Raw genomic sequence first — 56,067 nt, forward strand, 5'->3', positions numbered from 1 at the left:
TGCCCGTGTTCAACACCGGCCCCGGCATCGAGACGCTGCGCGCCAACTGCGAAGCGGAAACCGGCCTGCCAGCGCCCCTGCAACCCCAATGGCCGCACCTCGAAGCGGCGGAGTGAGACGTGACTGTCAGTCGGCTCCAATCGGGACGACCCGCCTTGCAACGAATCATGCGGTTCATGCTGGGAGCAGGTGTAGCGCTGCTAGCGGCGGAGGTGTTAGTCTGATGCGAAGCGCCCTCCGTGGCAAAACAGGCCCTTCCCCGCACCCGATCTTAGCCCATGAGGTTCTGCACTTGGCCACGGCGGCTGAGCGGCGAAGCTTGTAAGTGTGGCGCTCGACGAGGTGGCGTTCCTGGGAAAAGTGGTTGTGGATCGAGGCGTGCAGGGAGGCGAATTCTCGGCCAGGTTGTTGGCGTGTCGGCCAACCTCGCGGCGGGCCTCGTTGCCCAATTCCCGCATGGCACAATGGCCTCGGCCCGACCGTGGCGCTTCAAAGCCTTGCGCATGAACCGCAGTGCCGCAGCCTTGTCGCGCTTCCTGGTCACGTAGGATTCCAGGACTTCGTCCTCCTGATCAACGGCGCGCCAGAGGTAATACATCTCGCCGTTGAACTTCACGTAAACCTCGTCGAGGTGCCACTTCCAGTGCCGAAAGCCACACATCCGGCTCACGCGCTGGCGTCGGATGTCGGCAGCAAACATCGGTCCGAACCGGTTCCACCACAGCCGACAGTCTCATGGCAGATATCGATACCGCGCTCGAACAGCAGCTCCTCCACGTTCCGCAGGCTTAGTGGAAAGCGCCCATACATCATCACGACGAGACGGATCACCTAGGGCGAGGAGTGGAAATGCCGGAACGGTGAGGCCGCTTTGCAGGGGGGCCCATGCCTGAGCCTACCCTTTCCCGCGCCCCCGCCACCAGAGTGCAGCCCTTTTGACACCGCCTCCGTGCGTGGGGGAAGAGTTGGCGCGAAACCGCGCATTTACGGACAGACACTGACAAGGCAGCGTCAACCTGCAGACGTCAACCAACCCGGAGGAACAGCACCGACCTGAACTGTGCGCACACGCTCACTAGGAGACGCAATCGCAGGGAACGCCAACCCTACCAATTTCGATTCTCCACTGCTGGCGGCACCCGGCATCAGCGCCAGCGCGCTCTCCAAGTCCGGAACCGTGGTATAGTTCCAGCAAGCCAATCCACATATTTACGCGGGCTTGCGAAGGTCCCTAGGAGGACCGGAGAGAAGTTTGTCTGGGGCGACTGGCGGAGAGGGTGACATCAGAAAAGCAAACCTAATATATTGAGTATAAATGATTTTATTTTCGCTAGGCCGTATCTTCCCCACAATGATCCCCACAGTACCATCCGCAGCGCATCGGACAAATGCGGATCTATGCACGAAAGTGAATTCTTGCGGCCTCGGCTCGCCCCCTTCTTCACTGTCAGCAATTGCTGCCTTGCCAGAAGGTGGTGCGTCTCGCGCGTCAACGGCAGCGACCACAAGCCACCGTCCAAGCATCTCTTCGTGGTCGTTCCCGGTGGGAGGATGCACGCCCCGTACGGCACATGATCGCCAGCGGCGCAGCTGATCTCCTCGCGGTTTTCGACCTGACCCTTGGCGATCCCAGATTGTGGAATACCGAGCGGTTCAACGATGTAGGCTTGCCGATGGGGCTTTGCTGCGCTGATCCACGCAGGATGGGACGATGCCGCCGCCGCCACAGCGTGCGCGGAGCGGATCGCCGCCCTGTCCGGTGGCTTCGTCCTGTGCCGCTCACAGGACCGCTTCGCGATGGTGGAAAGCGAACGTCCGACTTCCCTAGGCCTGCGCGACCCTCCTGCCATCCAGACGATCATGGACGCCGGCGCGCTCAACCAGCTGGACCCAGCCGTAGTAGCGCTACCATTTCCTGTGCGAGGTTGGGCACCCGCGCAGTGGCACAGCAGCAATGATGAATGGCTGGGTCTGGCTCAGCTTCGCAATTGCGGCCGAAGTACTCGCGACGAGCACGCTGAAGGCGAACACCGGATTCGTGCGACCTTCTTTGCTGGCCGTGACCGTCCTCGGCTACGTCGCGGCCTTCTCCTCGTCCTGACCGGGATAGTGCTTCCGCGCTTTCCGGTCGTGCGATAAGGACGTCAGGAGAGCATCCCTGACAACCTTTCGCGGATGATCGCCTCGGCTTCAGCGACGATCCGGTCGAGCAGCACTTGGCAGGTCGGAAGGTCGTGGATTAGGCCCTGTACCATACCCGCCCAGAATACGCCGCGCGACAGGTCGCCGGTCTGGAGCATCTCGCGCCCCGCGACGCCGGACACCAGCTCCCTGACCGCTTCGAACTTCGCCCCCGGCTCGGCGAGGCGTCGCGCTACTTCTTCGGACACCGCGCTGCGCCCCACGCGCGCGGTGTTCTTGAGGCTGCGGAAGATCAGCACGCTACCGCGCTCGTCGTTGTCGAGATAGGCCTGCTTGATGTTTGGATGGATCGGCGCCTCGACCGTGGCGCAGAACCGCGTGCCCATGTTGATCCCGTCGGCGCCCAGCGCGAGCGCTGCGGCAAGCCCCCGCCCGTCGCCGAACCCGCCGCTCGCCAGCATCGGGATCTTCACCATAACGGCAGCGGCGGGGATCAGGATGAGGCCGGGAATGTCGTCCTCTCCCGGATGGCCGGCGCATTCGAACCCGTCGATCGAGATCACGTCGACGCCCGCTTTCTCGGCCGAGATGGCATGGCGCACCGCAGTGCACTTATGCAGGATCTTGATGCCGTGGGGGCGCAGTTGCTCCCAGATCTCGCGCACGGCGGGCGTGCCTGCGGTCTCTACCACCTTGATTCCGGCGTCGATGATCGCCTGGGCATAGGCCTTGTAATCGGGCGAATTGATCGTCGGGAAGACGGTAAGGTTCACCCCGAACGGTTTGGTCGTCATCGACCGGCAACGCTCGATTTCGTCGCGCAGGGCCTCGGGGCTGGGCTGGCTCAGCCCGGTGAGCATGCCAAGACCGCCGGCATTGGCGACGGCGCTGGCCATTTCGGCAAGTCCGACGCCCTGCATCCCGCCCTGGACGATCGGGTGCTCGATTTCGAGAAGCTCAGTAATGCGAGTCTTGATCGCCATGGTGCAATGCTCCTCAGGCCGGGATCTGGTTGAATGCGACACCCTTGTCTGGGCGGTGATCCTGCGGCAGCCCGAGGATCTTTTCGGCAATGGTGTTGAGCAGCATCTCGTCCGCCCCGCCCGCGATGCGGCCCGTTGGTGCGTTGATCCAGCTGCTGCCCCAGTCTTCCTTCTGCGAAGCCTCGGGATGGAAGCGGAAGCCGCGCTGGCCCTGCAGGTCGATTGCCAGTTCGGAAAGCTTCTGGCGGCTGCGCACCGAGACCAGCTTGTTGAGCGAGCCTTCCGGCCCCGGCTCCATCCCCGCCTGCAGCATCAGCATGGCACGCCCGGTGATCGAATCGAGGCCGGCGCGCATCGCATGGTTGCGCGCGATCGTGCTGCGCACCCGCGCATCCTTGAGCGCGGGGCGGCCATTGATCTCAAGGTCGCGCACAGTATCGACGAACAGATCCAGGTGCGGCCCGAACCCGGCGCTATCGGTCGCGGAATAGCGCTCGATCATCAGCGTGGCCATCGCCACCGAGAAGCCCGCGCCCACGCCCCCGATCCGCTGGCTGTCCTCCAGCCGGACATCGTCAAAGAACACCTCGTTGACGTGGGAATCGCCACCGGCCAGCTTGATCGGACGGACTTCGACGCCGGGCGTGCGCATGTCGACCCAGAAGTACGTCAGGCCCTTGTGCTTTTGCGCGGTCGGATCGTTGCGCGCCACGATCACGCCATAATCGCTGTACTGCGCCCAGCTGGTCCAGAGCTTCTGCCCGTTCAGCTTCCAGCCGTTGCCATCGCCTTCGGCGCGCGTGCGCAGACCTGCAAGGTCCGAGCCCCCGGCGGGCTCCGAGAACAGCTGGCACCAGATCTCCTCGCCGCGTAGCGCGCGGATCACGCGCTCGCGCACCCACGCCCGATCCTCGCAGAAACGGATCAGTATCGGTACCGGCATTCCCAACGAAATGGCGAAGTAGCCGGTGGGCATCCCGTAGGCCATTTCCTCGGTATCGAAGATCACCTTCTCGATGTGGGTCAGGCCCTGCCCGCCCATCTCGATCGGCCAATTGATGCCGGCAAATCCCGCGTCGAAGCGCGCGGCGAGATAGGCCCGCCCGAGTGCCAAATCCTGTTCTTCGGTCAGGCCCCGGCGCGCGGCGCGGCCATAGACAGGCGCGACGCTGGCGAGCCAGGCGTGGGCGCGCTCGCGAAATTGGTCCGGATTGCTCATGCCGCCACTCCCGTCAGGCGTTCGACCAGAAGGTCTTCCCAGAACAACATGTTGCCCTGTTCGATGGCCAGGCTGCGCGCGCGACGCATGTGCAGGTGCAAGCCCTGCTCCCACGTTACGCCGATGCCTCCATGGACCTGCACGCAGTCGCGCGCAGCGGTGTCGTAGGCATCGGTTGCCGAAATCCGTGCGTCGGCAGCTGCGATCAGGAAATCGGCTTGCCCCGCGCGTGCGGCGGCATGGATGCAGTTCGCCCGCGCGATCTCCACCAGTCCGTAGAGTTCGGCAATTCGGTGCTTGACCGACTGGAAGGCGCCGATCACCTGCCCGAAGGCGCGGCGGGTGTTGGCATAGTCGCGTGCGATGAACAGCAGCGCCTCGGCCCCGCCTACCTGTTCGTGCGCGGTAACCACCGCCATCCGCGCCAGCACGTCGAGCGCCAGTTCGCGTGCCTCCGCGCCCCGCGCGATCAGGCGGGCAGGAGTGGCTGCAAAGGTGATGTCGGCAATCAGGCGGGCGTTGTCGAAGCTGTCAACGGGGGTCCGGTCCGCCCCGGCCAGCTCAGCCAGAACCAGTGCCGGTTCGCCATCGGCCAGAGCCCAGACCAGCGCGATATCGGCCTTGAGCCCCCCGGTCACGCCGTCCTTGGCACCGTTCAAGATGCCATCTGCAAAAGTCACCGCAGGGGTCGCCGTGAGCGGACTGCTGCCTTCGCCGAACGCCACGGTTCCCAGCATGTCGCCCGCAGCGAGCCGGGGCAGCCACTGCGCTTGCAAAGCCGCATCATCGATCGCTGCAACGGCATGGGCCAGACCATGGCCAACGGCCAGGAAGGGCGCACCGGCTGTCGCGGCGCCGGTTGCCTGCGCCACTAGCCCCAATTCGGTCAACCCGAGCCCGAGCCCGCCGTGTTCCTCGGAGATAGCCAGCGCGGTCCAGCCCTGCTCGACCGCAGTATTCCAGAACATCTCGTCCCAAGCACCCACCCGCTCGAGCAAGCCAAGCAATCGGGCCTTGTTCGCGCGCGCATCAAGCACGCGGCGCGACTCAGTCGCGATCGCCTGCTGGCCTTCATCATATAGGATCGACATCAACGGCATCCCTGTCTCAAGTGCCGTCCGAGTTATATAACTAGGTAATATATTTCAAGGGGAAATCAGACGTCCCTCTGCGGCGAGCGAACGGCGCAATTCCGTCTTTTGTACCTTGCCGCTCGGCGTGCGCGGAAAGTCCTCGATCACCACCAGCAGCTCGGGGGTCTTCTGCCGGGCTACGCCAATGGCGCGGAACGCAGCGTCGATGGATCCGATCGTCACCTCGGCGCTCCCGTCGAGCGTCACCACCGCACAGATGCGTTCACCAAGCCGTGCATCGGGCGCGCCGATCGCGGCGGCCTCGCGCACGCCGGGCACGCTCAGCAGCAGTTCCTCGACCTCGCGCGAGGAGACGTTCTCGCCGCCGCGGATGATGATATCCTTCTTGCGGTCGGTGATCGCGAGAAAACCCTCGGCGTCGAGCTTGCCGATGTCCCCGGTCAGGAACCACCCGCCGTCAAGGAAGCTCACCGCATCGAGCGCAGTGTCGGTATAGCCAGCGAACCGCTCCGGGCCGCGCACCGCGACTTCGCCCTCGGTGCCCACCGATAAGCAGTGGCCGAAGTCATCGACGATCCGCACCTCGACGCCCGCATTGGGGCGGCCATCGGTGTTGAGCCGCTTGTCGAGCGGATCGTCGGGATCGCATTGCGAGACCGTCGGCAGTTCAGTCGAGCCGTAGCAACGGCAGCAGCGGATCCCCGCAGCCTCGCTCGCAGCGACCACCGCAGGCGGCACGGTGGTCGCCCCGATGATAAACTGGCGCACGCTGGCAATGTCGCGCCCGTCGCGCGCCGCCGCTTCCATCAAACCTGACAGATGGAACGGTGTGCCCGACATCTGCCGCACCTTGAATCGGTCAACCAGTTCGGCGGCAAGACCCGGATTCCACGCTTCGAGGATCACCGTCTGGCGCCCCAGCAGTGCATGCCCCAGCAGCCCGAGCGTGCCCGCGATATGCCCCGAAGGCCACGGCGAGAGCACGCAGTCCACGCCCGGATCGTCGCCGCTCTGCGCCACCAGTTCGGCCAGCAGGCTGCGCGAGGTGTGGCGTACGCCCTTGGGCGCGGCGGTCGTGCCTGAGGTGTAGAGCAGCAACGTGCAATCACCGGGATCGACGGTCAATGCAGGCCGCGTGCCCTGCGGCAAGGCATCATAGGCGAGCATGCCTTGCGGCACCCGCTCGCCCACTATGATCCGGTGCTGCAGCGCGGGCAGTTCGGGCAGCCGCGCCAACCGCTCGAGGTAGTCGATCGAGCGCCATGCATCGGGCACCAACAGCGCCTTCGCACCACTATCGCGGAGGATATGCGCCAATTCGTGCGGGCCATAGATGTGGATGATCGGCAGCAGTGTGCAGCCGAGCGCCGCCGCCGCCTGGAACACCACCGCATTGGTCAGGCTGTTGGGCAGTTGCATCGCGATGGTATCGCCCGCCCTGATCCCCAGTGCATGAAGCGACCCGGCCAGCCGCAAGCCCTCGGCATGGAGCATCGCCAGATCGCGCACCTGCTCTCTGCCTTCGGCATCGACCAGATGGAGCGGCGCTTGCGGTAACGTCGATGCTGCCAGCGCCATCGCTTCGCCCAGCGAGACGTCCCGCCACAGCCCTGCGGCGCGCCACGCCGCCGCGCAGCTGTCGGGCATCGTGCTCAGCGCCTGTGCCATGCCGCCCGTCCTTTCAGCCCATGCCACCTCAGCCGATGATCTTGCGCGCGCGGTAGTCGGCAATCTCGTCGACGGTGAAGCCCATCTCCTGCATGATCTGATCGGTATGCTGGCCGATCATCGGGCAGGCGCGCTCGATCGCCAACTCCGTATCGCCGAAATCCCACATCTCGCCCGGCTGCTCGATCTCACCATAGAGCGGCTGCGTAACGACCGAGACAAGACCCAACTCGCGGTTGAGCGGATCATCGAAGAAGCGGTTCATGGCATCCTCGAACGTCACCGCATCGGCCGGAACCCCTGCCATCTCCAACGCCGCCAGCAGGTCCTGTGCGGGCATCGCCCGCGCCGCCGCCTCGAACCCTGCCTCGTCCTCGCCCAGCACCAACCGCACCCCCGCGCGCTCTTCAGGCGCATGGGCGGCCAGCGCAATCCAGTTGTCGTCACTGCCCTGGTAGATCCGGTGATACGGTCCAAACCCGGTCTGGTCGCTGGTCAGGTGGCAGGTCTCTGTCAGGCTGCCATCGGCCCGGATCAGCACCTCGCCCTGGCAGAACGCCGATATCCCCAACATCGAGGTGTGGATACCATAACCCCGGTCGCCCGCGCGCCGCGCATAGACCGCCGCCATCGTCGCAACGAGGCAACTGTGTGCCGAGAGGATGTCCATCGTGCCGGGGCGGTTGAACACCGGGCGATTGCCCTCACCGGCGTTCTCGAACTCCCACCCGGCGAGCGCGTTGAAGATCGAATCATAGCCCGGCCAATTGCCTTGGTGCCCGCGCTGGCCATAGGCGCTGACATAGGAGAACGCGATGTCGGGATTATAGCGGCGCACGCCCGCTTCGCTCAGTCCCAGTTTGTCCGCGCCCTTGGGCCGCATGTTGTGGTGCAGCGCCTCGGCCCATTTCACCAGCCGTTCCAGAATCGGCTGGGCTTCGGGCTGCGTAAGGTCGAGTGCGATCGACCGCTTCGAGCGCGCCGCGCACTGGTAATACCGGTGCATGAAGCGCAGCCGGTCACCGGTCAGCGCCTCGACCTTGATCACGTCCGCGCCCATGTCGCCCATCAGCGAAGGCCCCATCGGTCCTGCCAGGAACATGCCGAGGTCGAGCACGCGCACGCCTTGGAGCGGATGCGCGGGTTGCGCGCCCGCGCCCACCGGCGCCGCTGTGCCCGCCCAGCCTTCGCTGCCGCGCTCGCCGAGCCGCGGCGCCGGGTGCCCGGTCTTGAGCGGCGCATCGGTGTGGAATGGTGTGTTCGGCTGGATCGTGCGGCCCATGTCCGGATCGTCGATCTCAACCACGAAGCCCTGCAACGCCGCCTCGGGATGCCGCAAAACACCCCCCAGCGACTCGGCCGGTTCTACCGCGACATCGAGCGCGCGCAAGTCCGCCAGCCACGCCTCCAACGGACGCTGCCTGAACGCTTCGATCACGCCTGCCGGGGTATCGATCTCGAACCCTTCGGCCATGACCTCCCACATCGTCGGCAGCGATGCGAAGTCGAACTGCTGCGTCGGGTCCATCATCTGCAACCAGCGCCCGTCCTGACACTGGAATAGCTGGATCGCGGTCGGACGCGCGGCCAAAGGGTACGTGACGGGATTGGGCATCGGCCCTGCCGAATTGCGCGCCCAGACCATCGGGAGCTTCGACAGGAAGCCCTGCAGCAAAGAAGTATGCGCCGCGCCGCCATTACCCGATTGCAGCCGCATCACCAGCCGCGCGAGAATACCCGCAGCCGCGAGATGCGCCGCAGCCCAACTGCCCGCGCGATAGCGATAGACGATCGGCCCTGCCCGGTGTCCGTCGTTCTCGTAAAGCACGCCCAGCCGGGCCGCGACAAGCAGCTCGTCGTCCGAGCGCTCGACGTCCGGATGGCGTTGCGGGCTACCGGTGATCGCACAGGCGACCAACCGCGGGAAGCGCTGCGCCAGTCGCGCATCGTCGAGTCCGCGCAGCCTCGCCCGGGCCGGCGAGAACTGGTGCAGCACCACGTCCGCACCCGCCAGCACGGCGTCGAGTTCATCGCGTCCCTCATGGGTGTCAAGATCAAGCACGAGGCTGCGCTTGGCGCGGTTCCAGTTGGCGAACGGCGCGGTGCCCCGTGCCGGATCGCCGCCGGGACGCTCGATCTTGAGCACGTCGGCGCCAAGCTCGCACAGCAGCAACCCTGCCACCTGCACCGCCATGCCCTCACCGATCTCGACGATGCGCAACTGGTTAAGCATTTCAGGCGCGCTCCTTCAGGCCTTGCGGAAGTTGGGAAGGACCCAGCCGTCCTGGATCTCGGTCCATTCGACCGCGACCTTCATGCCGATATGCACGTCCTCGGCATTGCAGCCGGTGACATTGGCGTTGAGCCGCGCGCCCGGCGCGCCATCAAGGTCGACGACGATCGGCACGTAGATGTACTCTTCACCGTTCGCCGGGTTCTTGTTGCACACGACATAACTGAACACCGTGCCCGTGCCCGGAAGCTCGGGCCACAAGACGTCCGTGCTCGAACATTCGGGGCAATAGGGCGACGGCGGCATGCGGAAGTGCCCGCAAGCGCCGCACTGGCACGCGGTCAGCCGGTGCGCCTTGGCCGCTTCCCAGAAAGGCTCCGTGTTGGGATTGGTAGTGATGCGAATCTGCTCCCCCGGCAGCAACTTGGCCGGGCCGTACTTGGTGGGCTGGCTCATGGTCAGGCGCTCCTCAGGATCAGACTGGACACGGGCAACGAGGCAGGGCCGCCCGACACTAGCGCGAATTCCGCATCCTTGATCTGGTTGATCGCGGTGCCGCGCACTTGCTCGACGCCCTCGACGATGTGGGTCATGCCGATGATGTAGGCTTCGTTGAGATTGCCGCCGTGGGTGTTGACCGGCACGCCGCCGTTGACCCCACCCTGACTCGCCGCGTCATAGCGGATCTTGCCCGACAGCACGTAGTCGTTGCCTTCGCCCTTCTCGCAGAAACCGTAGTCCTCGAGCTGCATCAGCACCATCGGGCTGAAGTGGTCGTAGATCAGCGCCACGTCCATGTCGTGGGCCTTGAGGCCCGATTGTGCCCACACCCGATCGGCGGTGAACTTGTGCCCCGAACTGGCAAAGTGCGGATCGGGCATCCCCATCCAGGCAAAGGCCCTGCCCCATTCACGCTGACCGCCGTGCGCGCAGGCGTGAACGACGGCGGGCTTGTGGCGACAGTCCTTTGCGCGGTCCATCGTGGTGGTGATGACCGCGACCGCGCCATCGGTCTCGAGGCAGAAGTCGAGCCGCCGCAGCGGATCGGCCAGCATCACCGAGGCGTCGTATTCTTCCTTGCTCAGCGGCGCCTTGCGCACTGCCTTCGGCCGGTTGTGCGCATTGGCGCGAGTCGCCATGACGATCTCGCCGAAGGCATCCTGCGTCGTGCCATAAAGGTGCATGTGCCGCCGCGTCAGCATCGACATCAGGTGCCCCGGCCCGACCAGTCCCGACGGCTGGAGGAAGCTGTTTTCCGGGCTCGGGGCCGATGCGCCGAACACCACTCCCAGCCGATGCTGCGGCAATTGCTGCAGCGCCATCACCGTCACTGCATACTTGCAGTCTTCGTTGACCAGACCCGCCGTGGCCAGCCCGATCGCGCCGGGGCACCCGCCCCCGCCCGAGGTCAGCGTCGCCGAGAACGACACGTTGGGCATCCCCAGCGTTTCCATCAGCGAGGCGGTGTCGAACTTGTCGAGATAGCCCGCGCCCGCCGTCGAATAATAGGAAAAGCCGTCGATGTCCTTAATCGAGATGCCCGCATCGGCGCACGCTTTGAGGATGGCCTCGCCCGCCATGTCGTTGATCGTGCGCGGCCAGCTCTTGCCGCGGACGTAGTAGTCCGTGGCACCGACGCCGACGATCGCTGCCTTGTCTTGGTTGGCCCAGGCCATGTTCCGCCTCTCCTGCGAATCCGGTTGGATACTTATATAACTAGGTTTGATATGATTCGATGGAGCCGCTGTCCAGAGAATTGCGCACCCGCAGGTCCGCGCGGCTTTGCCCTCACGCCATGTGCAGGCGGCGGTACTTGCCCCGGAAATAGAGCAGCGGATCGCGGCGCGGCTCGAACTGCGCGCGCACAACTTCACCCACCAGCAGGAAGTGATCCCCCGCCTCGTGCACCGCATGTCGCCGACACTCGAACGAGCCGAGCGATCCGTCGAGCAGCGGCATCCCCGTCTCGCCGGACTGCCATGCGGTCGCGGCAAAGCGGTCTTCGCCCTTGCCCGCAAACCGGTTCGAGGCTGGCTGCTGGCTGGTCTGGAGCACGTTGACCGCGAAATGCTCCGCATCGCGCAGTATCGATGCCGAGCGGGCATTGTTGGCAAGGCACACCAACAGCAGCGGCGGATCGAGCGACACCGACGTGAAGCTGTTCGCCGTAAGCCCCACCGGCGTGCCATCTGCCGCCCGCGAGGTGACGATGGTGATGCCGGTGGCAAAGCAACCCATCGCATCGCGCAGCGTGCGCGCATCAGACCCGGCGCGGAATTCGGCGGCGGCGCGTGGCTGCTTGCGCTCGAGGAAATCCAGCAGGTGGGCGAGCATCGCCTCGGTGCGATCTGTCACGACCAGTAGGTCGGCGTCCTCAACCTCGACAATTTCGGCCTGCGGCAGCGCCGCGTCGAACTGGGCCGTTCCGTCCGCGCGCCGCACCCACGAGATCGCGCCGCGCAGCACCATGGTGGGTAGCGCAAGGCCCGGGGCAGATTCGAGCAGCCGGTCGCCGACATCGACCAGGTCCATAGCGCCGATCACGCGCGGATCCCACGCCGCGTGCTGTTGCGGCTGGACCTTCCGCAGCCGCTCGCCGATCTGGTGCGCGGTGGCCGGATCGCTGCGCACCGGCATATCGACCAGCACCAGCCCGGCCGCGAGGTTGGCGGCGTCGGTCGACAGCGCCAGCGCGGCGATCCAGCCGCCCAGCGTCGATGCCACCACCACGGGCCGCGACCCCATCTGCGCCAGCACCGAGCGCAAGTCCTCGACATAGGCGGCCATGTCATAGCGCCCGTCGGCAGGCCATTCGCTGCCACCGTGCCCCCGCAGGTCGAGGCTGAACACCCGCCGCCCCGCCTGCACCAGCGCATCGCTTACCGTCGCCCAAACCGCGCGCGTCTGGCCCGCGCCATGGACCAGCAGGATCGCCGGATCATGTTCGTCGCCCGCCACATCGGCTTCCAGCGCCACGCCGCCAAAGCCCTTGAATCCGACCACGCTCATGCGCTTTCTCCCTGCAATTGCTCGATCCAGCCCAGCACCGAGGCCGAGCGCCGCTTCATCATCACGCGCGCCACGTCGGCATCGCGCTCCAGTATCGCCTGGCACAGTTGCCGCTGCAGCCGCCGCGCCACCGCGCGATGATCGGCGTCGCGGTAGAGCCCGACCCGCTGCTCCTCCATCCCGAACGAAAAGCCGATCGCCATGACCAGTTCGATCGCCGGATTGCCGCTCATCCGGGCGATCAACGACACGAGGTCGCCCTCGGCCTTGATGATCGCGGCCGGTGTGTCGTTGTCCTCGATCCTGCCGACAAAGGCCTTGAGCTGGTCGCGCAGACCGGCATCCTCGCAACCGCAGGCGAGCGCCGACGCCTCCTCCGAAACCTGTCGGCTGACCAGAAGGATGTCTGCCAACGTCGCACCGCGCAACCGCAGGTAGCGGGCCAGCGTGCGAATTGCGTCCTGCGCATCGGGGCGCGTGGCATAGAAACCACCCCTGATCCCGCGGCGCACGCTGATCAGGCGATCGTTCTCGGCGATCTTGGCCGCCTGGCGCAGCGTCGGCCGGCTAACCCTGAGCTTCCCCAGCAATTCATCCTCGCCGCCGAGGAACGCGCCGTCTTCGGCATCCATGCTGAGCCGCGCGAGTTCGTGCGCGGTCCGCGCGACAAGTGTTTCGGATGGGACGGTTTGCCGCATATCTCTCCCCTTAGAGATACCTTTTTATAGCTTACAGAGCAAACTGTCCAGCCAGACCCTTGCCTTGACTTATATAACTAGGTATCTTTGCCCCATAAGACGACTCGGGAGAATGACGATGAAGCCTTTCGTTTTCAGCGCGGACAGCCATGTGATGGAGCCGCCGTCGATCTTTCTCGATGGCCTGCCCGCCAGCCTCAAGCAGCACGCGATTCACAGCCGCAAGGAAGGCGAGTTCCTGATCACCGGCACCGCCGACAAGATCATCTACCGTCTGCGCGTCGGCCAGCACCGCGAGAAGGCGCTCGGCGACAACGAGCGCAAGGGCATACGCGAGATCCCCGGCCGTCTCGAGGACATGGAACTCGAAGGCATCGACGCCGAAATCTGCTTCCCCAGCCTCGGCCTATGGCTCTACGCGCTCGACAACGCCGATGCCGAAGCGGCCTCCGCGCGGCTCTACAACGACTGGAACGACGCATTCCTCGGAGGCCACCCCCACCGCTTCGTGCGCTGCGGAATGCTGCCGGTGCTCGATTTCGCCAACACCGTGGCCGAGCTGGAATACCTCGCTGCCAAGGGCTTCACCGCCGCGATGCTGCCCGCGGTCAGCCCGCCCAACCTGCCCAAATACAACGACCCGCAATGGGACGTGGTCTTCGCCAAGGGCGCGCAGCTGGGCATCGTGTTCGTCATGCACACCGGTACCGGACTTGAATCGGTGGTGGTCGAGCGTGGCCCCGGCGCCGGGATCATCAACTATTCCAACCAGATGATGGATGCCTGCACCAGCGCGATGTACCTGGTTGCCGGCGGCGTGCTCGATCGCAACCCCGGCGCGCGCGTTGCCTTCATCGAAAGCGGCGCGAGCTGGCTCGTGGCGCTGGCCGAGCGTATGGACGAAGTCTGCGAGGCGCACGCCAACTTCGTGTTCCCCAAGCTCAGCCGCAAGCCCAGCCAGATCATCGACGACCAGGTCTGGGCGAGCTTTCAGCACGACCGCGCCTGCATCACCGCCGCCGCTGCCGGCCTGCCAGGTGCCAAGAACGTGATGTGGGGTTCGGACTACCCCCACGCCGAAGGCACCTTCCCGATCAGCCGCCCGATCCAGGAGCAGCTGTTCGAGAACCTCGCCGTACCCGAAGCCGTGCGTGCCGAGATCCTCGGCCTCAACGCTGCGCGGCTGTTCCGGATCGATCCGGTTGTCCACACCAGCGAAGTCGGCCAGGCCGCCTGATACCTCCCGCCTGACGATGCCAGCCTGACACCCTCGGCTTGGCACTCCAGACCTGGCCGGTCCGTTCTTTGCAGCGGGCCGGTCATTTTTTATAGATATCTTTAATTTCGCGAAATTCCCAAATTTCCCGCCTGTTTGCGCTTTATCAATTCTAAACAGGCATCTCTTTAATAACATCCTCTCGACCGGCGCGAAGGCCGCCGGAAACCGGAGGAATGCCATGACCGACCACAACCGCCCATTCGTCTTCAGCTGCGACGCCCACGTCGCCGAGCCCGCCGACCTGTTTGCCAAGGCGATGCCCGATCACCTCCAGCAGTTCGTGATCCATTCCGAGGCCGACGGCGACATCCGCATCACCCGCATCGGCGAGCAGGTGATCCTCAAGATCCACACCAACTTCCATGCCCACAAGACCGGCGAAGGCGATGCCGCGTTCAACGCGCAGGCCGCCGACCGATCCTGCACCGATGCGCGCGACAATTTCGTGTCCGACTGCGCGGTCGACACCAAGCGCCGCGGCGCGCGCGATCTCGAACTGCGGCTGGCCGACATGGACCGCGACGGTGTCGATGCTGAGCTGGTGTTCCCCTCGCTGGGGCTGATGCTGCCGCGCATCGCCGATCGCGAGGGCCAGGCCACCGCCTGCCGCATCTGGAACGACTGGGCGTGGGACTATTGCGCGCCCGCCCGCGACCGCCTGATCCCCGCCGCGATGATCCCGTGCATCGATTTCGAGGACGCGCTGGCCGAATGCCGCCGCGCCGCCGACAAGGGTTTTGCCGCGTTCTGCCTGTGGGAAGGCCTCAACAACTACAACGACCCGCGCTGGGATCCGATCTTCGCGCTCGCGGGCGAGCTCGGCATCCCGCTGGTGTTCCACACCGGGGTGGGCGACATCAACATCCGCGCGCTCAAAGGCCCCGGCGGCGCGCTGTTCAACTACACCCGCCAGATGAACGACGCGGTCGACGTGATCACGCAACTCGTCGCCGGCGGCGTGCTCGATCGCAACCCGAACGCGCACATCCTGTTTGCCGAACACAGCGCAGGCTGGCTCTGGGGCCTCGCCGAGCGGATGGACGAGGTCTACAACGGCCACGCCCCGTCGATCAGCCCCAAGCTGTCGCGCCTGCCCAGCCGGATCGTGCGCGATCAGGTCCACTGCGCGCTGCAGAACGACGGCAACTCATCGATGGCGATCCGCAAGGGCGTCGGCATCGGTGCGCTGCTGTTCGCCACCGACTACCCCCACGCCGAGGGCACCTTCCCGTTCTCGCGGCAGGTGGTCGATACGATGGTCGCCGCCAACCCCGACGTCACCACCGACGAACTGGTCGCAGTGCTCGGCGGCAACGCCGCCCGCCTGTTCGCCCGCGCCGGCCTCGACGCAAAAGTCGAAGCACGCCGCGCCCAACTCCTCGCCGCCGCCTGACGCACCCCAACCCCTCCCGCTTGCGGGAGGGGCAGCGAGGCTTACGAAGCCCAAGGCGGAGTTAGTCACAACGGGGTTGGCAGCCAACCCACACTCCCTCCAACCGCCAAAAGCAAAGGCCGGACCTGCATGCCTGCAGGCCCGGCCTTTGCGTATTGGGTGGGGCAACCGATCAGGCGGCTCCGGTCTTGCTCAGAAGTGATACCCGACCGTCACGCCGTACGTCACCGGATCGCGGCGCTTTCCGGCCGAAATCCCCAGCGGGCCGACATAGAGGTTCTGCACATAGGCGCGGTTGTCGGTTAGGTTCTTGCCCCAGACCACGACGCTAAGCCCCATGTCGCATTCATAGCCGACGTTGCCACCCAGCACGCCCGATGCCGGCGTGGTGAACGAGGCGATGTCGGCTGCCGAATTCGGGGTGATCGTCGTACCGGCATACTTGAGCAGGTCGGGCGAGCCGTAGTACTTGTCACTCCAGGCATAATCGATGCGCGCGGTCAGCTTGCCTGATCCGACCCGCTGGTGGAAGTCCGCCGCCACGGTGAAGCTGTGCTTGGGCACCGCGACGAAGGCATCGCCAGAATGGTCGACGTAGGTACTGCTGCCGAACGCGATCGGCTGGGTATATTCCTTGTACTTGGGATCGGTGATCGAACCCGAAGCCGAAACCGTCAGGAACGGCGCGACGACAACCGCAAGCTCGGCCTCGGCTCCCCAGGTCTGCTGCTTCTGCGCATTGTAGAGTACGGTCAGCAGCGTGGTGCTGCCGGGCACGTTCAGCAGCAACGAGCGCTGTGCATCGCTGATCTGGTTGTGATAGGCAGCGACGTTCAGCCGGACCTTGTGGTCGAGGAATTCGGACTTGATGCCGATTTCCTGCTCGTCGTTCACTTCGGGCTTGAACGGCGCAAACGTCGCCGGATCGCCATTGGCGCGCAGGTTCTCGCCACCCGAACGATAGCCGCGACCGGCCTTGGCATAGATCAGCACGTCCGGCGTGATCTTGTAGTCGACGCCGACGGTGTAGCTCAACCGGCGGAACACGTCCGAGCGGCCCGCTGCGCAGTTGTCGTCCGCCACCGTCGCGATCGCCGGGATCGCGCAATTGATATACGCCGTCTGATTGAACAGCGAATTGCCGTTGTGCGTCAGCAGCGACTTCTTGTCGCTCGACCAGCGCAGGCCAGCGGTGAAGGTCAACGCGTCAGTCACATGGTAGCTCGCCTGCGCGTAGACGCCGAAGCTCTTGTTGTCGATATCGCCGCGATACCGAGCGGTGGTGTTCGGCACGTAAGTTCCCGCCGGGATGCCGGCCGGAGCCAGGGCGCCGACAAAGGCGAGGAAGGGCACGAAACCGACCGCATTGTTTGAAGTCGAGCGATCGAAGCCACCTTCGGTGAAGTAGGTCGCGCCCGTCGCATAGTCGAGTTTGCCGTCGAGCGCCTTACCCGTCAGCTGCACTTCACCCGACCACTGGTGCAGGTCCTGATATCCGGTCGTCTGCAGGATCAGGTAGGGCGTGCCGTCGAGGTCGATGTTGCTCGAGGAGGTGATCTTGCGATAGCCCCCGATCAGCTTGAGAGTGGCATCGCCCATGTCGACTTGTGCAGTCAGGCCATAGCTCTGTGTCTTGGTATCGGTTAGCGGAACGTCGTTGAGCGAAACATTGCGTGGATCGCCGTAGAGAGCTCCGATCTGCGACGCATCGGGATGAGTTGCCTGATTCAGCGCTTCTGCAACGTTATCGGGCGCGATGCCGGCAACCGCGCCGAACTGCGTGCTGGCGAGCTGCTCATATGTCAGCGCCGTACCCGTCACGAGCCGCGCCTGCCGCGAAGGCCCCTTGGACTTGAAGCTGTACCATTCGGCCGAGCCGAGCAGCGAGATGTTGTCGGCAACCTGCCACAGCGCCTTCACACGGCCGGTCACGTTGTCGATGTTGTCGAATTTCTGACCGGTTCCGGCATTGATCATGTAGCCATCGCGGCGCCGCACCTTGATCGCGCCACGCACGGCGAACTTGTCGACCACCAGCGGCAAATTGATCACCGCCGTGCCGTCGAACTCGTTGAACCGGCCATACGTCGCGGTGACGCTGCCGCTGATCTTGTCGAGGTGAGGCTTGTTAGTCTCGATCAGGACCGCGCCAGCAGACGTGTTGCGGCCGAACAGCGTGCCCTGCGGCCCCTTGAGCACCTGGACGTTGGCGATGTCCAGCAGGTCACCGTTGAGCCCGTACGATCGCGCGATATAGATGCCGTCGACATACGTACCGACCGAAGGCTCGAGCGTGGCGAGCGCGTCGTTCTGGACCTGTCCGCGGATCGACAGCAGCAGCGCGGTCGGGTTCGACGATCCTTCGACCGTCGTGAAACCGGGCGTGAACGCCGCGATCTCGCTAACCTTGACCGCGTTCTGCGCCTGCAACTGCGCGCCCGAGAACGCGGTCACGGCAACCGGCACGTCCTGCAACTTTTCGCTGACCTTGCGGGCGGTGACGATGATTTCGGCAAGCCCACCCGAATCTTCGGTGGCAACCTGTTCCGGCGCGGCATCGGCGGCACGCGCCACGCCTGCGGACATCAGGATTGCGGTCGCGGCAACGCCGCTGAGCAGGCGAACGGCAAATGTCGGGTTGTTTTCAGGCATTGTCAGGCTCTCCTCCCAAAGAGCGGTACGCGCCACTCCAAGTTATGAGTTATATAACTAGGTCTACCAAGATACACAAGAGGAACTTGTAGAATTGCCTGCGGGCCGCTTCAGGGCAGGCTGCTCGCTAGAACCGACACATCAGCCAATGCCCGCAGGACATCGTTGAGGTGCGTGCAGCCCAGCGTGGAGGGCAGCGTGTCGAGAACCATGTTGCGGAAATCGGCAACATTTTGCCCGATCAAGCGGGTCGCCTTGACCGAAGCGCCGGGGCATTCCTGATACGGCAGGATCAGCGGCAGGGCCTGCAACGCCTGGAGCGTTCCGCTATCCGCATCGATTTCGGCATAGACGCGGTATTCGTGGATCGCGGTGCGCCCGCCCCGGGGATTCGAGCCGCTGTCCTGAAATGCGGCGTCCACCATGATGGTGCCATCCGCGCGCCACAGGTCGATTCGGCGGGCGCGCCGTTTCTGCGGGCCCTGCTGGAAGGGCATCGGGTGCCACCCGGCCGCGTCGTCGGGATGCTCCAGCGGGCCGACTTCGGTGAACGACTGGTTGATGTTGTCGGGCGTTCCATCGGCCTTGAACGCGCTCCCACCGGTGGCAAAGCCGGTGCAGATGTCGTTCATCACGCCCTTGCGGCCGGCGGTGGACTGCTGCGCCGAACGCTGCGGGGCCGAGGCCCACGCGCCCTGCCCCGCCCATTGCGACCAGATCCAGGCGGCAACGAGGCTGGCCCCGGCGAAGTCGTCAAGCAACTGGTAGGTCGGCGTGCCGATGATGTCGCCCATGATGCTGGCCAGCGCACGGCGGCTGGCCCCGCCGGCGCGGATGCCGACCAGATCCTGTGTGCGCGGATGGTCGGGACTGGTCGCGATGCGCAGGATCTCGCGCATGGGCGAGGCAAGGATACTGAAGCCGCCCGTCGCCAGTTCGACCGGGTCGCCCGTGACGGGGGTCAGCAGGTCGCGCGCACGGCCGACCATCTCCCACGGTTCGCCATAGCCGCCGGGCCAGTCGGAATCGATCGAGGTGGTGCGCCGGATGGAGCCCGGCCGCCGCAATGGCGCATGGCCCGCGCTCTGGCGGGCGAACGGGAATTGCTGCGGCTGGGCCATCGTGGGTGATCCTTACTTCGGGGGCATGCGGATGGCGCCATCAAGCCGCAGGTTCTGTCCGTTGAAATAGCTGTTGCGCACCAGCTCCGTCACCAGGCTACCGAATTCCTCGGGCTTTCCCAAACGCTTGGGGAACGGCACCGACGCGGCCAGCCCTTCGAAGATCGCGGGCGCACGGTCCTTGACCGCAAGCATCGGCGGCGTGGCGAAGATGCCGGGCATGATCGAATTGATGCGGATGCCGATGTCCATCAGATCACGCGCCATCGGCAGGACGAGGCCGTTGACCCCGGCCTTGAGCGAACCGTAGGCGACTTGCCCGACCTGGGCATCCTGCGCGGCGGCCGAAGCGGTCAGCGTAATCACACCGCGCTCGCCATCCGCCAGCGGATCGAGGCCGGCCATGCCCAGCGCGGACAGCGATGCCAGCCGGTAGCTGGCGATCAGGATCCCTTGCGCGGAAAAGGCGTAGTCCTCGGTCGAGAAGCGTTTGTAGCTGCCCGTCTCGCGGTTGAACGACAGGGTCTTGCCGCCCTTGGAGATCTGGGCGCAATGGACGAGGATGCGCTCCTGCCCGTGGGCGGCGCGGGCCTTTTCGAAGCCGGCGACGACCGAATCCTCACTGGTGATGTCAACCTTGCAGAACAGGCCGCCCAATTGTGCCGCGACTTCTTCGCCGAGCGTTTGGTTGATGTCGAAGATCGCGACCTTGATGCCGGCAGCGGCGAGCGCTTCGGCGCTGGCGCGGCCCAGCCCGGAGGCACCCCCGGTCACGACCGCCGCAGTGGTCTGGTCACATTGCATTGTCTTCTCCTGTTTCGATTGATGGGACAAACAGCGCCTGAAGCCCCGGCGCCGATGGCTTCATCGACGGGGTGCGCGGGAAATCGGGGACAAAGCGGAAATGGACCGGCACCTGGTATGCGATCAGCCGGTCCTTGAGGAACGCCTTGAGCGCATCCGGATCCGGCGCCACGCTGCCTTCCCGCAAGATGATGGCGGCGGCAGGCACCGCGCCCAGCCGATCGTCTGGCACGCCGACCACAGCCGCCTCGCGGATGGCGGGATGCTGGTGGAGCGCGTTGACGACATCGTCGGGGTGAACCTTAAACCCGCCACGGATGATCGCATTGTCCGCCCGCCCCCGAATGAACAGGAACCCATCGTCATCGAGCACGGCGCGGTCGGTGGTGCGCAACCAGTTGTCGCCACCGGCTGCGTAGGCTGGGCCGAGTTGTTCGCCCTGAAGCTCGAGCAAGCCTTCTTCGGCCGATGGCAGCCCTGCCCCAGTTTGCGGATCGACGATGCGGGCGCGGACATTGGCATGGATGCGTCCGGCAGCGCCTCGTTTGGCCTGCCAGTGCGCGCGGAAATCGTCGACCGACCATCCCGCGATCGCACCGGCGAATTCGGTGGCACCATAGTTGGCAAGGATCGGCAAATTGTACCTGGCATAGAACGCATCGACCAGATCGGGCGACAAGGGTGCGGTCCCGCTGATCAGGGCGGTCAGGCTGGACAGGGCCGCTGGATCGACATCGGCCTCGAGCAACATGCGGATCGCGGAGGGAACTGCGCCTGCGACCTTGGGCCGGTTCCGGCGGACGGCGTCAACCCAGCCTTCGACCGTGAACTTTTCCAACAAGGCGATCTTGCGGCCCGCCGCCAGCGCGCCGATGCAGCCATAGATGCCGCCGATGTGGGTCAGCGGGTTGTTGACCATGGTAACACCGGATCGCAGCTGCGGCTGGTCGGCAAATTCGCGGCCGCGTTCGTAGCGGGTGAAGCCGGCGAAGCTGGCATCGAAGGCCGCGCGGGTGAGCGGCACGCGCTTGGGGGTGCCGGTGGTGCCGCTGGTCAGCATCTCGATCGCCACCCCGGGCGAAGTCGACACCGCGCGGCGCGGCATGGCCAGCCCTTCGACCACGCGAACGCCTTCGAGCCGCGCGCCGATGGCGAGGACCGCCGTGCCGCAGCGGGTGCAGGTTTCGACCATCGACGGGCGCAAAACGTCGGATTCGTCGGCGATGATCACCGGCAGGTCCAGCCCCGCGACATCTTCGAACAGCCGCGCATCGGGCAGGACAGGGTTGAGCGAGACCAGACAGCGGTCGCTGGCCAGCACCGCCAGGATCGCAGCAATATGGCCGGGCCGGTTGCGCAGCATGATGCCGACGCGCGCTTCGGGCGGCAGGTCCATGGCATCGAGCGCGGCCTCGATCGCCTGCACCACGCGCGCCAGATCGCCCCAGCTATAGTCGCGCCCTTCGAAGTCGATCTCTGCCCGGTCCGGGTCGAGCGCCATGATCGCGAGCAGCTTTTCGGTCATCTGTGCCATCAGATTGCAAGCCCCCCGGCAGCTTCGATGATGTTGCCCGTGACCCAGCCGGCTTCTGGCCGACAAAGCATCAGCACGGCCCCGGCGATATCGTCGGGCTGGCCCATGCGGCCCATCGGCGTGGTTTTGGCGTTGGTTTCATCGAAGCCGGGACGTTCGCGCAAGGCCGCGATGAAGTCGGTCGCCACCGCGCCCGGTGCGACAAGATTGCAGGTGATCCCGCGCCGCGCGACTTGCGTGGCGGTGGAGAATGTCAGGCTTTGCAAGGCGCGCTTGCCCATCGCGTAGCCCGCCGCAAAATGTTGCGCGACCTTACCGGAGATGGAGCCGATATTGACCACCCGTCCCTGGTCGCGCAGGCGCGGCAAGGCCACCTGAGTCACCAGATAGGGCCCCTTGGCATTGACGGCCATCATCCGGTCGAACAGCTCTTCCGAGCCGCTTTTCAGGCTCGCGTCCTGCCCGTCGCTGCCGATCCCGGCATTGTTGACCAGAATATCGAGATTGGGGGCAGGCCCGAACGCGGCATCGCACGCAGCCAGCAAGGCGGCGATCTGCGCGCTTTGCGCGACGTCCGCGCAGACCGCCTGCGCGCGCGCCCCGGCAGCCGCGACTTCGTTTACCAGCGCGCGAGCCGCATCGTGCGCTCCGCGATAGGCAAAAAGCACATGCGCGCCCTCCGTCGCCAGCCGCCGCACGATCGCAGCACCGATTCCCCGCGCGCCGCCAGTGACGAGCGCCGTCTTTCCATCAAGGCATCCCATGCCCTGACTGTGCCCACATATCTTACCTAGTGCAATAACTGTTTGTGCAAAATCCGGTCAGTCGATCAGCGACTGGAATGCGTTGGCCCACCAGCGGTGCGTTTCGGCTGACCAATCGCTGCCGAACGCCGCGAGCGGATAGACTTCGCGGTAGAGCGTGAGGCCGGAGGCCAGCGCGGAAAAGCAGGCGGCCTTTTCCATGCCGCGCTGCGGCCCGTACCAGCGCGCCAGCGGTTCGACGAACAGGGTGCCCAGCAAACGGTCGGTAATGGCGCGAGCGACGGGATCGGCACTGGCCAGCACCATCATCGGCAGCGGATTGCGGCCACCCTCTCGCGGCCCTGTCAGGGTGTTCACGACAGCTTCGCCGAAGCCATCGCGCGGCAGGTCCGTGATCAGCGTCACGTCGAGCAGCGCTGACAACGCCGCCTCATAAAGCTTTTCCTTCGATCCGAAATAACGGCTGACCAAAGCCGGATTGACGCTGGCCGCCGCCGTGATGTCGCGCACGCCGGTGTCGGAATAGCCCCGCGTAGAAAACGCTTCCTGCGCAGCACGGAGAATCGCGGCGCGCGTGCGGCCGGCATCGCGCTGTGGCGCGGGCTTGGACAGCAGGGGCGCAATCGCTGCCGGGCGAGGTGTGGTTTTGGGCATTGACACTCCATGTAAACAACCGTTTACTTAAGGGCAAGAACAATGGGACGAGGAACCCGATTCGATGACCAGCGCAACCGCGGATCGCCCGCGCGGGCCGATCCATCATTTCGACTATCTGCGCGATCCGGCGCTGGCGGTCGATGTTCACGCCGCCTACTGGGAGCTGAAGACACAAGCCCCGCCTGTGTTCTGGACGCCTGCCAACGGCGGCCACTGGGTGGTCACGGCAGCCGACGCCGCGGTCGAAGTGCTGCGCCATCCCGACCGCTTTTCCAGCAAGTTCCTGTCGATTCCGCCCAATCCGCATCAGCCCCGGATGATCCCTGAATCGCTCGATCCGCCCGAGCACCGCGCCTATCGCCAGTTGCTGCGCCCCTTCTTCGAAAGCAAGGCGATCGAACCGCTGGAACCGCGCATCCGCGAATGGGCCGAAAAGCTGGTCGATGACGTGGCCGACAAGGGCACCTGCGAATTCGTCGACGCGCTCGGCTCGCGCTTCCCGGTGTCGGTGTTCATGGAACTGTTCGGGTTTCCGCTGGACCAGTTCGACTTCTTCCGCGCCACCGTCGTCGAATATTTCAGCGCAGAGATCCCCGACGAGCGCCGCGCAGAATTGTCGATGCAGATCCTGGGCGCGATTACCCAGTTGATCGAGGCGCGAGCCGCAGAACCCAGAGACGACCTCGTCTCGACGCTGATCGCAATCGACTTCGAAGGCCGCAAGCTGGCACCCGACGAGCTGATCTCGATTGGCTTCCTGATGTTCCTTGCCGGGCTCGACACCGTGGTCAACGCACTGACCTTCGGCATGCGGCATCTGGCGGGCGATGCCGGGCTGCGCCAGCGCATGATCGACGAACCGGCGGCCATCCCGGCGATCATCGACGAACTGATGCGCCGCTACACTTTCGTTTCGACGCCGCGCTATATCATGCAAGACACGGAAATCGCGGGCGTTCCGGTCTATGCCGGGGATTCGGTACTGGTTCCGCTGCACATGGTCGGCTGGGACGAAAGGCTGACATCGTGCCCCGCCGAAGTGCGGCTCGACCGCCCCCATTGCCGCCATGCCGCGTTCGGTTCGGGCATCCATACCTGCCTTGGTATCCACCTCGCCCGGCTGGAAATGACCGTGTTCTATGAAACCTGGGCGAAGAAGATCGGCCACTTCGCGCTCGCGCCGGGACAGGCCCTGCACTTCCGGGGCGGATCAGTGCAGGCGCTCGAAGCCCTGCATATCGAATGGGCGTGCGGCTGACCGATCGGACGCCGCCCGTCGACCAGCCTCTGGCTCACCCCATTTCCGGAGTATTTCCATGACCCTGTCCATCCCTACCGTCCATCTCCATCTCGGCCATGATCAGCGCAACAGCGGCAGCGGCGGCACCCGCACGCATGTCCATCCGGTCAGCGGCAAAGCCATCGCCGAAATCCCGCTGGCGGGGCCTGCCGAAATCGATGCCGCCGTGGCCAGCGCGCAGGCCGCACGCGACGGCTGGCGCCGCACCGCGCCCGATGCGCGCGGCGTGATGCTGACCCGGCTGGCCGACCTGCTGCTGGAAAAGAAGGCCGAATTTGCGCAGATGGCCGCGCTCGACGGCGGCACCCCGCTGATGCAGGGCGAACGCGGGGTTGAAGTGGCGGCCGGCTGGATCCGCTATTACGCGGGCTGGTGCGACAAGCTGACCGGCGACCTGATGAGCACGTTCGACACGCGCGGCGAGTTTTCCTATTCCGTGCCCGAGCCGATCGGCATCGTCGGCATCATCAACACCTGGAACGGGCCGCTGATCGGGCTGGGCATGAAAGTCGGCCCGGCGCTGGCGGCAGGCAACTGCGTGATCGTCAAGCCGGCCGAAATCACCCCGTTCGCGCCCGAACTGTTCGCGCAGTGCTGCAAGGCGGTGGGCATCCCCGATGGCGTGCTATCGATCCTGCCCGGCACCGGCGAGGCCGGCGAGGCCATCGTGCGCCACCCCGACATTCGCAAGATCAGCTTTACCGGCGGGCCGATCACCGCGCGCAAGATCCTGGCCGCCGCCGCCGAGCAGATCAAGCCGACCGTGATGGAACTGGGTGGCAAGTCGGCCAGCCTCGTGTTCCCCGATTGCGACTTGCAGGCCGCCGCCGAGCGTGCGGTGTTCTGGACCATCGGCTGCCTTGCTGGGCAAGGCTGCGCCCTGCCCACGCGGCAGGTCGTCCATGCCGACATCTACGACGAATTCGTGGCGCGCATGGTGGCCATTGCCAAGCAGTTCAAGGTCGGTGACCCGATGGAGCCGGGCGTGATGGTCGGCCCGGTGATCAGCGCCGCCGCGGTCGAGCGCATCACCGGCATGTTCGACCGGGCCCGCGCCGACAATGCCTGCACCTTCCTGATGGGCGGCCAGCGCGCGGGGGGCGAGCTGGCCAACGGCAACTACATCGAGCCGACAATCCTGGTCGATGTCGATCCCGATCACGAGATCGCACAAGTAGAGATCTTCGGCCCGGCGGTCGCCATCCTCAAGTTCCACACCGAGGACGAGGCTATCGCGATCGCCAACAACAGTGCCTATGGCCTCGCCGCCTATATCCAGTCCAACGACTTGCAGCGCGTCCACCGTATCGCCGAGCGGCTTCATGCGGGTGGCGTCTATGTCAACGGCGGCTTCCAGATCAATTCGCACACGCCGTTCGGCGGGGTCGGAATTTCGGGCTTCGGCAAGGAAGGCGGCAAGGCCGGGATCGACGAATTCCTCCACTACAAGACCGTCACCATCGGTGTCGGCGCGCCGATCTTCGGCTAAAAGGGACCCACATGATGACTGATTTCACCAACGATTCCTTCCGGCTGGACGGCAAGGTCGCGATCGTGACCGGCGCCGGCGGGCGCGGCAATTCGATCGGGCGCGCCTATGCGGTGGCGCTCGCCCATGCCGGGGCCAGCGTGGTCGTCGCCGACATCAACGGTGCAGGCGCACAGGCCGTGGCCGACGAGATCACGGCCAGTGGCGGCAGCGCCACGGTGGTGCAGGTCGACATTACCGACACCGCCTCGGTCGAGGCGCTGGCCGCAGCTGCTGCGGCCGCGTTCGGCGGGATCGACATCCTCGTCAACAATGCCGCGCTGATGGTCGAGATCGTCGACAAGCCGCTGATCCAGACCGACCGCGCCCGCTTCGACAAGGGAATCGCGGTGAACCTGTGGGGCGCGATCAACTGCGCGCAAGTGATGGCGCCCCGCATGGCGGCACGCGGTGGCGGGGCGATCGTCAACCAGCTGTCGGCAGGGGCGTTTCCGGCGCAGACGTTCTATGGCGTCACCAAGATCGCGCTGCTGGGCGCGACCACCGCGCTCGCCACCGAACTGGGGCCGCAGGGCATCCGCGTCAACGCCATCGGGCCGGGCATGACCAAGACCGATGCCGGACTGGCGCTGACTCCCGACGACAGCCCGCTGGTGCAGTATGTCGAAGCGCGCACCCCCATCCAGGGCCGCGATACGCCCGATGCGCTGTGCGGCGCGCTGCTGCTGCTGGTGTCGGATGCCGGGCGCTGGATGACCGGGCAAGTGCTCAACGTCGATGGCGGCTGGGTGATGCGCAATTGAGGGCGCAGCAAATAACTTGACGATTAGTCAGTTATTTGGTTGGCGAGGGGTGTGATCCGGTCCGTGATGCCCGGCTTCGTTAAGACCATGCGGGAGAGTGCGATGTCGGCCGATATTCTGGGGTACGCGGGCAAGCGAGTGGTGGTGATCGGGTGCTTTTCGGGCACCGGCGAAGCCTGCGCGCGCCAGCTCGTGGCGCTGGGCGCGCACGTGCATGGGGCCGACATCAAGCCTTCGCCGGTCGAAGGGCTGGCCTCGTTCACCACGGTCGACTTGCGCGATCCGGCGTCGATCGTGGCCGGCGTGGCGAGCATCGGCGGCGACGTGGACGCGCTGTTCAACGTCTCGGGCCTGCCGCAGACTTTTCCGGCCGAGGACGTGGTCACGGTCAATTTCCTCGGCATCCGCCTGTGGACGCAGGCGTGGCTGCCGCACATCCGCGCGGGCGGCGCGATTGTCACCGTGTCGTCGCTGGCGGGGATGCGCTACCTGATGCGCCAGCCGCTGTTGAAGGAACTGATAGACCACACCGATTTCGATGCGGCGCGCGCGTGGTATACCGCCAATGCCGACCGCGCCGGCGATCCCTACACCCTGTCCAAGGAAGCCATCAACACCTGGACGCAGCAGTTGGGGCCGGAGCTGATGGCGCGCGACATCCGCATCAACGCTACAATGCCCAGCCCGATCGACACGCCGATGTTGCAGGATTTCCGCAAGGTGGCGGGCGATGCCGTGCTGGGCGCCTTCGCCAAGGCCAAGGGGCGCTTTTCATCGGCGCTGGAACAGGCATTGCCGCTGATCCTGCTCAACAGCGATGCCGCGCGCTTCATCAGCGGCACGTGCCTGCCGGTCGATGCCGGGCTATCGGGCGGCCTTGCCACCGGCGTGCTGAGCATGGAGCAATTGATGGCCGACGCGGCCGCCGGCTGAGCCGGTCAGAGCCGGCTGCCAAGCATGGTCGCGACGGTCAGCGCGGCCGCAGCGCGCAGCGAATCGTAGGATATGTCATCGTCTTCCTGCGTCAGCGGCCCGATCGCGGCGAGGCGCTCGAGCATCATCAGGATTGTCCCCGCACACGCGCGCGGCTTGAGCTCGGCCGGGATCAGCCCTTCCGCCTGCGCACGCTCGATCTGCGACGATAGCGCCGCCATGACCGGTCGCGCGGCATCCATGCGCGCGTGGTAGAACCGCGTGTCGCCTTCCTCTGCCGCCATGTTCCGCACGCGAAAGACGGTGCGGTGCCGGTTCCACAGCCCGCAATAGGCATCGACGAAAGCCCTCGCCTGACCCGTAGCTTCGGGCGCGAGCCAATCGCGCGCGATCAACGCCTCGATTTCCGGCGAGGTCTGCGGGGCATCCGCCAGTGCGGCGAGCACAACTTCGGGAACACCGGGGAAATAGACGTAGAACGTGGCGGGCGAGGTTTTGGCCGCGCGTGCCACGTCCGCCACCGACACATCGCGCAAGCCGTGCGTTTCGAGCAGTTCGACCGTCGCGTCGATCAGGGCTTTGCGCGTGCGTTCGCCTTTCGAGCCGATCTTCTGGCCGTGCTGGTTGTAGCGTGCGGTGCGCTGGCGCGACGGGAACGGGGTGGTGGCATCGACCGGATCGGTCATGGGCATCCTGAAGGCTGGAGCGATTTTGCCCCTCTTGGCACGACAGCTTGCCTCGGCGCAAGAAACTGACATAGCGTCAATCATCAAGATGGATCGGGGAGGCCACGATGCAGCAACTCGAAGGCAAGGTCGCACTCGTCACCGGGGCGTCGAAGGGCATGGGACGGCAGTTCGTGGCGGCGCTGGTCGAGGCCGGGATGCAGGTGGTCTGCCTGGCCCGCCCTTCCCCCGAATTCGACACGCTGACCGACGAATTCGGCAGCGCGGTGAAATCGATCGCATGTGACGTGGCAGACCCCACGGCGGTCACCACCGCGCTCGAACAGGGCGTGAGCGCGTTTGGCCGGCTGGATGTGCTGGTCAACAACGCCGCGATCTACCACCCGTTCGCCTTCGAGCACGGTAGCGACGCGCTGATCCGGCAGCACGTCGAGGTCAACGTGCTGGGCGTGGCCTGGGCGATCCGCGCAGCCATTCCCCACTTGCGACGCACGCGCGGGCAGATCGTGACGATTTCCAGCGAAAGCGTGCGCCTGCCGTTCCCGATGCTGGCGCTGTACGCCGCGACCAAGGCGGCGGTCGAAACCTTGTCCGAAGGCTTGCGCGAAGAACTGCGCAGTGAAGGCATCCGCCTCACCGTGCTGCGCTCGGGCTCGGTATCGGGCAGCAGCGGGGGCGACGGCTGGTCGGACGAGACGCGACAGGCCTTCTTCGGCAAGATTGTCGAGACCGGCCATGCCGCGATGAGCGGCACCCCCGCGTCGCCCCGGTCCATGGCGCAAGGGCTGGTCGCCGTGCTGGCGCTGCCACACGACGTCAGCGTCGATCTGGTGGAACTGCGCGCGGCCGAACCGGGCCTGCCGGACGGCGCGCGCCAGATTTAGGTCATCGCGGCGCGCGCAAGGCGTGGAGCATCCTCTGGAAGTGGCGAGGGTTCCACACGTCCTGATCTTCGCCCCAGCCGATCTTGCCGTCGAAATCCCAGCGGAACAACTGGTTGGTGCCGTATCCAGCCTCGCTCATGCGGCTGATGGCGGTGCCTTCGGCCACCATAGTGCGGCCAAGATCGTCGGTCATTTCGACCTGCATGTGGCTGCACCAGCCGGTGCGGGGATCGCGGAAGGCCCGCATCCGCGACTTTGCACCGTCGAGATTACCATAGACGCCGTCGCGCAGCAGATAGCCGCCGTTCATCGGGCTCCACCCTTGGGCATCCCCGTCCTGCGAGCGGACAAAGCCAAGGAAGCCGCTGTCCGCATCGGCGTGGCCGAAAATGTACTGGATGCGCCCGCGACCGCGTTCGCGTTCGATTTCGCGCCAGCGGGCGCCGCCGGGCTGGCTGACCCGGTCGAGATCGCTGGCATAGGTCTGCTTGCGGCTTTGCGCGTATGGACCGCCGCGCGGCCCCCAGGTGCGATCGCGCACGCTCCACGAATCGATCGGGATCGCCTCGCCTTCCAGTGTCAGCGTGCCTTCGATACGGCCCAACTGATCGTAATGCGGCGTGTGGATGAAGGGCGGTTCGCCGGGTTCGAAGCGGCGCGGCGGATGCGCACCGGTGAACACGAAATCGAGCCCGAAATCGCGTTCGGGATCGGCATAGTGCAAATGGTACTTCATCCCCGGCTCCAGCATCTTCAGGCTGTAGCCGCCACCGGGAAAGGTGATGTCGCGCAAGTCCGGGTTATCCGGCATCGCGACCTCCTCGACCTTCTTATAGTAGGCCATGCGGGTCGGGTCCCAGCCGCGTTCGTCCCACAGGAATATCCGCCAGGTCACCGTCTTGCGGTTCGGGTAATAGGGCGTGTGGATCCAGCAGCCAATCTTGCGTTCGGGGACGTTGAACGACCACCAGTTCGTCTCGGTCTCGTAGGGATCGTCGGACAGCGGGTGGTAGCAATCATCCTCGGGGCGGAACGCATAGGGATCGCTCAACCGGGTATCGTCGGCATTCTGGGGCATCGAGTCTCTCGCAAAAATCATGGTGATCGCACATGAAGGTAAACGTAGTTATACACGTTGCAAGCGTGAAGCGCTTGCCATCCCCTGAGATAATTGACATATCATCAATAATTATTCCATTGGCATCGCCCGGAGAAGACTTGTGCGCCCCTTGCCCGAATTGACCGCCGAAAGCTCCGCCTTCTGGACCGGTGGTGAACGCGGAGACCTGATGATCGCGTTCTGCGATGCCTGCGCGCGGGCAATCCATCCCCCACAGGTCGTGTGCCCCACCTGCCTTTCGCGCAGCGTCACCGCGCGCGCGGTTGCAGGCACCGGAACGGTCTACACCTGCACCGTCAACCACCAGCCGTGGGTGCCCGACATGCAGGTGCCATTCGCGATTGCGGTGGTCGATGTCGATGGCGCGCCCGGCATACGAGTAACCGCGCCGGTCACGGGCGGCGACCCCGCCGCCGTGCGGATCGGCCAGCGCATGGCGATCCGCTTCGAACCGGCCGACGGCGTGTGGCTGCCGCTGTGGCACAGGCTTGGCCATGATCCGGACGGGGAGGGCGCGTGATGGCCATGGCCAAGGCAACGATCACCGGCACCGGCATGTCCGACATCGGCCGCAACACCCATCGCCCGGCCATGCATCATCTGGCCGAAGCGACCGAGCGCGCGCTGGCCCGCGCCGGGCTGACGCTGGCGGATATCGACGGTCTCTGCACCTATCCCGGCAAGGCAGACAATTCGCCCGGCATGTCGCCGCTGGGCACAGGCGAAGTGCGAGGCGCACTCGGCCTGCAAACGCGATGGCACTGCGCCGTGCCCGATGGCCCGGCGCAGATGGCCCCGATCATGGTCGCCGCCATGGCGGTGATGACCGGGCAGGCACGCCATGTGCTGTGCTTTCGCGCGCTGACCGAAAGTTCGTCGCAAGGCGTAGGGCGCCGCGCCAGCGTGGCAGGCGCGGGCAAGGCGCAGATCGGCGGCTGGCTGAGCTGGCTGGTGCCGGTGGGCGCGATGTCGGCGGCCAACTGGGCGGGCTGGATGGCCACTCGCTATTTCCACGAATTCGGCATGACGCGCGACCATCTGGGCATGGTGGCCACCGGCCAGCGCGCGTTTGCGCTGGCCAACCCCGCCGCCGTGATGCGCAAGCCGCTGACCCTGGAGGACTATCACGCCGCGCGGATGATCTCCGACCCGCTCGGCCTGTTTGATTGCGACGTGCCGATCGATGGCGCGGCGGTGGTGATCGTCTCTGCCGCCGATGCCGCGGCCGATTGCCGCCTGCCGCCGTTGCGGATCGAGGCGATGGGATCGGCATTGCGCTCGTCTGAAAGCTGGGACCAGCGCCCCGACCTCACCACCATGGGCGCGCACGATGCCGCCGCAGACTTGTGGGCGCGCACCGATTTCAAGCCGGGCAATGCCGATGTGCTGGCGCTCTACGACGGGTTCTCGATCTTCGTGCCGCTGTGGCTCGAAGCCTTGGGATTCTGCGGGCATGGCGAAGCCAAGGACTTCATCACGGCGGGGAACATCGGGCCGGGCGGACGCTTTCCCGTCAACACCGGCGGCGGGCAGTTGTCGGGCGGGCGCCTCCACGGCTTCGGCCTGCTGCACGAAGCCTGCCTGCAATTGTGGGGCGAGGCGGACGGGCGGCAGGTAGCCGATGCACGCACCGCCGTGTGCGGCATGGGCGGTGGGTTCATTGCCGGAGCGATGCTGCTCAACCGCGACTGAAGGCGACCTCCCCCCCGATCAGGGTGCGCTGCACGCGCTCTGCGGTCAGGTCAGCGAACACTTCGACCATAGTCCCGGCGCAGACGATCAGGTCGGCCGGCGCACCCGGCGCGATTGTCCCGGCGCAATAGAGCGCCAGCGCGGCAGACGCGGACAGCCGCTCGTCGGGGGCGAGCACATGGCCGTCCGCCGTCCTGCGATCGCGCGCGCTGCGCATCCCGAGCCAGGGATCGACACCGGCGTACGGCGCATCGGACCCGGCCCGCAGCGCAATGCCCGCGCGCGCGAGGCTGGCGGCGGGATAGAGCTCCGCGTGCTGCTCTGCCGCGATGGTGGCGCGGTAGCGGTCGCCGCGATCGTGGAGGAAAGCGGGGTTGGTCACCACCGTCAACCCGGCCGCGGCAATCTCGGGCACAAAGCTTGCCGGGATCATCCCGCCATGCTCGATCCGGTCACCGGGCTGTGCGCCACCGCCGATGGCGAGCGCGGCAAGGAACAGCGCGAGTTCGCCTTCCGTAACGCAATGCGCGGCAACCGCACGCCCGGCATGGCGCGCCCAGGAAATGCGTGCGGCCAGTGCGTCGGGTTGTGGCGGGGCGGCCTCGTCGATCAGCAGTTTCAGCGGCCCCAGCGTGTAGCCTGCTCCGCGGCCTCCTGCCCCACTGCCCAGCGCCTCGCTGCCCATCAGCACCAGTCGCTGCGGCAGCGCCCCCACCAGCAGCCCCGCCTCGACCGGGCCATTGTGCGCGCCGGCGTCGGTCAGCGCAGTCAGGCCGAGCGCGGCCAGTTCTCCGCCGAGCACGGCGAGGTCCGGCACCGCTTGCGGCAACGCGGCGGCGAGCCACTGGTCCTCGCGCCAGAACCGCCCGGTGGCGCGCCCGCTGGCGTCGCGTTCGGCACCGCGCGGCAGCGCCCGATCGACCAGCAGCGCCAACGCGGCGGAGTTGAGCACGCGCAGGGCGCCGGTGCGGTCGGCCAGGCGGAGCGGGCGGTCGGGCGACCAACGATCAAGCAGCGCGGCATCGGGAAGGCCCGCCGCGCGTTCGTCATAGTCGGTCGCGCGCAGCCAAGGGCCGGGCGGCGCGGCGGCCAGTGCGGCGTGTACGGCATCGGCCGTGACGAGGCCCGCCAGACTGACCGAATGGCGGCGCGCGGCCAGCGCCAGCAGGTGCAGGTGGTGGTCGTGCAGGCCGGGCAGGAGGACGCCGCCGCGCCCGTCGATCTCGTCATCGCCCCGGGGCAAGCGGGGACCGACCGCAGCGATCCGGCCATCGGCCAGCGCAACATCGACCAGCGCCCCGCCCCACGGGCGCACCGCGCGCAGCACCAGCGTCACGCCAGTGCTCGCGCATAAGCGGCGGCGACTGGTGCCATCGCCATGTCGATCAGCCCGCGCTGGCCCGACAGCACCGCCAGCGCGACTTCCAGCCCGGTGAGCGGATCGGCCAGCGCATCGCCCACGAAACGGGGGGCCGTACCTTCGTAGGCCACCAGCCCGCCCGCAGCCGCGCAATCGTCGCCAAAACCGACGCGATCGGCGCCAGGCCCGGTGAAACCATGCGCGGTAATGGCCACCCAGGTCAGGTGGGGGAAGCGATCGGGCACGAGCCCCAGCCGGGCCAGCGCGGCGGCGCGGCCGCTGGTCACCACCGCATCGGCTTGCGCGAGCTGGTCCAGCAACGCCGCACGGCCGGTCGGCGTCCGTAAGTCCAGCGCCAGCCGGGCCTTGCCGCCGTTGATCCGCGCATCCAGCAGCGGCGAGCCGGCCGCGGTCGGATCGGGACGGCCAAGGCTGTCTATCCGCAGCACGTGTGCGCCTGCGCGCGCCAGCAGCCCGGCGCACAATGGCCCTGCCCACAGCGCCGACAGGTCCACCACTCTGGCAGGCGCTGCCGTGCCGCCCGGCGGCGCGAGAGGGCGTGGCGCAGCCTCCCCGACCACGGCAACCGGCAATTGCAGCTCGGCCGCGCGGTGGCAGAAGGATTGCGCGGTGCTGGCGTACGCAGCCTGTTCGACCGCGCGCCACGATGTGTCCGATGTTCCGGTCAGCGCCGGGACGAGGTCGACATCATCGGCGCGGGCGAGATTGAGCGCGATCCAGCCGTCGCGCGCCGCGATCATCCGGCAGGCACCGTTGGCCGAAACTGCGCCGGGCGGTGCCAATCCGCCGGGCGCGTCGCGCGCGAGCAGGTCGGCCGGGCTGAGCCCCAAGCCAACAAGGCGCGATTCCAGCAGCGCGCGAAGCCGTGCGATCATGCCGCGATCTCGTGAATCAGGCCCCAGTCGAGCGCCTGATGTGCGCCCATGCGAAACCCGCCCAGCGCCAGCCACAGCAAGCGGTGCCGACCGACCGCGCGGCCGATGCTGACCGTTCCGCCCGCGCCGGGGATCAATCCCATGCGCAGTTCGGGCAGTTGCACGATGAGATCGGGGGCGCCGACACGATGCGCCGCCGCTGCGGCCACCTCGATTCCCGAGCCGATGCAGGCCCCGTGCAACCGCGCCGTCGCGCGGTTCCCGAGCCGGTGCAGCAGCCGCGCGCAGGAACGCTGGGTGCGGATAACGTGCGCACGGGCAACGTCCCGCGCGATGCCGAATTCGGCAAGGTCGCCACCGGTCGAAAAGCACGGCCCCGCGCCGCGCAGGTCCAGCGAGGGCCGACTGGGATCTTCGAGCACGTTGGCCAGAGCCTCGAACAGCGCATCGCGCATCTCGGCGGTCATGGCGTTGCGGTTGCCGGGCGACGACAAGGTCAGCGTCACGTGGTCGTCGATGCGGGCATATGTGACCGGGAGGGCTTCCTGCGGGCCGGATTTCGGCCGCGCGGCCGTGGCCAGCCAGTGCTGGAATTCGCCGCCGCCGAGCAGGGTGGAATAGGCCAGCGATTCAAGTTCCAGCGCCGCTTCGAAGTCTATGCCCGCGCCCATCCGCACGGTCCGCGCCAGCAGCGCGGCGGCCACCGGCGCACTGGCGACCGAGGCCCGGACGCTGGCGAGTTGTCCATCGAGCCGGGTCGGCGCGATGCTGACCCACGGCGCAGGCGCGGCCGGGCAGATCGTCACCAGTGCATCGAAGCGCGCCGGATCGAGCGAGGGCAAAAGACCGGCGCGATCGACCGCGATGCAGATCGCGCCTTGCGGCAAGACCGATTCCACCTGCGCGGCATCGACCAGCACCAGTGGCGATCCGTTCAGCGGCGACAGGGCTTCGGCGCCAAACAGGTCGGAATGGGAGGACGGCATTTCCGGTCCATCCCCCAATCCGGCGCGTCAGGCAATGGCGCCCTTGGCCTTAAGGTCCTCGATCCGGTCCCAGTCCAACCCGATCTCCATCAGGAACAGTTCGGTATGCTCGCTGGCTTCGGGCGCGCGGGTGTTGGTGGCGGGCTGCTTGTCAAACTGCACCGGGTTGGCCACCAGCTTGATCGGTGCGCCGCCGTCCGCGCTTTCGACTTCGAAGATCAGGCCATTGGCCTGAACCTGCTCGTCGTGCTCGATGTCGGCGGGCGACTGGTAGGCAGCCCACTGCCCCTTCATCGTCTGGAGATGCTGCGTCCAGTAGGCGAAGGGCTGCGCGGCCATGGCCCGCTTGACTTCGGCATGGGCGGCAACCGAATTTTCCCACAGCTTATCGATCGTCGAGAAACGTTCGTCGCTGGCAAGCTCGGCGAGGCCGAGGTGGGCAAAGGTATCGGCGATCAGCGGCGCGGGCGACAGGACGGTCAGGTTGATGAACCCGCCATCGCTGGTCCTGAACACACCCATGAACGGATTGCTGCCGACCACATCGCGCCCCGGCAGCGCATTGGCGAAAGGATTGACCTGCAGTTCCATGCACACGTCGATGCTGCAAGCGGTCGCCCAGATGCCCGAGGACAGCAGCGAGACATCGACCTCGGTCGGCTTGCCTGTACGCTCGCGGTGGAACAGGGCAGCGGCGATGCCGCCAGCGATGTTCATGCCGCCGATGGTATCGCCATAGGCCGGTCCGGGCTGGGTCAGCGGGCCTTCCAGCTCTCGCGGGGTGACCAGCACGGCCGAACCGCCCCGCGCCCAATAGGCGGTTGAATCGAAGCCCCCCTTGTCGCGTTCCGGCCCTTTTTCGCCGAACGCGGAGCCGCGCACATAGATGATGTCGGGATTTGCGGCGCGCAGGTGCTCGACATCGATGCCTAGCTTCTGCCGTGCCGACGGCAGGTAATTGGTCAGGAACACGTCGCAGGTCCTGGCAATGGCGTAGAGCAGATTTCGGCCTTCCTCGGTCGAGATGTCGATGCCGACGCTGCGCTTGCCGCGATTGGGGTGCTGCATCAGCGAACTGCGCTGGGGATTGACCGCCAGCCGTTGCAGTTCCTTGATCCCGCGCTGCGCATCGCCGCGCACGGGGTGTTCGATCTTGATCACGTCGGCACCCCAGTCGGTCAGCACCGCCCCTGCGGCCGGTACGAACGTGAACTGCGCGACTTCCAGCACGCGCACGCCTTCCATTACCCTCGTCATGTCCCGTTTCCTTGTCGTCAGGCGGCGTGGAAGCTGATCACCTTCTGGTAGGTGAATTCGTTGAGGCCTTCCTCGCCATATTCGCGGCCGTAGCCCGAGCGTTTGATCCCGCCGAACGGTGCATCGGACAGCATGGTGCCGCCCCCGCCGTTGATCGAAACCGAGCCGGTGCGGATGCGCAGCGCCATGTCGAATGCCTTGCCCGCATCGGCCGAACATATCCCGCCCGACAGGCCGAAGTCGCTGGCATTGGCGAGCGCGATGGCTTCGTCATCATCGTCAAAGCCGATCACCGCGCCGATCGGTCCGAACACTTCCTCCTGCGCGAGGCGACTGTCGTTGCGGACGTTGTCGAACAGGGTCGGCTGGAAGAAGAAGCCCTTGTCGAACCCTTGCGGCCGCTGGCCACCGGCAACCAGCGTCGCGCCTTCGTCCTGCGCGATCGCGACGTAGCGTTCGGTGCGCACGCGGGCGACGTCGCGGATCAGCGGGCCATAGCTGACCGACGGATCGGCGGGGTTGCCGATCTTGAGATGCCCCAGCATGGCCTGCAAGGTGGCGACGAATTGCGGCCGCACCGCGTTGTCCACCAGCAGCCGGGTGGTGAGCGCGCAGCCCTGCCCGCAATGGATGGTGAAGCCCCCCAGCGCCGCCATCGCCGCGTCCTGGATATTGGCGTCCGCGCGCACGATCAGCGCGGACTTGCCGCCCAGTTCCATAACGATGCGCTTGAGCGTCGGCGCGCCCTGCGCCTGGATCATCTCACCCACCTTGTCCGATCCGGTGAAGTGCACAAGATCGACGCGCCGATCGGTGGTGAGCAGTTTGCCCGCCTCGACATCGCCGGTGACGATGTTCAGCACGCCCCTGGGCAGGCCGACCGCCTCGGCGATCTCGCCCAGGATCAGCGCCTGCATCGGCGTGTAGGGCGATGGCTTGAGCACCACGGTACAGCCGACCACCAGCGCGGGCACGACTTTGCCGATATTGAGGAAGAACGGGAAGTTGTAGGCCGAGATCGCCGCCACCACGCCCACCGGCTCGCGGCTGACCACGCCCGTGCCGAGCGTCGTCGTGCCTTGCGCGTTGGGCGTCAGTTCGACCGGCAGCGAGGTGATGGCGGGTCGGCTCGCCACGTCCACCGAGCGGCGCGCGTGCTTCATCGGAATGCCGTATTGCAGGAACTCGGCAAGCATCCGCGTGGCCCCGGCCTCGGCGACGATCATGTCGACGATTTCAGCCTTGCGCGCGTCGATCGCGTCGAGAAAGCGCGTCATCAGCGCCTGTCGCCGGGACATCGGCAGTTGCGGCCAGTCGGTGTGGTCGAAAGCGTGGCGCGCAGCCGCGATGGCGGCGTCGACCTGCTCGGCGCTGCCGACCGGTGCCTCGATCAGCAGGTTTTCGTCGGCCGGGTTGATGACCGCTTCGCGCAGCACAGTCGGGTGCCAGGCGCCGTCGATGTAGAGGCTGTCAGGATATTTCAGGAATGCCATGAATTCAGTCCTCACTTGGATGCAGGCACGTTCCACACGATCGGCAGGTGGCGGATCGAGAGCAGTCCGGGGACGACGGTGGTGTCGGTGCCGGGCTTGATCGCGAACGGCTGCGGAATACGGGTGAACCATTCTTCCAGCAGCACCCGCAATTCGCGCCGCGCCAGATGCGCGCCAAGACACAAGTGCACGCCGCCCGACAGGGTGAAGTGGCGGTTGGCCGTGCGTGTGGGTTCGAACCGGCGGGGGGCGTCGAACTGGCCCGGGTCGAAATTGCCCGAGCTGTTGAAGACCGAAACCCAGTCGCCTTCCTTGATGTGCACGCCGTGCCAGGTGAAGTCGCGCTTCACGCGGCGGCCAGAGTTGACCAGCGGTTGTACCCGCAGGAATTCCTCGACCGCGGTGGGAATGATCGCCGGGTTGTCACAGATGCGCGCCTGCAAGGCCGGGTCCATCCCCAGCCTGCGAAACATCTGGCTGACCGACGAGGCCACCGTATCCAGCCCGCCCAGCCACAGGAACCAGGTCATGCCCAGCACCTCTTCGGGGGTGAGCGGGCGGTCTTCGATGCGGCCATTGGCGATGTAGCTGCCCAGGGTCGCATCGGGCGCGGCCTGCTTCTCGGCGATAAATCCTCGCAGATACGCCAGAATGCCGCCCACCGCCGCCGCCTTGGTGGCGATGGCCGGTTCGTGCAGGATGTCCCATTCCCAGTCGAGGAACTGGTCGAACATGGCGAAGGGAAAGCCCATAAGATCAAGAAACACGCGCACCGGGAAGACCCGGCCGAAATCGTGCGCGATGTCGACTTCGCCGCGTTCGGCAAAGGCACCGATCATCTCGCCGATGATCCCCCGGATTCGCGGTTCCATGCGTTTCATCGCCACCGGGGTGAACCACGGATTGAGGAACTTGCGATACTTGCCATGGTTGGGCGGATCGATACCCAGCGGGATCGACGGCCAATGCTCGCCCGCCAGCATCTGGAACTGCGCGACGCCCTCGGTCGAGAACAGCGCGTTGTCTTCATAGACGCGGCGGATGTCCTCGTACCGGGTGACCACCCATGCGCCGTGCTGGTTGCCGCTGGTCGGCCAGGGATAATAGTGGATGCGCGGGAACGCCGGATCGCGCAGCGCGTCGGTCGGCGCATAGGGGTCAGCCAGATCGTTGGCGATCTGGCCGTTGGCAAAGCGCGTATCGAGCACCAGTTCGGGCGGAACGTGCGCCGGGACTGCGGGAGCATCGGCGGGCGCGCGCAGGATGGCGGCGGCGCTCATCTTGTGCCGCCCTGGCCGGGGTAGTGGCGGCCCAGCAGCACCGCTGCCACGTTGCCCCGCAGCCGGACCGACTGGACCAGCAGGTAGAGGAACGTGAACACGCCGCCGCCCAGCACCGCCAGCACCACGAACAGGGCCCCCAGCCAGCGCGACGAGGCATGCCAGGCCATCCAGGCCGCCACGACCAGCAGGTGAAAGCCGAAATCGACGTTGAATTGCGCCCTCCACGGGTGCGCCATGTCGCCGAAGAACACGTCCCCGGCCTTGTCCCAGCCAAGCGCCTGCCCTGCTTGAAGCGTTACGTAGAACAGCGCCAGCCACATCGCGGCCAAAGCCACGCGCGATAGATTGGTCATCACCCCGTCTCCTGTCAGGCCGAGGCGAACATGCGCTCGATGTCACCTGAAGTGACCGGCCGCCGCGCCTTGCCGATCGCATCCATGCTGTCGGTCTTGAGCCCGCCAAGGTTGTGGCGCGGCGACACGTCCACGTCCTTGCCCAGTTCACGCAAGTGGCCGACCGTGCAGTTGGCGCGCCCGCCGTTGAGCGCAAAGGCATCGAAGCTGTATTCGCGCATGACGTTGGCGTGGGTGATCTTGTCGATTACGGCGCGATCCAGCCCGTTGACCGAGGCCCAGAGGTATTCGGGCACATTCGGCCAGACCGTGTCCGAGTGCGGATAATCGCATTCGTAGGCGACCATGTCGGCGTTCATGTAGTCGAGATTTTTCACGCCGAACTGGTCGTCGATGAAGCACGAGATGATGTGTCGCTTGAACACATCGGACGGGCGCTCGCTGGCGAAATCGCTGAACGTCCATTCGTGGTGGTGTGCGTACGTGAAATCGGCGCGTTCGAGGAAATAGGGCACCCAGCCGATCCCGCCTTCGGACAGCGCCATGCGCAGATCGGGATACCGCTTCCAGAAGTTGGCGAAGGTCCAGTCGGCCGCGGAATTGGCGATCGAGATCGGCATGGCGGTTATCCACGCATCGATCGGGCTTTCGCTGCTGGGATGAATCGCCCGCGCGCCAGTGCCGATGTGGCAGTTGATCACCATCTTCAGGTCGGCGCAGGCCTTCCAGAACGGCTCCCAGTATTCGTTGTGGATACTGGGCAGGCCGATGTTGGCCGGATTGTCCGAGAACGACACCGCGTGCACGCCCAAGGCGCTCATGCGCTTTAGTTCGCGGACCGTTTCGTCGATATCCCACGCGGGCACCAGACACATGGGGATGAAGCGGCCCGGCGCGCTGGCGCACCACTCCTGCACGTGCCAGTCGTTCCACGCACGGCACGCCAGCAGGGCCTCGTCCTTGTCCTGCTTGGCCATCCCTACGAACACCCCGCCGGCAAAGCCGGGCATCGTGGGAAAGTTGAGCGAGGCAAGCACGCCATTGACGTTCATGTCATCGACGCGCCGCGCCGGATCATACGTGCCGGGGCGCAACTGGTCGAAGGTGGTCGGCTCCATCCCGTATTCGCTGCGCGGGCGGCCGACGACGGCATTCAGGCCGATCGTTGGATAGCGTTGGCCGTTCCACTGCCAGACGTCCTTGCCCTTGTCCTGCACGATGCGCGGAGCACGATCCTTCCGGCCCTTGGGATAGTGGCGGACGAAGGCATCGGCCGGTTCAATGGCGTGATCGTCGATGCTGATCAGCACCATGTCTTCCATATTCATGGCATGTCTCCCGCAAGTGTGGTCACGGCTTGGTTCGCGACTCAATAACTGATGATACGTCAATTAATCACAGGGGACGCAGCAAGGCAACAGGCGATTGCGGGGGTGGCGCGCACGCGAAAAGGCCGCGCAACCCCAGCGGGGCGCGCGGCCAGATGTCTGCTCTGCCTTGGGATTTCGGTGTTTAGCTGCCGATTGAATCGACGACCCGGTTACCCTCGCCCTCGCTCGTCCAGGTCGCGTTGGCATTGTTGAGGTGCAGTCGCCAGTGCGCCACAGCGTCCTCGACCGCGCCGGCGTCGATCAGGTCGAGCACCTTCTGGTAAGAGCGCAGGCCCGCACGATGGCTCTTCCGCCGGGTTTCCTGTGAACGCGGATGGCGCTTCTGGAAATCGCGCTGGTGCTTGCCAGCGAGGTTGATCAGCATCCGGCTCATGAAGGTGATGGTCTTGAGGCCGCTGGCCGCCACCAGCGCCTGATGGAACACCTCGACCTTGTCGATAAAGTCCTCGTGCCGGTCCTCGCTGAGCAATTGCTCCATCTCGGCCAGGATCATGCGCAAACGCTCGGTCGCCTGCCCGCCCCGGTCGGTTGCCAGCCAGCGGACGACCGTAGGCTCGATCGCCAGCCGCGCCTGATACAGATCGGCGATGGTCGTGCCCTGCGCTTCGAGCACATAGCCCGCATAGCGCGAAACCAGATCGACAGACGGCTTGTGCACCTTGGCACCGGTACGCGAGCCGCGCACCACGCTGATCAGGCCTTCGGATTCAAGGATGCGAAACGCTTCGCGCAAGGTGGGCCGCGAAATGCCGAGGCTGTCCATCAGTTGGCCTTCGGGCGGCAGCGCATCGCCTTCGTTCAGTTCGCCGCGCACGATCTGGGCACGGATCTTGTCCGCTACCAGTTCGCTGGTCTTGGGAACATGGATCCGCTGGGAGCCGATCTCCTCGTTCGAACCAAGCAACATTACGCATTTCCCTCGGATTCATGGGCGAACCGGCATGGCTCAGTCTGTCACCGGTAGTGACCCTGGTGACATAACTGAAGCCGTTTCCTCAACCCTTGCGGTTTTATCCACCAAAAGACAGCCCTTCGTTCAAGGTCCACTGGCCGTTGCGTCCCCGGACCCAGCCCCCGCCGGCCCAGGTGCCGCCATCGACCGGCAACACCACGCCGGTCACGTAGCTGGCAAGTGGCGAGCACAGGAACGCCGCCGCATGGCCGCATTCGCGATCCACCCCTTCTCGCCCGAGCGGAATGACGCGATTCATCGCATCGACCTCCTCGGCGCTGCGCTGGCGCCACTTGGCCGGATCGACCGGACCGGTGCGATTGCCCATGGATCCGGGCGAAACCGTGTGATCGGGCGCGAGGCAGTTGACGCGGATGTGATGGGCCGACAGTTCCAGCGCCATCGACTTGGTAAAGCTGACCATCCCCGCCTTGCACGCGGCATAAACCGCAAAGTTTGGTGCCGCACGCTCCGCTTCGATCGACGCCACGTTGAGGATCACTCCGCCCCTCCTTTCGCGGATCATGACCGGCGCGGTCGCGTGGATCGCCGCCAGCATCGACACGAGGTTGATGTCGATATGACGGCGCCAGCTGCGGTCGCTTTGTTCCAGAAAAGGCCGCGTGGCCACCCCGCCGACGTTGTTGACCAGGATGTCGATCCGCCCGAAACGGGCATCGGCTTGCGCGATCCCGGCGCGCAATGCGTCGGTATCCATCGCATCGCCCGCCAGCGGCAACGCCTGTCGCCCCAGGTCGCGCACTGCCGCAGCCGCTTCCTCGGCACGTTCGGGAATGACCTCGAAGATCGCCACGTCCGCGCCTGCCTCGGCCAGCGCCAGTGCGATCGCGCGACCGATCCCCCCACCGCCGCCGGTGACGAATGCCACTTGCCCTTCCAGCTTCCCCAGATCAGTCATCTAGCCCGATCCCGATGACCGCACCGGTTACATAGGCCGCGTAGTCGCTGGCGAGATAAGCGACGACATTGCCCAGTGTGGGGGTCTGCGCGAAGGTCAGGACGGCGTTGACCCGGATGCCGTCGCGCGCCCATTCCACCCCCAGCGTCTTGGTCAGATTGCCCAATGCGCCGGCGGCGGCGGCGTGATCGCTGCCCAGCGCCTGTTCGGGCGCACCGATGAAAATCACGGCACCGCCCATGCCCGCAGTGCGTCGTTCAATGGCAAAGTCACGGGCCAGTGCAAAGCGTCGGTCGAGCCCGGCGTCGAGCGTCGCGCGCCATTCCTCGTAGCGCATTTCATGCGCCGCCCGATCGACAGGTGGGGCGATGACATGAACCAGAATGTCGCAGTCGCCCGCATCCACCAGCCTGGCGCCCTGCGCTTCGAGCGCGGTCGCGATTGCCGGACTGGTGCCCACCAGTCGAACGGTACGATTTTCGAGCCAGCCCATCAGCGCCACCCCCACGGGCCTTCCGCCCTTTCGCGAGGCGGGATGAAGTCGGGCATCATCAGCGAACGGCGCAGGCTCTCCCCACCGTCCTGCACGATCACCTGTCCGGTCATGCCTGCGAACAGCGGGGTGGCGGTCATCGCCGAGAGCCATCCGAATTCATGAATCGATCCGGTGCGCCCAGCCGGAATCATGGCCTGCAAGGCTTCGATCCCGGCTTCGCGGCGCCCGGCGTTCGAGGTTTCATGCGGGAAGAACCCCGCGGCAACCGCATTCACCCGGATGCCATGCCCCGCCCAATCGCGCGCTAGTTTGTGCACCATGGTCGCCTGCGCCGTCTTGGCTGCGGCGGAGTGCGCGTCACCGGGAAAGCCGGTCCAGATATATTGCGCCGAATTGATCACGATTGCCCCGCCTTCACCGCGCGCGATCCGCCGCCGGGCAAATTCGGTGGAGCACAGGAACGTACCGTCGATGGCAATGCGGGTCACCGCGTTCCACGCATTGTTCGATATGTCTTCGGCCAGCACTGGAAAGTTGGCGCCGGCGTTGTTGGCCAGCAGGCTGACAGGGCCCAGCACGCGCTCGGCCTCGTCGAAGGCCGCGGCGACCTGTGCGGGGTGACGGACATCGCAGGCGATCGGGTGCGTGGCAACGCCCAGTTCGGCAATCTGCGCCGCGCCCTGCTGCGCGCGATCGATGTTGCGGCCGACAACCGCCACTTGCGCACCGCCTTGCGCAAAGGCCATCGCCATCGCCAGCCCCATGCCCGATCCGCCTCCGGTGACCAGCACGGTCTGCCCGGCAAAGATGTCATCCGGATAGGGTGGTTGCGCAAACGGCGGCGGCATTGCCACGCGGTGGTGGGCAGGTACGGGCATTGGGGCATCCTCCTGTGCACAAGGGTTGCGCGGTGCCCGCCGCCGTGTCAACACATAGATAACTTGGTTATATAGGATGAGGCATGAATTCCCGTTCCTTCAACGCGCCTGGCCAGAAACGCGATGCCCGTGGCTGAAGCTCGCCCCGATCTCGTCGCAGACCGCGACGCCATCCGCCATCTCCTCGCCCAGTACACGTATGCCGGCGATCGCGGGCAGCTGGACAAACTGGCCGCGTGCTTTACTGCTGACGGCGTTCTGGAATTTCCGGGCGCTTCCGTCGCCGGGCCAGAAGCCATCGCGCGGGCGCTGACCCAAGGCGCGGGTCCGCGTGCGCCTTCCCCCGGCTTCGTGCGCCATCATATCACCAATCCCCTGATCGAGACCGACGGCAGCGTGGCGCAGGCTCGCAGCTACTTCACCGTCTATACCGCGATCGGCCCGGATCACAGCGGCAGCTACCTCGACCGGCTGGTGCGCACGCCCGAGGGCTGGCGTTTTGCGCATCGCAGAGTGCTGGTCGACTGGCAAAGCCCGCAGTCGCGATTCCGGCCGATGGTGACGCGCCCCTGACCGAGTCATTTGACACAATAGTTCCATTTAGACACCATGGTTCCATGATCGATTCGCATTCCCCCCCTATCCGCCTGCTCGACGCGCTGGCACGCCTGCAAGGCCGACTGCGCGGTGCCTTTGCGCCAGCGCAGGAAGGCTCCGGGCTGGCCGAAATGGAACACACCGTGCTGGCGGCGGTGACCGGCGCCCGAATGCCGCCGACCGTCCCCCAGATCGGGCGTTCGCTCGGCCATCCCCGGCAGGTCATCCAGCGGGCCGCCAACGCCTTGCGCGACAAGGCCCTGATCGCCTTTGTCGACAACCCCGAGCACAAGCGCGCGAACCTGCTGGTCGCAACGCCAGCAGGAACCGCGCTGCAAACCGAAGCCAATCGCAAGGCCGAGGCCATCTCGGAGCAGATCATGCGCCATTGCGATGCGGCACGGCTGGCCAGGGTAATCGACGAAATCGAGGCCATCCGCGCCGAGCTGGACGCCGCAGCACGAGGAACCCTGCCGTGACCGTATCCTCCGAACTGGCCGACCCCGAGCGGCTGACCGCCTGGCTCGACGCGAACGTCCCCGACCTTGGCGATGCGCCACTGCGCATAGCGCACTTGCACGGCGGCACGTCGAACGTGATCCTCACCCTAGATCGCGGCGGCCCCGCCCAGATGGTCCTGCGCCGCCCCCCGGCCACGCCCCCGCCGGGCAGCGACAAGAGCGTGCTGCGCGAAGCACGCGTGCTGGCGGCGCTGAACGGCACCGCCGTGCCCCATCCCCACTGCCACGGCGTGTGCGCCGATCCTGCGGTCATCGGCGCGCCGTTCTATGTGATGGAGCGCGTCCAGGGCTGGGCCGCCGAGTTGCGCGACGGCCGCATCCACAACCGCGCTCCGTTCGACAGCGCGCCCAGCGAATACGGCATCGCCTTCGCGATGATTGATGGCCTGATCGCGCTGGCCAATGTCGATTACAAAGCGGTGGGACTGGCCGACTTCGGCCGGGCGGATGGCTTCCTGGAGCGGCAGGTGGATCGCTGGGAGAGCCAGATCAAGAGCTATTCGCAGCTCTACGCCTATACCTACCGCGACATTCCCGGCTTCGCCTATGCGCGCGACTGGTTGCGGGCCAACATTCCTGACGATTTCCGCGCAGGCATTATCCATGGCGATGTCGGCACGCCCAACGCCCTGTTCACGTTCGATCGACCGGCGCGGCTGACCGCGTTGATCGACTGGGAGCTTTCGACGATTGGCGATCCGCTGATCGACCTTGCCTGGTTCACCAGCAAGCTGCGCGACGAAGACCGACCGGGCGAAATCGACCCGCACGCACTCTACCCGCTGGCCAATTTCCCGACGCGGCAGGAACTGGCCCGTTACTATGCCGCAGGCACCGGGCGTGACCTGAGCAACTTCGATTATTACTGCGTGTTGGCACTCCACAAGGCCGGCTGCATCCTGGAATACAAGGTCGCGCAAAGCGCGGCCGGTATCCTGCCCCCCGAAACCGGTCAGTTCTTCGACCGACTGGTGCAATCGAGCTTTGCCCGGGCCGAACAGCTTTGCCGCAAGGCATCTTGAGGAAACCAGCCCCCATGTGGACATTCCAGACCGATCCCGCGTTCCAGGCCCAGCTCGACTGGATGATGGACTTCGTGCGCACCAAAGTCGAACCGCTCGACTATCGCTTCCCCGGCCATGGCGCGCCCTATGACGTCACCAATGCCGAGAGCCGCGCTGCCATAAAGCCCCTGCAGGACGAAGTGCGAAGGCGCGGCCTGTGGGCCTGCCACCTTGGCCCGCATCTTGGCGGGCCGGGCTATGGTCAGGTCATGCTGGCGCTGATGAACGAAATTCTCGGCCGGTCCTATTGGGCGCCGACCGTGTTCGGCACCGCCGCACCCGATACCGGCAATGCCGAAATCCTGGCCATGTTCGGCACAGAAGCGCAGAAAGCGCGGTATTTGCAGCCACTGATGGACGGCGACATCGTGTCGTGCTTTTCGATGACCGAGCCGCAGGCCGGTGCCGATCCCAAGGAGTTCGTGTGCAAGGCCTGGCAGGATGACGATGGCTGGGTGATCGAGGGCGAGAAGTGGTTTTCTTCCAACGCCCGCTACGCCGCGTTCCTGATCGTGATGGCGGTGACCAATCCGGAAAACCCGCCCCACGCGCGGATGAGCATGTTCATCGTGCCCACCGATACGCCCGGTGTCGAAATCGTCCGCAATGTCAGGATCATGGGCGACAATCCCGAAGGTGACGACGGTTCGGCCGCGGGCGGCATTCACGCCTACATCCGCTATGACCGGGTGAGGGTGCCGTTTGACGCGATGCTTGGCCAGCCCGGCGAAGGCTTCAAGGTCGCACAGGCGCGGCTCGGTGGCGGGCGCGTCCACCATGCGATGCGCACCGTGGGCAAGTGCCAGCGCGCACTCGATATGATGGTCGAACGGGCCAACTCCCGACGGACCCAGGGCCGCCTGCTGGGCGAACACCAGTTCGTGCAAGGCATGATCGCCGACAGCTGGATCGAACTCGAACAATTCCGGCTGCTGGTGATGAAGACCGCATGGGTCATCGACGAGTTCGAGGCCGGTCGTCCGGTGCCGGTCGCCCCGCGTACCCTGATAGCGATGTGCAAGGTGCAGATGGCCAAAGTCTACCACGACATCATCCAGCGCGCGATCCATGTGCACGGCAGCCTGGGCGTAACCCTTGAGCTGCCGCTCGCCGACTGGTGGGGCGGCGTGGCGAGCCTCGCGCTGGCCGACGGCCCGACCGAAGTGCACAAGGCGCAAGTGGCAAAGGCGCTGCTCAAGAATGGGCCGGTCGCGCCGGGGTTGTTCCCGAGCGAGCACATTCCCATGCGCATGGCGTCGCACGGTTGACTGTCTTGGCCACAGGAGGAAGCATGATCGACTGGAAGAACAAATTCGTGGTCGTTACCGGCGCCGGGTCGGGAATTGGCCGGGCGATGGCGGTCGCTTTGGTCGCAAGCGGCGCGCGGGTGCTGGCCTGCGACATCGTCGAACCCGCCCTGCTCAGCCTTGCCGACGAACTGGGGGATGCGGTGCAGACTCATGTCTGCGATATGGCCGATCCGTTGGCGATCGAAGCACTGGGAGCGGCAGCCGTTGAGCAATTCGGCACGATCGATGCGGTTTTTGCCAATGCCGGGGTGATCGCCAATGGGCCGCTGATCAAGGCCAGCGTGGCGGAGTTCGACTGGGTGTTCGGGGTCAATGTCCGCGGCGCCTGGGCGACGATGTCCACGTTTGCGCGGATCATGCTGCAACAGGATAGCGGCGGGCGGATCTGCGTGACCGCGTCGGAACACGCGCTGGGCCTGCAACACGCCGGGGCCGGGATCTACACCGCCAGCAAGCACGCGGTGCTGGGCCTTGCCGACGTGCTGCGGGCCGAACTCCCCCCGAACATCGGCATCTCCGTGTTCTGCCCCGGCCTTGTCGCAACCGATCTGGGCAATGCCCCCCGCCCCGACGGCGTCGCCGTGCCGGGCGAGCGCCAGCGCGCATTGGGAAAGGCGGTCCAGTCACAAGGCATGCCCGCAAGCCTTGCCGCGCAAGCCGCGTTGGACGGCACCGCGCGCGGCGATTTCCTGATCGTCACCCATGCCAACGCGCTTGCAGCAGCGCAGCGTCGCGCGGCTGAGATCGAAGCGGCCTTTGCCGCACAGGCCCCTGCCAGCGGTGACGTCGCGCGCTATGACGTGAATCGCATCGTCAGCGAAATACTGGCGGCGCAGAAAGGAAGCTGAGATGCCGCGCGCAGTCCTGGCCGAAGAATTCGGCGACCCCGAGGCATATCAATTGCGCGATTTGCACCACCGTTCTGTGGAGCCGGGCACGGTGCGCATCGCGATCAAGGCTGCGGGGATCAGCTATGTCGATGTGCTGACGGCCCAAGGCCGCTATCAGGTCAAGCCGCCGCTACCTTTTTGCCCAGGCAGCGAAGCGGCTGGGATTGTCCGTGAATTGGGCGAAGGCGTTACCGGGCTGGCCGTAGGCGACGCGGTATCGGTCGGCCATTGGGGCGGGTTGTTTTCGGACGAGGCGGTGCTACCCGCGCACACGGTGCGCCCGATGCCGCCCGGCCTCGACTTCGCCGAAGCGGCGGTATTTCCCGTCAGCTACGCCACGGCGTGGCACGCGCTGGTCGATCGGGGCCAGTTGCGGCTGGGGGAAACGCTGCTGGTACTCGGGGCGGGCGGCGCGACCGGCTACGCGGCGATCCAGACGGGCAAGCACCTTGGCGCTCGCGTGATCGCATCAGCTTCGAGCGAGACCAAACGCGCACTGGCGCTGGCAGGCGGCGCAGATGCGGTGGTCGATGCGCGCGCCGCCGACTGGCGCGAACAGGTAAAAGCCGCCAGCGACGGGCATCCTATCAATGTCGTTTTCGACCCTGTGGGGGGCGATGCCACCGATCCGGCCTTCCGCTGCCTCGGCTGGGGCGGACGGCATCTGGTGGTCGGCTTTCCCGGCGGCATTGCGACATTGCGCACCAACCTGCCGCTGCTCAAAGGTGCCAGCCTGATTGGCGTCGATCTCCGTCAGTTCGGCGCGCGCGAACCCGATAAGGCCGAGGCCAACCGTCAGGCAATTTTTGCACTGGCCACCGCGGGCGTGCTGCGACCTGTCGTAGCCCGGCGCCACACTCTGGACGATTTCCGCGCAGCCATGCGAGATGCGGCGGCCGGAACCAGTGCCGGCCGCATCGTGCTGATCATGGACTGATCGCCCAGCCCTGCTCGATGGCGGCGAGGCGCGTGCGCCACCCCTGTTCAGGGACAAGCGCGGCAAAGTCTCGCCCCAACCCCGCGACCACATCGGCCACCGGCTCGATCCTGTCGATCAGCCCGACACTCTGTCCCGCGCTCCAGATGTCCCGCCAGGGCTTCACGCCGTCGGGCATGGAAGTGCGAACGCTGGGCAGGGTGCGCGGATCAAGCCCGACCTGTTTGATGGAATCCCGCAGCCAATGCGCGGGAATGCCGTTCATCGCGGAGGACGCGACGATGTCATCCACACCGGCTTGCGCGATCATCGCGCGATGTCCGTCCACGACGCCCGATTCAGGAGTCGCGATGAAGCGCGTGCCCATGCAGGCCAGATCGCCGCCGAGCGCCAAGGCCGCCGCCATGCCGCGGGCATCCGCAATTCCGCCCGCCACGATCAGCAGCCCTGCGTAGATCCGGCGCACGGCAGGCACAAATGCCATCGGGGTCAGGAAACCGGTATGTCCGCCCGCCCCCGCGCACGTCAGCAACAGACCGTCGACACCTGCCGCCAGCGCCTTTTCCGCGTGGCGCATGTTGGTGACATCGTGGATCAACCGGCCGCCCCAATCATGAACCCGCCGGACAAGCGCAGCCGGATCGCCGACGCTGGACAACACCAGCGGGACGCGGAACCGGGCCAGTTGATCGAGGCGATGGCTGAAGACCGGATCGTTGCCCCAACGCGAGGGAATGTTGACGATCGGCGGCGCGCCACCAGTGGTGGCCAGTGCGTCGAGATAAGCCGAGAATCCGGCATCGGATGTAGCCGTCCCGCCTTGCCAGCCGCCCATGACGCCCGCCCTGCAACACGCCGAGGCCAGTGGCACGGACGAGGCAAAGCTCATCGGCGCACACATCAGCGGCAGCGCAAGGCGTCCGATCGTCATGCCGCCAGCAGCGTCTTGATCTCGCGTCGCAGAAGCTTTCCCATTTCGTTATAAGGCAGACTGGGCAGGAACCGGACCACTTCGGGCACCCGGCTGGACCGCAGGCGCTGGCGGATCAGGTCCTTCAACTCGTCAACGTCGGGCTGGTCGAAGCCACCACGCACCACCACTGCCAATCCGACCCCCTCGCCCCATTCGAGCGATGGCACGGCCACGGCCGCAACATCGGCGATGGCAGGGTGCGTCAACAGCAGATCCTCGATCTCGCCGGGGGAGATATTTTCGCCGCCGCGCACGATCACGTCATCCGCGCGACCCGCCAGGAACAGGTAGCCGTCCGCGTCCAGGTAGCCCGCATCGCGCGTGGGAAACCAGCCATCCGCGTCAAGCGCGCTGCGTTCCCGGTACTGGCCTGAGACCTGATCGCCGCGCACATAGATTTCGCCCGCCTGCCCTGCCGACAGCACCCGGCCTTCCTCGTCGCGGATTTCCAGTTCAATGGTCGGCAAGGGAATGCCGACCGACGCCAGCCGGGCCCGCACCACCGGATCATCCGAGCCATGCGCCGCGCGATGCTCGTCCGGGCCGAGCAGCGCGATGGTCGAACTTGTCTCGGTCAAGCCATAGGCATTGGTGAAGCCAGCATCGGGGAACAGGTCGAGCGCGCGATGGATCAGTTCCAGTGGCATCTTGCCGCCGCCGTAGGCAATCGATCGCAAGCTGGCGACGTTGCCGTGCACGCCCTTGTCGATGGCGTGGATGATGCGGCCCAGCATGGTCGGAACAACGAAGGCATTGGTGACGCCTTCGGCATCGACCAGCCGCAGCCAGACATCGGGCGAGAACGCGGGCAGCATCACGATCCGGCGCTGGGCGTAGATCGACGAAGCCACGGCCGCGATCCCGGCGATGTGATAGGGGGGAACCGAGACCAGCGCCGCCTCGCTATCGTCGGCGCTGGCGAATTCGACGGTGCCGAGGATGTAGGATACCAGGTTGGCGTGTTGCAGGATCGCTGCCTTGGGCGCGGCAGTCGTGCCACTGGTGAACAGCTGGATCGCGATACCCAGCCCGGGATCGTATTCCTCCGCGCCGGTCACGACCGCTTCCTGCACCGCCAGCGTGAAGGCGCTGCGCGAATAGACCACATGGCTGCTGGTGACATCGAGCCGGTGGACGCGATCGCTGTCCCCAATCACCAGCGCCGGACTGATCCGCGCCAGCAGCGAGCCCAGATCAACATCGGCGAGGCGATAATTGAGCGGGCAATAGGGAACGCCCGCGAGCGCCGCGCCGAACATGCCAATCACGCTCGCCTCGCTCGATTCATCAAGCAGCGCCACGAACTCGGCCTTGCTGTCGCGGATCAGCGCACAGGCGCCGCGCGCCGCGGCCAGCAGTTCCGCATACGTCCATCGCTGGCCATCGCACACCAGCGCGACGCGATCACCGGCAGCATCCGCCGCCATTTCCAGAAGAAGCGCAATATTCATGGCAACAGGCTGTCTCGGAACGAAGGGAACACCAGCAGGGTCAGCAGGGTCAGCAGGGTCAGCAGGGTCGCAAAGGTCAGTCGGATGCGGGAAGCGGCTTGGCTTCCTTCAGCAGCAGCGCCACGCCATCAAGCGCCAGCGTACCCTTGCCCGGCTTGACACAGAGCAGTTCGACGGTGCCTGCGGCGTCGGTGTAGCGCTTGCCCATCACCGTGCCGCCGGCGAAGGCCGGGTCGATTTCGACCGTCGCGCCACTGCCCTCGCCCAAAGGCGCACCGCCGCACTGGAGCGTGCCTGCGGCATAGCGGATCACCACCACTTCGCTGTCACAAGTGCTGCTTTTCAAGCGCGAACCGGGTTTCATCACATCTCTCCTGACATTTCAGCGTTCTAATTTGTCGCCAACACTACTTTGATGCCGTTAGCGGCGGCAAGTCACCATCCGGCCAGCCTGGCCGCGCGTGCACGATGTTGCGCCGGACTGCCCAGCCACGCACGGTTAAGCACCGACCGACGGAACCAGTAGTTGAGGCCATACTCCCAAGTATAGCCAATGCCCCCGTGCGCTGCGATCGCCGCACGGGTGGTGCGCGTGTATACTTCGCACAGATGTGCCTTGGCCATTGCAGCGGCGCGGCTGGAATCGGGCAATTCCGCATCCCAGGCATAGGCCGCATACCACACCAACGCGCGCGCCGGTTCGACCTCCAGCGCCATCTGCGCCAGTTGGTGCTTGAGCCCCTGAAAGCGGCCAATTGGCTGGCCGAACTGTTCGCGGGTCTTGGCATAGTCGACCGACAAATCGGTGCAATGCTGCGCGCCGCCCAGGCAATCCGCCGCGATCAGCACCAGCGCCGCATCGCGCAGGCGCTGCACCATCGGGTGCCCCGCCGCGAACAGCGGGTAGACGGCTGGGGCCGCAAACGTGACCCGCGATACCGGCCGGCTGCGATCGGTGGCCGTCACCGGTTCGATCGCAACGCCCTCGCCCGCCTGCGCCAGATGAAGGCCGCCTGCGCCATCGTCGCACAGGAACAGGTGCGCCGAACGGGCGCATTGCACCAGTGCCCCGTCGAGCGCGAGCGTGACCACTGTTTCGCCGCTGGCGATACCTGCGAGCAGGCCGCGCGTCCGGGGATCGGTGCACCGGGCCACGGCAAGCGCGGCGATGATCTGGCCGATCAGTGGCCCCGGTGCGGCGGCCCCACCTGCAACTTCGCACACCAGCGCGGCTTCGAGCAGGCCCAGCCCGGCCCCGCCATCGCTTTCCGCGAGCGCCAGTCCGCCAAGGCCCAGCGTCATCATCGCCTGCCAGCTTGCCGCATCGAAATCGGCGTCGCCATCAGCCAGCGCATGCAGGCGTTCGACGCCCCAGCAATCGGACAGCGTACCGCGCACGGCATCCTGAATGGCAACCTGTTCGGATGAAAGGTGAAAGCGCATGGCTTACTTCTCCCCGCCCATCGCCAGGTCGCGCGGCAACCCGAGGCCGCGTTCGCCGATAATGTTGCGCTGGATATTGGAGGCGCCGCCTGCAATCGAATTGCCGAGGCTGCCCATGATCTGGTCTAGCCATTTGTTCGGCCCGCGCGGACCACGAGGGCCACGCCCGCCGCTGCCCTCGGGCTCGACCAGAGCGTGCTCGCCGATCAGGTCCTGCGCGAGCAGCGCGATGTCGTGGCCGATCTCGGTCAGCAGCAATTTCATCATCAGTTGAACCGGCCCCGCGTCATCGCCTGCCGCCGCGCAGGAAAACAGGCGGAAGCTGGTGTAGCGGTGTGACAGCACGCGCCCTTCGATTTCGGCCAGACGGTCGCGCACGAGCGGATCGTCGATGCGCCCCGTCTCGCGCGCGAGGTCCACCAGCTTGGCGAACTGACTGCCCAGCCCATCGGCGCTGCCGATGCTAGCGCGTTCGTGCTTGAGCGTGGTGCGACTGACATACCAGCCCTGCCCGCGTTCACCGACCTGCCAGCCGACCGGCGCTTCGGCATTGTCAAAGAAGAATTCACAGAACGTGTGCGCCCCGCCCTCGCCGGTCATCTGGCGGATCGGTCGGCGGGTCACGCCCGGCTGGTCCAGATCCATCAGCAGATACGTGATGCCATCGTGCTTGGCCGCATCAGGCTCGGTGCGCACGAGCATGAACATGTGCGTGGATTGCATGCCCTGGCTGGTCCAGATCTTCTGGCCGTTGACGATCCACTTGGCTCCATCGGCAGACAGTTCCGCGCGAGTGCGCACAGAGGCAAGGTCGCTGCCCGAGCCCGGCTCGGAATAGCCCTGGCCCCAGATGTAATCGCCCTCGATGGTCTTGCGGATAAAGAGTTCGCGCTGCTCCTCGGTGCCGCGTTCGAGCAGCGTGGGCACGGTCATGTTCACGCCGTTGCCCCCCACTTCCATCGGCGCGCGGGCCCGGCCGAACTCCTCTCGGATCACTTGTGCACGAATGACGTCTACTGGCTGCTCCGACCCGCCATAGCGCCTGGGCACCGAACGGTAGAGGTAGCCGCGATCGATCGCCTGGCGGCGGAAGTCGCGAATGAAATCCTTCAACGCGCCGCCGCGTCGGTCACCGGGCTGCCAGTGACTGCCCAGAAAGCCCTGCACGTCCTTGCGGAACGCTTCGGCAGCTTCGCCATAACTCAGGTCCATCGAAAAATCGTTCCCCCGGGACGGTGCTTGCGGTTATGGGCTTTGCATGCCCCACATATATCACTAAGTCAACTATGTAACACGATGAGGAGCAGGCATGAACGAGGCACCGAAACATCCCTGGCCACCCCGCTACTACGAGGCCGAAGTGGACCCCGAAACCGGGGACTCCGTGTTCGCGCCGGTTGGTCTGGCTCGCAGTCCGTGGGATCCGCGCGCGATTGCGGGCGGCCCGATCAGCGCCTTGCTGGCGAGCGCGGCCGAAAATGCCGAGCTTGACGAAGAGTTCGAGATCGCGCGGTTTCAGGTCGACATCTTCGGCAAAGTGCCGTTCCAGCCGCTCAGCGTGGCCACGCACGTCCTGCGGCAGGGCCGCCAGACCGGCCTGCATCGGCTGGTCCTGATGGCAGGGGGCAAGCCCGTGGCGCAGGCGCATGTGCTGCGGGTGCGGCGGTTGGACACGCCTACCTTTCCAGTCGCGTACGATTACCCGCCCCCGGACAGCCTGCCGATCGAAGATGGTCCGTCCGCTGCGCGCATGGCCGGAGCGATCACTATGCGCCGGATTGAGGGGGGCCCCGGCATTCCCGGGCGTGGCGTGTGCTGGCTGGCGATGAACGGACAGGTGATCGGCGGAATCACGCCGTCGCCGTTCGTGAAAGCGTGCCTATTCGCGGATTTCGGCAACGGCTTCGGCAATGCCACCCCTTCGCACGAATGGTCGTTCGCCAATCTCGACATCACGCTGCAATTCCTGCGGATGCCGGTGGGGGATTGGTTCCTGATCGATGCCCAAACGCACATGGCGGGCAACGGCCACGGCACCGCCAGCAATACTTTCGCCGACGCGCATGGTGTATATGCGCGCGGCTTCCAGACCATCTTCGTCGCTCCGGGCCACACCCCGCCCAGCGTGCCGCAAGCGCCCCGCTAGGCGCGCGCGGCCCGCTCGCGGACCCAGCAGTCGATCCGCTCATACATTTCGAGCCGGGTTTCGGCGAAGTTCTGGCAGTGCCCCGATCGAGGCAGGATGTGCAGCGTGATATCCCGGCTGGCGCGATAGAAGCCCGGCTCTGCGTGCGGATCGGGCGAGACGTCGCGCTCGCCCAGGTTGATGTAGACCGGCACGTCGATCCGCGCCGCATCCTCGCGCACGATGCCTTCCGTGATTGCCTGGGTGCTCAGCACATAGGGCACCTCGACCAGCAGGCTGTCGTCGACCGCGATCACGTCATCGGGCACATCGTC

General features: G+C 65.9%; 53 protein-coding genes (1 of these 53 only partly in view). 17 read left to right on the forward strand and 36 right to left on the reverse strand.

Annotated features, from left to right (window positions below; all coding sequences use genetic code 11):
* Window positions 1-271: 271 nt before the first annotated feature.
* The gene (locus OLX02_RS18185; RefSeq protein ID WP_319641262.1) at window positions 272-700 is read right to left on the reverse strand and encodes a DDE-type integrase/transposase/recombinase; all 429 of its coding nucleotides are present in this window, start codon (window positions 698-700) and stop codon (window positions 272-274) included.
* 1,257 nt (window positions 701-1,957) lie between these two features.
* On the opposite strand from OLX02_RS18185, the gene OLX02_RS18190 reads away from it, so the two are divergent.
* Window positions 1,958-2,101, forward strand: a complete 144-nt coding sequence (locus OLX02_RS18190) for an SMR family transporter (RefSeq protein WP_264425113.1) — start codon at window positions 1,958-1,960, stop codon at window positions 2,099-2,101.
* A gap of 43 nt (window positions 2,102-2,144) precedes the next feature.
* On the opposite strand, the gene OLX02_RS18195 is transcribed toward OLX02_RS18190, so the two are convergent.
* The 9 genes from OLX02_RS18195 to OLX02_RS18235 form a co-directional block, all read right to left on the reverse strand.
* The gene (locus tag OLX02_RS18195; RefSeq protein ID WP_264425115.1) at window positions 2,145-3,125 is read right to left on the reverse strand and encodes an NAD(P)H-dependent flavin oxidoreductase; all 981 of its coding nucleotides are present in this window, start codon (window positions 3,123-3,125) and stop codon (window positions 2,145-2,147) included.
* Window positions 3,126-3,138: 13 nt separating this feature from the next.
* Window positions 3,139-4,344, reverse strand: a complete 1,206-nt coding sequence (locus OLX02_RS18200) for an acyl-CoA dehydrogenase family protein (RefSeq protein WP_264425117.1) — start codon at window positions 4,342-4,344, stop codon at window positions 3,139-3,141.
* Complete coding sequence (locus OLX02_RS18205) at window positions 4,341-5,435, reverse strand: acyl-CoA dehydrogenase family protein (RefSeq protein ID WP_264425119.1); 1,095 nt, start codon at window positions 5,433-5,435, stop codon at window positions 4,341-4,343. Before OLX02_RS18205 ends, OLX02_RS18200 begins: the two co-directional genes overlap by 4 nt.
* Window positions 5,436-5,489: 54 nt before the next feature.
* A complete protein-coding gene (locus OLX02_RS18210; RefSeq protein ID WP_264425121.1) occupies window positions 5,490-7,106 on the reverse strand; it encodes an AMP-binding protein in 1,617 nt (538 codons plus the stop codon).
* A 28-nt stretch (window positions 7,107-7,134) separates the two neighbouring features.
* A complete protein-coding gene (locus OLX02_RS18215) occupies window positions 7,135-9,339 on the reverse strand; it encodes a CoA transferase (protein WP_264425124.1) in 2,205 nt (734 codons plus the stop codon).
* Window positions 9,340-9,354: 15 nt separating this feature from the next.
* Window positions 9,355-9,795 (reverse strand): Zn-ribbon domain-containing OB-fold protein, encoded by a 441-nt coding sequence (locus tag OLX02_RS18220; RefSeq protein ID WP_264425126.1) that lies wholly within the window; start codon window positions 9,793-9,795, stop codon window positions 9,355-9,357.
* A 2-nt stretch (window positions 9,796-9,797) separates the two neighbouring features.
* On the reverse strand, window positions 9,798-11,015 hold the full coding sequence (locus tag OLX02_RS18225; protein ID WP_264425128.1) for a thiolase C-terminal domain-containing protein: 1,218 nt from the start codon (window positions 11,013-11,015) through the stop codon (window positions 9,798-9,800).
* Window positions 11,016-11,127: 112 nt separating this feature from the next.
* Complete coding sequence (locus OLX02_RS18230) at window positions 11,128-12,348, reverse strand: alpha/beta fold hydrolase (protein WP_264425129.1); 1,221 nt, start codon at window positions 12,346-12,348, stop codon at window positions 11,128-11,130.
* Window positions 12,345-13,046, reverse strand: coding sequence for a FadR/GntR family transcriptional regulator (locus tag OLX02_RS18235; RefSeq protein WP_264425132.1), 702 nt, complete (start codon window positions 13,044-13,046; stop codon window positions 12,345-12,347). The genes OLX02_RS18230 and OLX02_RS18235 overlap by 4 nt, the downstream gene beginning before the upstream one ends.
* Before the next feature lie 118 nt (window positions 13,047-13,164).
* Here OLX02_RS18235 and OLX02_RS18240 point away from each other — a divergent pair, with 118 nt between their 5' ends.
* Both OLX02_RS18240 and OLX02_RS18245 read left to right on the forward strand, forming a co-directional pair.
* Window positions 13,165-14,283, forward strand: a complete 1,119-nt coding sequence (locus OLX02_RS18240) for an amidohydrolase family protein (RefSeq protein WP_264425134.1) — start codon at window positions 13,165-13,167, stop codon at window positions 14,281-14,283.
* A gap of 220 nt (window positions 14,284-14,503) precedes the next feature.
* The gene (locus OLX02_RS18245) at window positions 14,504-15,718 is read left to right on the forward strand and encodes an amidohydrolase family protein (RefSeq protein ID WP_264425136.1); all 1,215 of its coding nucleotides are present in this window, start codon (window positions 14,504-14,506) and stop codon (window positions 15,716-15,718) included.
* Between the two features lie 192 nt (window positions 15,719-15,910).
* Here OLX02_RS18245 and OLX02_RS18250 read toward each other — a convergent pair whose 3' ends face one another.
* From OLX02_RS18250 to OLX02_RS18275, 6 genes are all read right to left on the reverse strand, one after another.
* Window positions 15,911-18,370, reverse strand: coding sequence for a TonB-dependent receptor (locus OLX02_RS18250; RefSeq protein WP_264425137.1), 2,460 nt, complete (start codon window positions 18,368-18,370; stop codon window positions 15,911-15,913).
* A gap of 110 nt (window positions 18,371-18,480) precedes the next feature.
* Window positions 18,481-19,491 (reverse strand): DUF2889 domain-containing protein, encoded by a 1,011-nt coding sequence (locus tag OLX02_RS18255; RefSeq protein ID WP_264425138.1) that lies wholly within the window; start codon window positions 19,489-19,491, stop codon window positions 18,481-18,483.
* Between the two features lie 12 nt (window positions 19,492-19,503).
* The gene (locus tag OLX02_RS18260; protein WP_264425140.1) at window positions 19,504-20,295 is read right to left on the reverse strand and encodes an SDR family oxidoreductase; all 792 of its coding nucleotides are present in this window, start codon (window positions 20,293-20,295) and stop codon (window positions 19,504-19,506) included.
* Window positions 20,285-21,829 (reverse strand): class I adenylate-forming enzyme family protein, encoded by a 1,545-nt coding sequence (locus tag OLX02_RS18265; RefSeq protein ID WP_264425143.1) that lies wholly within the window; start codon window positions 21,827-21,829, stop codon window positions 20,285-20,287. The genes OLX02_RS18260 and OLX02_RS18265 overlap by 11 nt, the downstream gene beginning before the upstream one ends.
* Complete coding sequence (locus tag OLX02_RS18270; protein ID WP_264425144.1) at window positions 21,829-22,593, reverse strand: SDR family NAD(P)-dependent oxidoreductase; 765 nt, start codon at window positions 22,591-22,593, stop codon at window positions 21,829-21,831. The genes OLX02_RS18265 and OLX02_RS18270 overlap by 1 nt, the downstream gene beginning before the upstream one ends.
* A 57-nt stretch (window positions 22,594-22,650) precedes the next feature.
* Complete coding sequence (locus OLX02_RS18275; RefSeq protein WP_264425145.1) at window positions 22,651-23,247, reverse strand: TetR/AcrR family transcriptional regulator; 597 nt, start codon at window positions 23,245-23,247, stop codon at window positions 22,651-22,653.
* Window positions 23,248-23,311: 64 nt separating this feature from the next.
* Here OLX02_RS18275 and OLX02_RS18280 point away from each other — a divergent pair, with 64 nt between their 5' ends.
* The 4 genes from OLX02_RS18280 to OLX02_RS18295 all read left to right on the forward strand — a co-directional run bounded on the left by OLX02_RS18280 (window position 23,312) and on the right by OLX02_RS18295 (window position 27,775).
* Complete coding sequence (locus OLX02_RS18280; protein ID WP_264425147.1) at window positions 23,312-24,508, forward strand: cytochrome P450; 1,197 nt, start codon at window positions 23,312-23,314, stop codon at window positions 24,506-24,508.
* Between the two features lie 58 nt (window positions 24,509-24,566).
* Complete coding sequence (locus OLX02_RS18285) at window positions 24,567-26,039, forward strand: aldehyde dehydrogenase family protein (protein ID WP_264425150.1); 1,473 nt, start codon at window positions 24,567-24,569, stop codon at window positions 26,037-26,039.
* Between the two features lie 14 nt (window positions 26,040-26,053).
* Entirely contained in the window at window positions 26,054-26,842 is a 789-nt protein-coding gene (locus OLX02_RS18290) for an SDR family oxidoreductase (RefSeq protein WP_264425151.1), read from the forward strand.
* Window positions 26,843-26,944: 102 nt separating this feature from the next.
* Window positions 26,945-27,775: a coniferyl-alcohol dehydrogenase gene (locus OLX02_RS18295; protein WP_264425153.1), complete on the forward strand. Its 831-nt coding sequence runs from the start codon at window positions 26,945-26,947 to the stop codon at window positions 27,773-27,775.
* A 5-nt stretch (window positions 27,776-27,780) separates the two neighbouring features.
* Here OLX02_RS18295 and OLX02_RS18300 read toward each other — a convergent pair whose 3' ends face one another.
* Window positions 27,781-28,461, reverse strand: a complete 681-nt coding sequence (locus OLX02_RS18300; protein ID WP_264425155.1) for a TetR/AcrR family transcriptional regulator — start codon at window positions 28,459-28,461, stop codon at window positions 27,781-27,783.
* 107 nt (window positions 28,462-28,568) lie between these two features.
* Between OLX02_RS18300 and OLX02_RS18305 the strand changes: the two genes are divergently transcribed.
* Window positions 28,569-29,345 (forward strand): SDR family oxidoreductase, encoded by a 777-nt coding sequence (locus tag OLX02_RS18305; protein ID WP_264425156.1) that lies wholly within the window; start codon window positions 28,569-28,571, stop codon window positions 29,343-29,345.
* 1 nt (window position 29,346) lies between these two features.
* On the opposite strand, the gene OLX02_RS18310 is transcribed toward OLX02_RS18305, so the two are convergent.
* The gene (locus OLX02_RS18310; RefSeq protein ID WP_264425158.1) at window positions 29,347-30,423 is read right to left on the reverse strand and encodes a hypothetical protein; all 1,077 of its coding nucleotides are present in this window, start codon (window positions 30,421-30,423) and stop codon (window positions 29,347-29,349) included.
* Between the two features lie 142 nt (window positions 30,424-30,565).
* Between OLX02_RS18310 and OLX02_RS18315 the strand changes: the two genes are divergently transcribed.
* Together OLX02_RS18315 and OLX02_RS18320 are read left to right on the forward strand one after the other, a co-directional pair.
* Window positions 30,566-30,985 (forward strand): Zn-ribbon domain-containing OB-fold protein, encoded by a 420-nt coding sequence (locus OLX02_RS18315; protein ID WP_264425159.1) that lies wholly within the window; start codon window positions 30,566-30,568, stop codon window positions 30,983-30,985.
* The gene (locus OLX02_RS18320) at window positions 30,985-32,157 is read left to right on the forward strand and encodes a thiolase C-terminal domain-containing protein (RefSeq protein ID WP_264425161.1); all 1,173 of its coding nucleotides are present in this window, start codon (window positions 30,985-30,987) and stop codon (window positions 32,155-32,157) included. Before OLX02_RS18315 ends, OLX02_RS18320 begins: the two co-directional genes overlap by 1 nt.
* On the opposite strand, the gene OLX02_RS18325 is transcribed toward OLX02_RS18320, so the two are convergent.
* The 12 genes from OLX02_RS18325 to OLX02_RS18380 all read right to left on the reverse strand — a co-directional run bounded on the left by OLX02_RS18325 (window position 32,144) and on the right by OLX02_RS18380 (window position 44,421).
* The gene (locus OLX02_RS18325) at window positions 32,144-33,493 is read right to left on the reverse strand and encodes an amidohydrolase family protein (protein ID WP_264425163.1); all 1,350 of its coding nucleotides are present in this window, start codon (window positions 33,491-33,493) and stop codon (window positions 32,144-32,146) included. The genes OLX02_RS18320 and OLX02_RS18325 overlap by 14 nt on opposite strands.
* Complete coding sequence (locus tag OLX02_RS18330) at window positions 33,490-34,413, reverse strand: CoA transferase (RefSeq protein ID WP_264425165.1); 924 nt, start codon at window positions 34,411-34,413, stop codon at window positions 33,490-33,492. Before OLX02_RS18330 ends, OLX02_RS18325 begins: the two co-directional genes overlap by 4 nt.
* Entirely contained in the window at window positions 34,410-35,399 is a 990-nt protein-coding gene (locus tag OLX02_RS18335) for an enoyl-CoA hydratase/isomerase family protein (RefSeq protein ID WP_264425167.1), read from the reverse strand. The genes OLX02_RS18330 and OLX02_RS18335 overlap by 4 nt, the downstream gene beginning before the upstream one ends.
* 27 nt (window positions 35,400-35,426) lie before the next feature.
* On the reverse strand, window positions 35,427-36,656 hold the full coding sequence (locus OLX02_RS18340; RefSeq protein ID WP_264425169.1) for a CaiB/BaiF CoA transferase family protein: 1,230 nt from the start codon (window positions 36,654-36,656) through the stop codon (window positions 35,427-35,429).
* 17 nt (window positions 36,657-36,673) lie between these two features.
* Window positions 36,674-38,149, reverse strand: coding sequence for an aldehyde dehydrogenase family protein (locus tag OLX02_RS18345; RefSeq protein WP_264425170.1), 1,476 nt, complete (start codon window positions 38,147-38,149; stop codon window positions 36,674-36,676).
* A gap of 11 nt (window positions 38,150-38,160) precedes the next feature.
* Window positions 38,161-39,429, reverse strand: coding sequence for a cytochrome P450 (locus tag OLX02_RS18350; protein WP_264425172.1), 1,269 nt, complete (start codon window positions 39,427-39,429; stop codon window positions 38,161-38,163).
* Window positions 39,426-39,785, reverse strand: coding sequence for a DUF1475 domain-containing protein (locus tag OLX02_RS18355; protein WP_264425173.1), 360 nt, complete (start codon window positions 39,783-39,785; stop codon window positions 39,426-39,428). Before OLX02_RS18355 ends, OLX02_RS18350 begins: the two co-directional genes overlap by 4 nt.
* A 14-nt stretch (window positions 39,786-39,799) precedes the next feature.
* On the reverse strand, window positions 39,800-41,113 hold the full coding sequence (locus OLX02_RS18360) for an amidohydrolase family protein (protein ID WP_264425176.1): 1,314 nt from the start codon (window positions 41,111-41,113) through the stop codon (window positions 39,800-39,802).
* A 184-nt stretch (window positions 41,114-41,297) separates the two neighbouring features.
* Window positions 41,298-42,083: a FadR/GntR family transcriptional regulator gene (locus OLX02_RS18365; RefSeq protein ID WP_264425178.1), complete on the reverse strand. Its 786-nt coding sequence runs from the start codon at window positions 42,081-42,083 to the stop codon at window positions 41,298-41,300.
* A gap of 103 nt (window positions 42,084-42,186) precedes the next feature.
* Window positions 42,187-43,047 (reverse strand): SDR family NAD(P)-dependent oxidoreductase, encoded by an 861-nt coding sequence (locus OLX02_RS18370; protein ID WP_264425179.1) that lies wholly within the window; start codon window positions 43,045-43,047, stop codon window positions 42,187-42,189.
* The gene (locus OLX02_RS18375) at window positions 43,040-43,540 is read right to left on the reverse strand and encodes an SDR family oxidoreductase (protein ID WP_264425180.1); all 501 of its coding nucleotides are present in this window, start codon (window positions 43,538-43,540) and stop codon (window positions 43,040-43,042) included. The genes OLX02_RS18370 and OLX02_RS18375 overlap by 8 nt, the downstream gene beginning before the upstream one ends.
* The gene (locus tag OLX02_RS18380) at window positions 43,540-44,421 is read right to left on the reverse strand and encodes an SDR family oxidoreductase (RefSeq protein WP_264425182.1); all 882 of its coding nucleotides are present in this window, start codon (window positions 44,419-44,421) and stop codon (window positions 43,540-43,542) included. Before OLX02_RS18380 ends, OLX02_RS18375 begins: the two co-directional genes overlap by 1 nt.
* Window positions 44,422-44,550: 129 nt before the next feature.
* Here OLX02_RS18380 and OLX02_RS18385 point away from each other — a divergent pair, with 129 nt between their 5' ends.
* The 6 genes from OLX02_RS18385 to OLX02_RS18410 are packed head-to-tail and all read left to right on the forward strand — an operon-like array spanning window position 44,551 to window position 49,740.
* A complete protein-coding gene (locus OLX02_RS18385) occupies window positions 44,551-44,994 on the forward strand; it encodes a nuclear transport factor 2 family protein (RefSeq protein WP_264425184.1) in 444 nt (147 codons plus the stop codon).
* 44 nt (window positions 44,995-45,038) lie between these two features.
* Complete coding sequence (locus OLX02_RS18390) at window positions 45,039-45,497, forward strand: MarR family winged helix-turn-helix transcriptional regulator (RefSeq protein ID WP_264425187.1); 459 nt, start codon at window positions 45,039-45,041, stop codon at window positions 45,495-45,497.
* The gene (locus OLX02_RS18395) at window positions 45,494-46,561 is read left to right on the forward strand and encodes a phosphotransferase family protein (protein ID WP_264425188.1); all 1,068 of its coding nucleotides are present in this window, start codon (window positions 45,494-45,496) and stop codon (window positions 46,559-46,561) included. Before OLX02_RS18390 ends, OLX02_RS18395 begins: the two co-directional genes overlap by 4 nt.
* A 14-nt stretch (window positions 46,562-46,575) precedes the next feature.
* Window positions 46,576-47,871 (forward strand): acyl-CoA dehydrogenase family protein, encoded by a 1,296-nt coding sequence (locus tag OLX02_RS18400; protein WP_264425190.1) that lies wholly within the window; start codon window positions 46,576-46,578, stop codon window positions 47,869-47,871.
* Between the two features lie 23 nt (window positions 47,872-47,894).
* Window positions 47,895-48,761: an SDR family oxidoreductase gene (locus tag OLX02_RS18405; protein WP_264425196.1), complete on the forward strand. Its 867-nt coding sequence runs from the start codon at window positions 47,895-47,897 to the stop codon at window positions 48,759-48,761.
* A 1-nt stretch (window position 48,762) separates the two neighbouring features.
* Window positions 48,763-49,740, forward strand: coding sequence for an NADPH:quinone oxidoreductase family protein (locus OLX02_RS18410; protein WP_264425197.1), 978 nt, complete (start codon window positions 48,763-48,765; stop codon window positions 49,738-49,740).
* Here OLX02_RS18410 and OLX02_RS18415 read toward each other — a convergent pair.
* The 5 genes from OLX02_RS18415 to OLX02_RS18435 all read right to left on the reverse strand — a co-directional run bounded on the left by OLX02_RS18415 (window position 49,730) and on the right by OLX02_RS18435 (window position 54,819).
* Entirely contained in the window at window positions 49,730-50,671 is a 942-nt protein-coding gene (locus OLX02_RS18415) for an NAD(P)H-dependent flavin oxidoreductase (RefSeq protein ID WP_264425198.1), read from the reverse strand. The two genes, OLX02_RS18410 and OLX02_RS18415, sit on opposite strands and share 11 nt — an antisense overlap.
* On the reverse strand, window positions 50,668-52,164 hold the full coding sequence (locus OLX02_RS18420; RefSeq protein ID WP_264425199.1) for a class I adenylate-forming enzyme family protein: 1,497 nt from the start codon (window positions 52,162-52,164) through the stop codon (window positions 50,668-50,670). The genes OLX02_RS18415 and OLX02_RS18420 overlap by 4 nt, the downstream gene beginning before the upstream one ends.
* A gap of 76 nt (window positions 52,165-52,240) precedes the next feature.
* On the reverse strand, window positions 52,241-52,528 hold the full coding sequence (locus OLX02_RS18425; RefSeq protein WP_264425200.1) for a hypothetical protein: 288 nt from the start codon (window positions 52,526-52,528) through the stop codon (window positions 52,241-52,243).
* 71 nt (window positions 52,529-52,599) lie between these two features.
* Window positions 52,600-53,607 carry an acyl-CoA dehydrogenase family protein gene (locus OLX02_RS18430; protein ID WP_264425201.1) on the reverse strand — a complete coding sequence of 336 codons (1,008 nt, stop codon included), beginning with the start codon at window positions 53,605-53,607 and terminating at the stop codon, window positions 52,600-52,602.
* Window positions 53,608-53,610: 3 nt separating this feature from the next.
* Window positions 53,611-54,819 carry an acyl-CoA dehydrogenase family protein gene (locus tag OLX02_RS18435; protein ID WP_264425202.1) on the reverse strand — a complete coding sequence of 403 codons (1,209 nt, stop codon included), beginning with the start codon at window positions 54,817-54,819 and terminating at the stop codon, window positions 53,611-53,613.
* A 97-nt stretch (window positions 54,820-54,916) separates the two neighbouring features.
* On the opposite strand from OLX02_RS18435, the gene OLX02_RS18440 reads away from it, so the two are divergent.
* Window positions 54,917-55,753 (forward strand): thioesterase family protein, encoded by an 837-nt coding sequence (locus OLX02_RS18440; protein ID WP_264425203.1) that lies wholly within the window; start codon window positions 54,917-54,919, stop codon window positions 55,751-55,753.
* Here OLX02_RS18440 and OLX02_RS18445 read toward each other — a convergent pair.
* On the reverse strand, window positions 55,750-56,067 hold the 3' portion of the coding sequence (locus OLX02_RS18445) for an alpha/beta hydrolase (RefSeq protein WP_264425204.1). Its footprint extends 627 nt past the window's final position; 318 of the gene's 945 nt are visible here — the last part of the coding sequence; the start codon falls outside the window, past its right edge — the gene reads right to left on this strand; it ends in the stop codon at window positions 55,750-55,752. The two genes, OLX02_RS18440 and OLX02_RS18445, sit on opposite strands and share 4 nt — an antisense overlap.

The organism is Novosphingobium sp. KCTC 2891, from assembly GCF_025938155.1.
Taxonomy (GTDB): Bacteria; Pseudomonadota; Alphaproteobacteria; order Sphingomonadales; family Sphingomonadaceae; genus Novosphingobium.

Bases quoted from the DNA above. Each gene is read 5' to 3' on its own strand.
- OLX02_RS18360 (WP_264425176.1), bottom strand. From the start codon at position 41,113: ATGAATATGGAAGACATGGTGCTGATCAGCATCGACGATCACGCCATT.
- OLX02_RS18300 (WP_264425155.1), bottom strand. From the start codon at position 28,461: ATGACCGATCCGGTCGATGCCACCACCCCGTTCCCGTCGCGCCAGCGC.
- OLX02_RS18355 (WP_264425173.1), bottom strand. From the start codon at position 39,785: ATGACCAATCTATCGCGCGTGGCTTTGGCCGCGATGTGGCTGGCGCTG.
- OLX02_RS18410 (WP_264425197.1), top strand. From the start codon at position 48,763: ATGCCGCGCGCAGTCCTGGCCGAAGAATTCGGCGACCCCGAGGCATAT.
- OLX02_RS18380 (WP_264425182.1), bottom strand. From the start codon at position 44,421: ATGCCCGTACCTGCCCACCACCGCGTGGCAATGCCGCCGCCGTTTGCG.
- OLX02_RS18330 (WP_264425165.1), bottom strand. From the start codon at position 34,413: ATGATCGCACGGCTTCGCGCGCTGCTGGAATCGCGCCTTGTTGGCTTG.
- OLX02_RS18205 (WP_264425119.1), bottom strand. From the start codon at position 5,435: ATGTCGATCCTATATGATGAAGGCCAGCAGGCGATCGCGACTGAGTCG.
- OLX02_RS18420 (WP_264425199.1), bottom strand. From the start codon at position 52,164: ATGAATATTGCGCTTCTTCTGGAAATGGCGGCGGATGCTGCCGGTGAT.
- OLX02_RS18390 (WP_264425187.1), top strand. From the start codon at position 45,039: ATGATCGATTCGCATTCCCCCCCTATCCGCCTGCTCGACGCGCTGGCA.
- OLX02_RS18430 (WP_264425201.1), bottom strand. From the start codon at position 53,607: ATGCGCTTTCACCTTTCATCCGAACAGGTTGCCATTCAGGATGCCGTG.
- OLX02_RS18345 (WP_264425170.1), bottom strand. From the start codon at position 38,149: ATGGCATTCCTGAAATATCCTGACAGCCTCTACATCGACGGCGCCTGG.
- OLX02_RS18365 (WP_264425178.1), bottom strand. From the start codon at position 42,083: ATGTTGCTTGGTTCGAACGAGGAGATCGGCTCCCAGCGGATCCATGTT.
- OLX02_RS18340 (WP_264425169.1), bottom strand. From the start codon at position 36,656: ATGACGAGGGTAATGGAAGGCGTGCGCGTGCTGGAAGTCGCGCAGTTC.
- OLX02_RS18295 (WP_264425153.1), top strand. From the start codon at position 26,945: ATGTCGGCCGATATTCTGGGGTACGCGGGCAAGCGAGTGGTGGTGATC.
- OLX02_RS18255 (WP_264425138.1), bottom strand. From the start codon at position 19,491: ATGGCCCAGCCGCAGCAATTCCCGTTCGCCCGCCAGAGCGCGGGCCAT.
- OLX02_RS18305 (WP_264425156.1), top strand. From the start codon at position 28,569: ATGCAGCAACTCGAAGGCAAGGTCGCACTCGTCACCGGGGCGTCGAAG.
- OLX02_RS18335 (WP_264425167.1), bottom strand. From the start codon at position 35,399: ATGCCGTCCTCCCATTCCGACCTGTTTGGCGCCGAAGCCCTGTCGCCG.
- OLX02_RS18250 (WP_264425137.1), bottom strand. From the start codon at position 18,370: ATGCCTGAAAACAACCCGACATTTGCCGTTCGCCTGCTCAGCGGCGTT.
- OLX02_RS18190 (WP_264425113.1), top strand. From the start codon at position 1,958: ATGAATGGCTGGGTCTGGCTCAGCTTCGCAATTGCGGCCGAAGTACTC.
- OLX02_RS18375 (WP_264425180.1), bottom strand. From the start codon at position 43,540: ATGGGCTGGCTCGAAAATCGTACCGTTCGACTGGTGGGCACCAGTCCG.
- OLX02_RS18320 (WP_264425161.1), top strand. From the start codon at position 30,985: ATGGCCATGGCCAAGGCAACGATCACCGGCACCGGCATGTCCGACATC.
- OLX02_RS18350 (WP_264425172.1), bottom strand. From the start codon at position 39,429: ATGAGCGCCGCCGCCATCCTGCGCGCGCCCGCCGATGCTCCCGCAGTC.
- OLX02_RS18405 (WP_264425196.1), top strand. From the start codon at position 47,895: ATGATCGACTGGAAGAACAAATTCGTGGTCGTTACCGGCGCCGGGTCG.
- OLX02_RS18220 (WP_264425126.1), bottom strand. From the start codon at position 9,795: ATGAGCCAGCCCACCAAGTACGGCCCGGCCAAGTTGCTGCCGGGGGAG.
- OLX02_RS18200 (WP_264425117.1), bottom strand. From the start codon at position 4,344: ATGAGCAATCCGGACCAATTTCGCGAGCGCGCCCACGCCTGGCTCGCC.
- OLX02_RS18210 (WP_264425121.1), bottom strand. From the start codon at position 7,106: ATGGCACAGGCGCTGAGCACGATGCCCGACAGCTGCGCGGCGGCGTGG.
- OLX02_RS18435 (WP_264425202.1), bottom strand. From the start codon at position 54,819: ATGGACCTGAGTTATGGCGAAGCTGCCGAAGCGTTCCGCAAGGACGTG.
- OLX02_RS18195 (WP_264425115.1), bottom strand. From the start codon at position 3,125: ATGGCGATCAAGACTCGCATTACTGAGCTTCTCGAAATCGAGCACCCG.
- OLX02_RS18370 (WP_264425179.1), bottom strand. From the start codon at position 43,047: ATGACTGATCTGGGGAAGCTGGAAGGGCAAGTGGCATTCGTCACCGGC.
- OLX02_RS18280 (WP_264425147.1), top strand. From the start codon at position 23,312: ATGACCAGCGCAACCGCGGATCGCCCGCGCGGGCCGATCCATCATTTC.
- OLX02_RS18415 (WP_264425198.1), bottom strand. From the start codon at position 50,671: ATGACGATCGGACGCCTTGCGCTGCCGCTGATGTGTGCGCCGATGAGC.
- OLX02_RS18440 (WP_264425203.1), top strand. From the start codon at position 54,917: ATGAACGAGGCACCGAAACATCCCTGGCCACCCCGCTACTACGAGGCC.
- OLX02_RS18290 (WP_264425151.1), top strand. From the start codon at position 26,054: ATGACTGATTTCACCAACGATTCCTTCCGGCTGGACGGCAAGGTCGCG.
- OLX02_RS18185 (WP_319641262.1), bottom strand. From the start codon at position 700: ATGTTTGCTGCCGACATCCGACGCCAGCGCGTGAGCCGGATGTGTGGC.
- OLX02_RS18285 (WP_264425150.1), top strand. From the start codon at position 24,567: ATGACCCTGTCCATCCCTACCGTCCATCTCCATCTCGGCCATGATCAG.
- OLX02_RS18230 (WP_264425129.1), bottom strand. From the start codon at position 12,348: ATGAGCGTGGTCGGATTCAAGGGCTTTGGCGGCGTGGCGCTGGAAGCC.
- OLX02_RS18270 (WP_264425144.1), bottom strand. From the start codon at position 22,593: ATGGGATGCCTTGATGGAAAGACGGCGCTCGTCACTGGCGGCGCGCGG.
- OLX02_RS18275 (WP_264425145.1), bottom strand. From the start codon at position 23,247: ATGCCCAAAACCACACCTCGCCCGGCAGCGATTGCGCCCCTGCTGTCC.
- OLX02_RS18245 (WP_264425136.1), top strand. From the start codon at position 14,504: ATGACCGACCACAACCGCCCATTCGTCTTCAGCTGCGACGCCCACGTC.
- OLX02_RS18235 (WP_264425132.1), bottom strand. From the start codon at position 13,046: ATGCGGCAAACCGTCCCATCCGAAACACTTGTCGCGCGGACCGCGCAC.
- OLX02_RS18425 (WP_264425200.1), bottom strand. From the start codon at position 52,528: ATGAAACCCGGTTCGCGCTTGAAAAGCAGCACTTGTGACAGCGAAGTG.
- OLX02_RS18265 (WP_264425143.1), bottom strand. From the start codon at position 21,829: ATGGCACAGATGACCGAAAAGCTGCTCGCGATCATGGCGCTCGACCCG.
- OLX02_RS18260 (WP_264425140.1), bottom strand. From the start codon at position 20,295: ATGCAATGTGACCAGACCACTGCGGCGGTCGTGACCGGGGGTGCCTCC.
- OLX02_RS18215 (WP_264425124.1), bottom strand. From the start codon at position 9,339: ATGCTTAACCAGTTGCGCATCGTCGAGATCGGTGAGGGCATGGCGGTG.
- OLX02_RS18400 (WP_264425190.1), top strand. From the start codon at position 46,576: ATGTGGACATTCCAGACCGATCCCGCGTTCCAGGCCCAGCTCGACTGG.
- OLX02_RS18310 (WP_264425158.1), bottom strand. From the start codon at position 30,423: ATGCCCCAGAATGCCGACGATACCCGGTTGAGCGATCCCTATGCGTTC.
- OLX02_RS18240 (WP_264425134.1), top strand. From the start codon at position 13,165: ATGAAGCCTTTCGTTTTCAGCGCGGACAGCCATGTGATGGAGCCGCCG.
- OLX02_RS18225 (WP_264425128.1), bottom strand. From the start codon at position 11,015: ATGGCCTGGGCCAACCAAGACAAGGCAGCGATCGTCGGCGTCGGTGCC.